At 67.7% G+C, this 56,220-nt stretch carries 54 protein-coding genes and 1 pseudogene (1 of these 55 only partly in view); 26 read left to right on the plus strand and 29 right to left on the minus strand.

Annotated features, from left to right (window positions below; all coding sequences use genetic code 11):
* From DIE23_RS40760 to DIE23_RS28700, 12 genes are all read right to left on the minus strand, one after another.
* On the minus strand, positions 1-245 hold a 245-nt coding region (locus DIE23_RS40760; RefSeq protein ID WP_311767833.1), incomplete at its 3' end, for an ESPR domain-containing protein.
* 83 nt (positions 246-328) lie between these two features.
* Entirely contained in the window at positions 329-2,014 is a 1,686-nt protein-coding gene (locus DIE23_RS28650) for a ShlB/FhaC/HecB family hemolysin secretion/activation protein (RefSeq protein ID WP_311767834.1), read from the minus strand.
* 428 nt (positions 2,015-2,442) lie between these two features.
* Entirely contained in the window at positions 2,443-3,480 is a 1,038-nt protein-coding gene (locus DIE23_RS28655; RefSeq protein WP_124615188.1) for an acyltransferase, read from the minus strand.
* Positions 3,477-4,574 carry a hypothetical protein gene (locus DIE23_RS28660; RefSeq protein WP_260436185.1) on the minus strand — a complete coding sequence of 366 codons (1,098 nt, stop codon included), beginning with the start codon at positions 4,572-4,574 and terminating at the stop codon, positions 3,477-3,479. The genes DIE23_RS28655 and DIE23_RS28660 overlap by 4 nt, the downstream gene beginning before the upstream one ends.
* Complete coding sequence (locus DIE23_RS28665) at positions 4,564-5,856, minus strand: polysaccharide biosynthesis protein (protein ID WP_124615189.1); 1,293 nt, start codon at positions 5,854-5,856, stop codon at positions 4,564-4,566. Before DIE23_RS28665 ends, DIE23_RS28660 begins: the two co-directional genes overlap by 11 nt.
* The gene (locus DIE23_RS28670; RefSeq protein ID WP_124615190.1) at positions 5,850-7,022 is read right to left on the minus strand and encodes a polysaccharide pyruvyl transferase family protein; all 1,173 of its coding nucleotides are present in this window, start codon (positions 7,020-7,022) and stop codon (positions 5,850-5,852) included. Before DIE23_RS28670 ends, DIE23_RS28665 begins: the two co-directional genes overlap by 7 nt.
* Positions 7,019-8,257, minus strand: a complete 1,239-nt coding sequence (locus DIE23_RS28675; protein ID WP_124615191.1) for a glycosyltransferase — start codon at positions 8,255-8,257, stop codon at positions 7,019-7,021. The genes DIE23_RS28670 and DIE23_RS28675 overlap by 4 nt, the downstream gene beginning before the upstream one ends.
* Positions 8,254-10,551, minus strand: coding sequence for a polysaccharide biosynthesis tyrosine autokinase (locus DIE23_RS28680; RefSeq protein ID WP_124615192.1), 2,298 nt, complete (start codon positions 10,549-10,551; stop codon positions 8,254-8,256). The genes DIE23_RS28675 and DIE23_RS28680 overlap by 4 nt, the downstream gene beginning before the upstream one ends.
* Positions 10,548-11,045: a low molecular weight protein-tyrosine-phosphatase gene (locus DIE23_RS28685; RefSeq protein WP_124615193.1), complete on the minus strand. Its 498-nt coding sequence runs from the start codon at positions 11,043-11,045 to the stop codon at positions 10,548-10,550. The genes DIE23_RS28680 and DIE23_RS28685 overlap by 4 nt, the downstream gene beginning before the upstream one ends.
* Positions 11,042-12,193, minus strand: coding sequence for a polysaccharide biosynthesis/export family protein (locus DIE23_RS28690; protein ID WP_124615194.1), 1,152 nt, complete (start codon positions 12,191-12,193; stop codon positions 11,042-11,044). Before DIE23_RS28690 ends, DIE23_RS28685 begins: the two co-directional genes overlap by 4 nt.
* A 52-nt stretch (positions 12,194-12,245) precedes the next feature.
* Complete coding sequence (locus DIE23_RS28695; RefSeq protein ID WP_124615195.1) at positions 12,246-13,658, minus strand: undecaprenyl-phosphate glucose phosphotransferase; 1,413 nt, start codon at positions 13,656-13,658, stop codon at positions 12,246-12,248.
* Positions 13,659-14,153: 495 nt separating this feature from the next.
* A complete protein-coding gene (locus DIE23_RS28700; protein ID WP_124615196.1) occupies positions 14,154-15,170 on the minus strand; it encodes a 1-aminocyclopropane-1-carboxylate deaminase in 1,017 nt (338 codons plus the stop codon).
* A gap of 191 nt (positions 15,171-15,361) precedes the next feature.
* Between DIE23_RS28700 and DIE23_RS28705 the strand changes: the two genes are divergently transcribed.
* Positions 15,362-15,862, plus strand: a complete 501-nt coding sequence (locus DIE23_RS28705) for an Lrp/AsnC family transcriptional regulator (RefSeq protein WP_059696097.1) — start codon at positions 15,362-15,364, stop codon at positions 15,860-15,862.
* A gap of 178 nt (positions 15,863-16,040) precedes the next feature.
* Here the strand turns inward: DIE23_RS28705 and DIE23_RS28710 are convergent, their stop codons facing one another.
* The 3 genes from DIE23_RS28710 to mdeB form a co-directional block, all read right to left on the minus strand.
* Positions 16,041-16,244: a hypothetical protein gene (locus DIE23_RS28710; RefSeq protein ID WP_124615197.1), complete on the minus strand. Its 204-nt coding sequence runs from the start codon at positions 16,242-16,244 to the stop codon at positions 16,041-16,043.
* Positions 16,245-16,272: 28 nt separating this feature from the next.
* Positions 16,273-16,662: a hypothetical protein gene (locus DIE23_RS28715; RefSeq protein ID WP_260436186.1), complete on the minus strand. Its 390-nt coding sequence runs from the start codon at positions 16,660-16,662 to the stop codon at positions 16,273-16,275.
* 214 nt (positions 16,663-16,876) lie between these two features.
* Positions 16,877-19,606 (minus strand): alpha-ketoglutarate dehydrogenase, encoded by a 2,730-nt coding sequence (gene mdeB / locus DIE23_RS28720; protein WP_124615198.1) that lies wholly within the window; start codon positions 19,604-19,606, stop codon positions 16,877-16,879.
* Between the two features lie 164 nt (positions 19,607-19,770).
* Here mdeB and DIE23_RS28725 point away from each other — a divergent pair, with 164 nt between their 5' ends.
* A complete protein-coding gene (locus DIE23_RS28725) occupies positions 19,771-20,298 on the plus strand; it encodes an Lrp/AsnC family transcriptional regulator (RefSeq protein WP_124615199.1) in 528 nt (175 codons plus the stop codon).
* A gap of 345 nt (positions 20,299-20,643) precedes the next feature.
* Positions 20,644-21,234, plus strand: coding sequence for a class I SAM-dependent methyltransferase (locus DIE23_RS28730; RefSeq protein WP_124615200.1), 591 nt, complete (start codon positions 20,644-20,646; stop codon positions 21,232-21,234).
* Positions 21,235-21,315: 81 nt separating this feature from the next.
* Here the strand turns inward: DIE23_RS28730 and DIE23_RS28735 are convergent, their stop codons facing one another.
* Positions 21,316-22,428, minus strand: a complete 1,113-nt coding sequence (locus tag DIE23_RS28735; protein WP_260436194.1) for an acyltransferase — start codon at positions 22,426-22,428, stop codon at positions 21,316-21,318.
* A gap of 745 nt (positions 22,429-23,173) precedes the next feature.
* On the opposite strand from DIE23_RS28735, the gene DIE23_RS28740 reads away from it, so the two are divergent.
* From DIE23_RS28740 to DIE23_RS28755, 4 genes are all read left to right on the plus strand, one after another.
* Complete coding sequence (locus tag DIE23_RS28740; RefSeq protein ID WP_124615202.1) at positions 23,174-24,424, plus strand: hypothetical protein; 1,251 nt, start codon at positions 23,174-23,176, stop codon at positions 24,422-24,424.
* Positions 24,425-24,577: 153 nt separating this feature from the next.
* Positions 24,578-25,030: a hypothetical protein gene (locus DIE23_RS28745; RefSeq protein ID WP_260436195.1), complete on the plus strand. Its 453-nt coding sequence runs from the start codon at positions 24,578-24,580 to the stop codon at positions 25,028-25,030.
* 3 nt (positions 25,031-25,033) lie between these two features.
* On the plus strand, positions 25,034-25,726 hold the full coding sequence (locus DIE23_RS28750; RefSeq protein ID WP_260436187.1) for a C39 family peptidase: 693 nt from the start codon (positions 25,034-25,036) through the stop codon (positions 25,724-25,726).
* Between the two features lie 8 nt (positions 25,727-25,734).
* Complete coding sequence (locus DIE23_RS28755; RefSeq protein WP_124615203.1) at positions 25,735-26,334, plus strand: hypothetical protein; 600 nt, start codon at positions 25,735-25,737, stop codon at positions 26,332-26,334.
* 40 nt (positions 26,335-26,374) lie between these two features.
* Here DIE23_RS28755 and DIE23_RS28760 read toward each other — a convergent pair whose 3' ends face one another.
* On the minus strand, positions 26,375-27,751 hold the full coding sequence (locus DIE23_RS28760) for an acetate kinase (protein ID WP_124615204.1): 1,377 nt from the start codon (positions 27,749-27,751) through the stop codon (positions 26,375-26,377).
* Between the two features lie 415 nt (positions 27,752-28,166).
* On the opposite strand from DIE23_RS28760, the gene DIE23_RS28765 reads away from it, so the two are divergent.
* Entirely contained in the window at positions 28,167-28,532 is a 366-nt protein-coding gene (locus tag DIE23_RS28765; RefSeq protein WP_124615251.1) for a hypothetical protein, read from the plus strand.
* Positions 28,533-28,639: 107 nt separating this feature from the next.
* Positions 28,640-29,206 carry a hypothetical protein gene (locus tag DIE23_RS28770; RefSeq protein ID WP_124615205.1) on the plus strand — a complete coding sequence of 189 codons (567 nt, stop codon included), beginning with the start codon at positions 28,640-28,642 and terminating at the stop codon, positions 29,204-29,206.
* A 30-nt stretch (positions 29,207-29,236) separates the two neighbouring features.
* Here DIE23_RS28770 and DIE23_RS28775 read toward each other — a convergent pair whose 3' ends face one another.
* Positions 29,237-30,112 carry a LysR family transcriptional regulator gene (locus DIE23_RS28775; RefSeq protein WP_124615206.1) on the minus strand — a complete coding sequence of 292 codons (876 nt, stop codon included), beginning with the start codon at positions 30,110-30,112 and terminating at the stop codon, positions 29,237-29,239.
* Between the two features lie 161 nt (positions 30,113-30,273).
* On the opposite strand from DIE23_RS28775, the gene DIE23_RS28780 reads away from it, so the two are divergent.
* The 5 genes and pseudogenes from DIE23_RS28780 (at position 30,274) to tam (ending at position 33,392) form a co-directional block, all read left to right on the plus strand.
* Positions 30,274-31,593, plus strand: coding sequence for a DUF3422 family protein (locus DIE23_RS28780; RefSeq protein ID WP_124615207.1), 1,320 nt, complete (start codon positions 30,274-30,276; stop codon positions 31,591-31,593).
* A 30-nt stretch (positions 31,594-31,623) separates the two neighbouring features.
* A complete protein-coding gene (locus DIE23_RS28785) occupies positions 31,624-31,824 on the plus strand; it encodes a hypothetical protein (RefSeq protein WP_124615208.1) in 201 nt (66 codons plus the stop codon).
* Between the two features lie 3 nt (positions 31,825-31,827).
* A pseudogene (locus tag DIE23_RS40410) lies at positions 31,828-31,942 on the plus strand (putrescine ABC transporter permease PotI); the annotation flags it as partial.
* Between the two features lie 172 nt (positions 31,943-32,114).
* The gene (locus DIE23_RS28795; protein ID WP_124615209.1) at positions 32,115-32,549 is read left to right on the plus strand and encodes a GNAT family N-acetyltransferase; all 435 of its coding nucleotides are present in this window, start codon (positions 32,115-32,117) and stop codon (positions 32,547-32,549) included.
* 57 nt (positions 32,550-32,606) lie between these two features.
* A complete protein-coding gene (gene tam, locus DIE23_RS28800; protein WP_124615210.1) occupies positions 32,607-33,392 on the plus strand; it encodes a trans-aconitate 2-methyltransferase in 786 nt (261 codons plus the stop codon).
* Between the two features lie 42 nt (positions 33,393-33,434).
* Here tam and DIE23_RS28805 read toward each other — a convergent pair whose 3' ends face one another.
* Positions 33,435-34,025, minus strand: a complete 591-nt coding sequence (locus tag DIE23_RS28805; RefSeq protein WP_124615211.1) for a GNAT family N-acetyltransferase — start codon at positions 34,023-34,025, stop codon at positions 33,435-33,437.
* Positions 34,026-34,239: 214 nt separating this feature from the next.
* Here DIE23_RS28805 and DIE23_RS40415 point away from each other — a divergent pair, with 214 nt between their 5' ends.
* On the plus strand, positions 34,240-34,620 hold the full coding sequence (locus DIE23_RS40415; RefSeq protein WP_260436189.1) for a hypothetical protein: 381 nt from the start codon (positions 34,240-34,242) through the stop codon (positions 34,618-34,620).
* Here DIE23_RS40415 and DIE23_RS28815 read toward each other — a convergent pair.
* The 4 genes from DIE23_RS28815 to DIE23_RS28830 form a co-directional block, all read right to left on the minus strand.
* Positions 34,581-37,031 carry a phosphocholine-specific phospholipase C gene (locus DIE23_RS28815; protein ID WP_124615212.1) on the minus strand — a complete coding sequence of 817 codons (2,451 nt, stop codon included), beginning with the start codon at positions 37,029-37,031 and terminating at the stop codon, positions 34,581-34,583. The genes DIE23_RS40415 and DIE23_RS28815 overlap by 40 nt on opposite strands.
* A 104-nt stretch (positions 37,032-37,135) precedes the next feature.
* Positions 37,136-37,465: a hypothetical protein gene (locus tag DIE23_RS28820; RefSeq protein WP_260436190.1), complete on the minus strand. Its 330-nt coding sequence runs from the start codon at positions 37,463-37,465 to the stop codon at positions 37,136-37,138.
* The gene (locus tag DIE23_RS28825; RefSeq protein WP_124615213.1) at positions 37,441-38,121 is read right to left on the minus strand and encodes an HAD family phosphatase; all 681 of its coding nucleotides are present in this window, start codon (positions 38,119-38,121) and stop codon (positions 37,441-37,443) included. The genes DIE23_RS28820 and DIE23_RS28825 overlap by 25 nt, the downstream gene beginning before the upstream one ends.
* A gap of 31 nt (positions 38,122-38,152) precedes the next feature.
* Entirely contained in the window at positions 38,153-39,097 is a 945-nt protein-coding gene (locus DIE23_RS28830) for a choline ABC transporter substrate-binding protein (RefSeq protein WP_124615214.1), read from the minus strand.
* Between the two features lie 261 nt (positions 39,098-39,358).
* On the opposite strand from DIE23_RS28830, the gene DIE23_RS28835 reads away from it, so the two are divergent.
* The 3 genes from DIE23_RS28835 to DIE23_RS28845 all read left to right on the plus strand — a co-directional run bounded on the left by DIE23_RS28835 (position 39,359) and on the right by DIE23_RS28845 (position 41,522).
* Positions 39,359-40,039: an MgtC/SapB family protein gene (locus DIE23_RS28835; protein WP_124615215.1), complete on the plus strand. Its 681-nt coding sequence runs from the start codon at positions 39,359-39,361 to the stop codon at positions 40,037-40,039.
* 43 nt (positions 40,040-40,082) lie between these two features.
* Positions 40,083-40,850, plus strand: coding sequence for a DeoR/GlpR family DNA-binding transcription regulator (locus DIE23_RS28840; protein ID WP_124615216.1), 768 nt, complete (start codon positions 40,083-40,085; stop codon positions 40,848-40,850).
* Positions 40,851-41,117: 267 nt separating this feature from the next.
* Complete coding sequence (locus DIE23_RS28845) at positions 41,118-41,522, plus strand: nuclear transport factor 2 family protein (RefSeq protein ID WP_124615217.1); 405 nt, start codon at positions 41,118-41,120, stop codon at positions 41,520-41,522.
* 148 nt (positions 41,523-41,670) lie between these two features.
* Here the strand turns inward: DIE23_RS28845 and DIE23_RS28850 are convergent, their stop codons facing one another.
* The 3 genes from DIE23_RS28850 to DIE23_RS28860 form a co-directional block, all read right to left on the minus strand.
* Entirely contained in the window at positions 41,671-43,152 is a 1,482-nt protein-coding gene (locus tag DIE23_RS28850) for an aldehyde dehydrogenase family protein (protein WP_124615218.1), read from the minus strand.
* A gap of 22 nt (positions 43,153-43,174) precedes the next feature.
* On the minus strand, positions 43,175-44,125 hold the full coding sequence (gene speB / locus DIE23_RS28855) for an agmatinase (protein WP_124615219.1): 951 nt from the start codon (positions 44,123-44,125) through the stop codon (positions 43,175-43,177).
* Positions 44,126-44,292: 167 nt separating this feature from the next.
* Positions 44,293-45,180 (minus strand): helix-turn-helix transcriptional regulator, encoded by an 888-nt coding sequence (locus DIE23_RS28860; RefSeq protein WP_124615220.1) that lies wholly within the window; start codon positions 45,178-45,180, stop codon positions 44,293-44,295.
* Between the two features lie 199 nt (positions 45,181-45,379).
* Here DIE23_RS28860 and DIE23_RS28865 point away from each other — a divergent pair, with 199 nt between their 5' ends.
* The 3 genes from DIE23_RS28865 to DIE23_RS28875 all read left to right on the plus strand — a co-directional run bounded on the left by DIE23_RS28865 (position 45,380) and on the right by DIE23_RS28875 (position 48,276).
* The gene (locus DIE23_RS28865; RefSeq protein WP_124615221.1) at positions 45,380-45,724 is read left to right on the plus strand and encodes a cupin domain-containing protein; all 345 of its coding nucleotides are present in this window, start codon (positions 45,380-45,382) and stop codon (positions 45,722-45,724) included.
* Positions 45,725-45,757: 33 nt separating this feature from the next.
* Complete coding sequence (locus tag DIE23_RS28870; protein ID WP_124615222.1) at positions 45,758-47,218, plus strand: FAD-binding oxidoreductase; 1,461 nt, start codon at positions 45,758-45,760, stop codon at positions 47,216-47,218.
* A 137-nt stretch (positions 47,219-47,355) separates the two neighbouring features.
* Positions 47,356-48,276, plus strand: coding sequence for a LysR family transcriptional regulator (locus DIE23_RS28875; protein WP_124615223.1), 921 nt, complete (start codon positions 47,356-47,358; stop codon positions 48,274-48,276).
* A 12-nt stretch (positions 48,277-48,288) separates the two neighbouring features.
* On the opposite strand, the gene DIE23_RS28880 is transcribed toward DIE23_RS28875, so the two are convergent.
* From DIE23_RS28880 to DIE23_RS28890, 3 genes are all read right to left on the minus strand, one after another.
* On the minus strand, positions 48,289-49,686 hold the full coding sequence (locus DIE23_RS28880; protein WP_124615224.1) for an MFS transporter: 1,398 nt from the start codon (positions 49,684-49,686) through the stop codon (positions 48,289-48,291).
* A gap of 329 nt (positions 49,687-50,015) precedes the next feature.
* A complete protein-coding gene (locus DIE23_RS28885) occupies positions 50,016-50,384 on the minus strand; it encodes a hypothetical protein (RefSeq protein ID WP_124615225.1) in 369 nt (122 codons plus the stop codon).
* Positions 50,385-50,405: 21 nt separating this feature from the next.
* On the minus strand, positions 50,406-50,762 hold the full coding sequence (locus DIE23_RS28890) for a helix-turn-helix domain-containing protein (RefSeq protein WP_124615226.1): 357 nt from the start codon (positions 50,760-50,762) through the stop codon (positions 50,406-50,408).
* A gap of 137 nt (positions 50,763-50,899) precedes the next feature.
* On the opposite strand from DIE23_RS28890, the gene gstA reads away from it, so the two are divergent.
* The 5 genes from gstA to DIE23_RS28915 all read left to right on the plus strand — a co-directional run.
* Positions 50,900-51,532, plus strand: a complete 633-nt coding sequence (gstA, locus tag DIE23_RS28895) for a glutathione transferase GstA (protein ID WP_124615227.1) — start codon at positions 50,900-50,902, stop codon at positions 51,530-51,532.
* Positions 51,533-51,615: 83 nt separating this feature from the next.
* Entirely contained in the window at positions 51,616-51,996 is a 381-nt protein-coding gene (locus tag DIE23_RS28900; protein WP_124615228.1) for a hypothetical protein, read from the plus strand.
* Between the two features lie 91 nt (positions 51,997-52,087).
* Positions 52,088-53,380: a TolC family protein gene (locus tag DIE23_RS28905; RefSeq protein WP_124615229.1), complete on the plus strand. Its 1,293-nt coding sequence runs from the start codon at positions 52,088-52,090 to the stop codon at positions 53,378-53,380.
* An 11-nt stretch (positions 53,381-53,391) separates the two neighbouring features.
* The gene (locus DIE23_RS28910) at positions 53,392-54,912 is read left to right on the plus strand and encodes an efflux RND transporter periplasmic adaptor subunit (protein WP_124615230.1); all 1,521 of its coding nucleotides are present in this window, start codon (positions 53,392-53,394) and stop codon (positions 54,910-54,912) included.
* Positions 54,909-56,220, plus strand: partial view of an efflux RND transporter permease subunit gene (locus DIE23_RS28915; protein WP_124615231.1) — the 5' portion only. The gene runs 1,892 nt beyond the window's last position; only the first 1,312 of its 3,204 coding nucleotides appear in the window; its start codon is at positions 54,909-54,911; its stop codon lies beyond the right edge, outside the window. The genes DIE23_RS28910 and DIE23_RS28915 overlap by 4 nt, the downstream gene beginning before the upstream one ends.

Consider the following 56,220-nt stretch of genomic DNA (forward strand, 5'->3'; position numbering starts at 1 on the left):
AGCGCGAAGGCGGGCAGGGCGGTGAAGCCGAGCAGCGAGAGAGCGGCGGCGACGCGCTTGGCGCTGCCGGGCTTGGCGCGCCGGCGCGCGGTTTCCCCGACGGCGCTCCAGCATCCCTGGGTCTGGTTCCAGACCAGTGCGTAGGTCTTGTTCATGAAATGACGTTCCTCTGGAAAAGTACAGGGTGACCACTTCGTATTGATACGTATACCTAACGAAGTGGAAAAATCGGAAAGACGCGACATGCACGCTTCCGACGGTGAGGGCGGCTACGCCGCCCGTGCTACTTGCGGCCCCACCCGGTGGCGGGCCGCGCATCCAGCGCCGCTCAGAAATACTGGGCGGCTTGCAACCAGACACTCGGCGACCGCGTGGCCGACGCGACCGGATCGGCGTAACCGACCGGCAGTGCGGCGGTGACGCTGACCTGATGGCGCGTGCCGAACCAGTTCACGCCGAGGCCGAGCGACGACAACTGCACGGTGTTGCGCTCGCGTGACCATCGCTGCTTGCTGAGTTGAATGCGTCCCGTGTCGGCGAACGCGCTCAGTTGCCAGCCGGGCGCGGCGAGATAGCGCAGTTCGGCCGTGGCCTGCCAGCCCTGGTCGCCGCTGCCGGCGCCGAGTGCGAATGCGCGCACGCCGTACGGGCCGCCGAGGCTGAATTTTTCCGACGAGTCGAGATTGCGCGACGACAGTTGTGCGCTGAATTGGGTGTAGAGCTGGAATCGCGAGCCGAGCGCCTGCAGCCGCAGCGCACTGACATTCAGCTTCGCGAACTGGCCGTGGGTATGGACGTAGTAGTCCATGTCGAGCGGATCGTTGCCGCTCAGGTGACCGATGCCGAGCGTGGCGGAGAAGCCGGTCCGGCCGCCGCCGCCGAGCGTGTCCTGATGGTTGCCGCTCACGCCGAACGACCACAGATCGACGGTCTTGTCGTTGACCACGTCGAACGTGCCGTACACGTCGCGCAGATGCTTGTTTTCGTAGACGACCTGCGCGTCGAGGCTCGTGCGCCTGCTGCGCAGCAGCGGCTGCGTGACGAACGCGGAGCGAACGTCGGCGCCGCCGTGATAGCGGAGATCCTTGAGGCTGCCGCCGATCCGGTAGTCCATGTCGGAATACGCGACGCCGACGCGCGTCGACGCGGGGCCGACGGGCAGTTGATACGACGTGCGGTAATAGCGCTGATTCGTGTTGCTCGTCAGTCCGCGCAGCGAGAAGCGATCGCCGACGCGCAGCGGCGCATTGACGTCGACACTGCCGGTCGCGCGGTAGCGGCCGGTCAGCGGATCGCCGAAGTTGTCGAGTTCGATCGAGCCGGTGGCGAAGCGACCGGGTTCGGCATCGATCACGAGATCGGTCGTGCCGGGTTCGGCACCGGGGCGCAGCGTGCCCTTCGCATCGACGCCGGGCATCTCGTTCAGCAACATGAGGCTGCGCTCGAGACGGTTGCCGTGCGCGATCTCGCCGGGCTGCAGCGACGCAAGCGGTTGACGCAGCGCGCGGTCCAGCACGCGCGTGCGGTTGTGCCATTCGATCTGTCCGTAGCGGCCTTCGACGACGGCGATGCGCACGATGCCGTGTTCGATGTCCTGGCGGGGAAGATACGCGCGGGCGAGGACGTAGCCGTGTGCGCGGTAGTACGCCGTGATCCGGTTGGCGGCCTGTTGCAGATCGCCGAAGCTCAGCTCGCGGCCGACGAGATCGCCGAGCAGCGGGGCGAGCCGTGCGGCGGGAATGGCCGCATTGCCTTCGATGGAGAATGCGCTGACCGTGACGCGCGGGCCCGTTTCATCGTTTGCGGCAGGCTCGGGTTCGGTGGGCGCGATGTTGATCTTCGGGCCGGCGGCGGCAGGCAGCGACGGCCGCTCGGTCTCGATGTCGCGCATCGATTGTCCGGCGCTCGGTATGGGCTGAGCATGGACGAGGCCGGGAACGAGCAGCGCCGCGGCGAAGCGCCAGTGACGCCACGCGCGGGCGCCGGCGTGGCGGTCGCGACGCGTGCGCGACATGGCGAGGTTTGCCGGCTGAGGTGTTGCCGGCAAACCGGAGATGGCGGTCGATAGGCAGACGGCCGCCGGCGCTCGAGTGCGACGGATGAATTGAATATCCCACCCCGGATCGGAAAATGTGGACCGATCTCAAGCATCTGTGCCGGTCCGTTGATATAGGCGGGGATATTACGAAACGGTTGCGGGCGTGGATATTGAACGAGTACGAGCGCGCATCCCGGAAACCTCTGTCTTGCCTGATTCTTGTCCCGATGTGCGTTCGGCGCATGCGTTGGCGTATCGGACGGCGATGCGAAGGCAACGATTGTTGTCATGACCTGAAATTCCGGCCGCGATTGTGCGCGGTTTCGGACGCCGGCCGATGTGCGAAGCAGCGTGGCCGGCGCGATCCGCCCGACGGGACTGGTCGCACGGCGGCGACGGCGCGTTCAGGTTGCCGTCGGCGCGCGTCGCGGTCGCTTGCGGCGCCCGTCGAACATCGCCAGCATCGGTTTTTCGATCATGACGTGACAGGCATATCCGGCCACGCATACGACGGTCAGGATGGCGGACGTCGTCACGATACCGAGCGGCGTCCCCAGATCGGCACGCACGCCCGCGATGCGCGTCGCGATGCCGATCACGTACGGATGCAGCAGATAGATCGAATAGCTGGCCGCACCGAGCGCCGCGGCGAGCGTGTTCGTGATGGAGCGGCCGTTCAGGTCGAGCGCGACCAGCGCGACGATCAGCACGCACGCCGGCACGCCCCATCCCGCGACGCGGGCGAAACCGGCCGGCGTGCCGCCGACGAACGGAAGCAGCGCGATCGCCGCCACGCTCGCGGCAACGAGCCCGATCCATGTACGCGGCGCGACGCGGCTGGCGATTCCGGACGCGAGCACGCGATGTGCGAGCACGCCGAGACCGAATTCGAGCACGAACGGCTGCCCGAGATGATCGGCCAGCGCACTGCGCGTGCCGTGGACGGCGACATACGTACAGAACAGCGCGAGCAGCAGCGCCGCGAACGCGGTCGCGTGGCGGCCGCGCACCAGCAAGAGCGCGAGCGTGACCACGACGTAGAACAGCATTTCGTACTCGAGCGTCCAGCCGTTCAGGTTCAACGGTCCCCAATGACCGTTCTCCTTCACGTAAGGAATGAACAGCAGCGACTTGACGAGATAGTCGAAGCGCGCGGTCGTCGAGTTCAGCCACAGCGGCTGCCATGCCGCGATCGCGTACACACCGAGCGTCGTCAGCCAGTACAGCGGCACGATCCGGACCAGCCGCTTGCGGAGGAACGCGCGGCCTTCGCGTGGCGCGACCTGCGACATGATGAAGCCGCTGATCACGAAGAACACGTCGACGCCGGCCTGCCCGGACGGCAGGACGTTCATGTGATAGGCGACAACCGCGAGCGCCGCGCAGGCGCGCGCGCACTGGATATTCGGAAAGAAGGCACCGGGGCGGTCGAGCGTGTTCATGGGCGAAAACGGGAAAGTCGTGACGATGGGCGCGGCGCGCCGGGACCGGGGTTCGGCGCGCCGCCGGGGCGCGAGCGGCGCGGCCCGCGCGCGTCGAACTGCAACGCGCAGAACAGCGCGACGCTCGACAGGTGACGCGTATAGCTGCCGAGATCGGGCTCGAACAGCATCGATACGGCGACGTGGCCGATGACGAGGCACGCGAGCAGATCGGCGGGGGCCAGTGCGTTGCCGCGCCCGTGCCGCCATGCGGCGGCCAGCGCGATCCAGACGAACGCCTGCATCGCGAATTCCTTCGGCCCGGGCATGAAAAGTACCGGCAGGTTCAGGCGCAGCACGCCGTACGCGTAGTTCGCGCAGAACGCCAGGAACGAATCCGGCGGCAGCGGGTTGCGGAAACTCGTGCGCGCGCCGAACGGCGAGCCGTATGCGAGATAGTCGGCGGCCATGTCGCGCGGATGTTGCAGCAGGTAGTACGCATCGTTCGGCAGCAGGAACAGCACGACCGGCACGGCCAGCGCCAGCGATACCCTGCCGCGCCACGATGCGCGCCGAAACAGCAGCACGGCGAGCGCGAGCGCGAGGATCAGTGCGAAATAGCCGCGGACGAGCAGCGCGTAGCCGCCGTACAGCGCGACGGCCGCGACGAGCGCCGCGGCCGTCGAGCGGCGTTGCGCGACGCCGCTCAGCACGATCGCCATCAGCACGACGATCGTGTCCTTGCTCGCGACGAACAGGTTGAAGAACACGCAGGGCGCGAGCAGGACGATGCATGCCGCGAGCGAGCCCGCGCGCCTGCCGTGGCCGAGCGTGCGCCAGATGCACAGCGCACCGACGGCGGCCACGAACAGGTGCGTGCCCGTCGTGCCGAGCGCGGCGTAGAACTTGGCCACCGCGTCGAACGACGTGCCTTCGTAGGTGTTCGCGCCGCCGATCTGGCTCTGGATCTTCTCCGCGTCCCGGAATACGAATTCCGGCAGGAGCGCGCCGGCCTTGGCATAGATGATCCAGTACGCGAGCACGGCCAGCGCGGCGATCGCGCGCGTGATCCCGGTACTGAGCCGCGGGCCGGCGCGCAGCAGTTTATCCAGCATGTGCCGGCCCCTCCGTCGCCCGTTCGGCGCGTCGCGCGCCGGCGCGGCGCACGACGATCAGCGCGAGCGCGGCAGCGATGGCGATGCTTGCCACGAGGTGCGCGAACGCCGCGCCTTCGGCGCCCGACACGCCGATCAGATGTCCGGCGACCGGCACGTAAAGCAGCGCGAGCCCGGCCATCGCGGCGAGCACGATGCCGCCGGCACGCAGCGCGATCGCGGCAGTCCACAGAACGTCCGTGGCCGCACGCAGCACGAACGAGACGAGCAGCACCACGAGCAGCGCGACCTGGCCCGACCCGCCCGGCTCGTGCGCGAGGGCGAACAGTTCGCGATGGACGGCGACGATGCCGGTCGACACGAGCAGCGTGACGACGGCACTGGCCGCGACCGCGTGCAAGGTGCGGCGCAGGAACGCGTCGGGCGCGTCGGCGAGCGTGCGCACGAGGCGCGGGCCGGCCGTGACGACCACCGTCGCGAACGCGACCGTCTGCACGGCATTCGCGATCGACCACGCGAATACGTACTGGCCGAGCGCGTCGGCGCCGATGCGGCTGCCGGCGATGAAGCGCTCCGCGTATTGAAGCGACGACAGGATCACGGCAGCCACATAGAACGGCAGGCCGTGCCGCCAGACGCCCCACATGCGCCGCGGACGTTGCACGGGGGCCGGCAACCCGATGCCGCGCGTGCGTTGCGCGAACGCACCGATCTTTCGCCATGCGATCGCGACGACGATCGCGTTGGTCGCGATCCACAGCGCGAACACGGACTCGATCGACTGCAGTGCGCCGGCGAGCAGGCCGGCGCATGCGAGGCCCGACCACGCGCCGGTGCGCACGAACAGCAGGATCGCGCCGATGCGCGGCCGGTGCAGCGAGAACAGCCAGCCGTTGACTTCGAACGCGGCGTGCTCGGACAGTGCGACGAGGAGCACGCACCACGCGAGCGGCGTCGACAGCGCGAACCGGTCGAGCAGCGCGACGACCGCGGCGTTCGTCGTCGCGACGGCGAACGCCGTGGCGATCATCAGGTACAGCGCGCCGTAGCCGATGCCGAGTGTGCGCGCGTGGCCGATCGCGTCCAGCGGGTCGGCCTCGCTCAGCCTGCGGTTGAGTTCCGGGCCGAAGCCGAGCCCGAGCGCTTTCGACGCGATGACCGACGCGGCGACCGCGAGCCCGTAGGCCGCGACCGCGTCGAAGCCGATGGTGCGCACGATGACGATCGTGAGCGCGAACTTCAGGCCGAGCGCCGAGAATCGGAGCACGAGGCGCGTCAGCATCGGGCCGCCCGGTCGGTGTGAAGGGCGGCGCGCAGCGCGTCGATCACGCGGGTGCGCGCCGTGCGGATCGGTGCGAGGCCGGCGCTCGCGGCGGACCAGAATGCCGTCGTCGCGCCGGGCGCGAACAGTGTCGCGGTCACGCGCGACGGATCGAAATCCGCTCCGTTGACGACCCAGTCGTCGAGCCGCAGGTCCGCATACGCGCCGAACCCCTTGCGTTCGTAGCTGACATGGAAGGCCGGCACGCCATGCAGGATCGATTCGAGCGCGCCGTGCAGCCGGACCGATACCGTCGCATCGGGCCGGTCGTGCTCGAGCAGTGTCTTGAGCGGAACGAGGGCGTCCCGGATGCCGAGGCTCTGGTAGTAGGCGAGATCGTCGTTGCCGCGCCCCGTGCTCTGGACCGCGAAGCTGACCCGGCACGACTCGCGAACCTGCTCGACGAGCCGGGCGATCGCCGCGTCGTAGCGGTTGCGCCGCGCCGTGCTCCACGCGGGCGCACGGCGCAACACGAACGCGACATGCCGTATCGGGCCGTCGGCGTGCGCGGCGCGCTGCACGATCGCATCGTGGCGATGCGCGAAATCGAGCACCGCCAGGTCGGGCGCACGCCGCACGTTCGGATGCGCGGCAAGGCAGGCCGCGGAACGATCGTCGCGAACGAACACCGTGTCGAAGGACGCGAGCAGCGCCTGCAGGTGCGCGTCGACAGGGCGTGCCGACATCACCGGGCCGATGCTCTGCGGCAGGTAGACGGCCGGCTTGCCGGACGCACGGGCGGCGCGCATCTGCAGTAGATGACCCGCTTCCAGCTTGAGCGCTTCGATGGTGTTGCGTGCGCGCAGGTAGCCGCCGCCGACGCCGACGATCATGTCGACTTCGTCGAGGAGTTCGCCCAGCGGGCGCAGCCGGCCGTTGGCGCGCACGTGCAGCACGGCGCCGGCTGCGGCGGTCAGCCTGCGCCAGCCGCGATCCGCGAGCACGGGCGCCGCGCGCACGTCGTCGTAGGCGGGAAACGATGCGGGGTCGGCCGCGACGATCGACACGCGGGTCGCGTCGCCGAAGGCCTCGCGCAGCAGTCCGACGGACAGGTCGACGAGCAGGCCGTCGCCCGAGTTGCGCGTGCTGTACGCATGCAGCAATGCGATACGAGGGGATGAGGTCATGCGGTTTTTCCTTGTACGACGAGTGCGCGATAGAGATCGAGCGTGCGCCGGACCATCGTCGCGGCCGAGAACGGGGCGAGCGCCGCCGCGCAGTTGGCGCGCATGCGATCGCGCTGCGCCGCGTCGTCGGCGAGCGCCACGACGGTGCGCGCGAACGACGTCGTGTCGTCCTCATTCGGCACGACGATGCCGATGCCGTACGCATCGATCAGCTCGGCCGCACCGGCAACGCGCGACGCGACGATCGGCACACGCGCGGCCATCGCTTCGAGGCATACGTACGGAAAGCCTTCGTAGCGGCTCGGCAGCGCGAACAGGTTGAATGCGGAGAAGTAGCGGCTCGCGCGCTCGACGGCGCCCGCGACGTGAAGGTTCGGCGGCAGATACTCGGCCTCGGGGCCGGCCGCCGCATTGAAATCGCCGGAACCGATCGCGACGAACTGCACGCCGCGCCCGCATTTTCGATAGACGCCGCGCGCGATTCGCACGAGCCGGTCGATGCCCTTCTGGTGGTCGAAGCGGCCGACGAAGCCGACGACGATCGCGTCGTCCGGCAGGCCGAGCGCCTGCCGCGCGTCGCGTCGCGGCATCGTGTCCGGCGGCTTGACACCGTTGACGATCGTCGTCACGCGGTGAGCGGGGATGCCGAGCGCGTCGTGCAGGTGCCGTGCCTCGTCATGCGATACCGCGATGATCCGGTGCGTGCACAGCCGGCCGAGCAACCGCTCGATCGTGCCGTAGAAGCGGCGCTGCGCATCGGTCAGCGACGGATTGAGCGTGTAGACGGCGTGCGGCGTATAGACCTGCCGCCATGGCCCGACGCACAGGCGCGCGATCGCACCGGCTTTCGAGCTGTGGCTGTGCACGACATCCGGCCGGATCTGGAGCAGGCAGCGATACACGCGCGCGACGGCCAGCGCGTCGCGCCAGCCAACGGCCCGCTGCATCGGGATGCGATGCACGCTCGCGCAGCGGGACAGCACGCGTTCGTCGAGGATGCGCGCGTCGAAGCGCGCGCCGTCGGGCACGATCAGGTGCAGTTCGACGCCGTCGGTCGCACCCAGCCCGTCGATCAGGTCGGCGAGATGGACGGCCACGCCGCCGCCGGCGGCTTCCGCGACGAGCGCGATGCGCAGGCGCGGCGCGCCTTGGGCGCGCGTGTCGGCGGTGTGCGGAACCGGTGCATGACGGGTTTCGTCGGCGGCAGTGCGTTCGAGGTGGCGGATTTCGCTCATCGTGTGCCTCCGCGATGCAACCGGGAGAGGCAGGCCCGCAGCGCGCGGCGGACCGGCGAGCCGGCACCGTCGCTCGGCGGCCCATAGCGGTATTCCGCATAGCGGTACGCACCGTAGCGCGAACCGTAGCGGCCCGTGCGTGGATCGACACCGTTGAGCACCACGCCGCTCGCGGCTATGCCGTTGTGCGCGAGGCGGCGGGTGGCTTCGCCGAGTTCGGCGAGACGTGTCGATGCCGCTCGGGCGGTCAGCAACACGGTGCCCGCATGGCGTCCGAGCGCGACTGCGTCGGTGACGGCGAGAATCGGCGCCGCGTCGATCACGACGCGGTCGTAATGCGCCGACAGCGCATCGAGCAGCGCCGCGACGCGATCGTCGGCGAGCCATTGCGCCGGATGCTCGGGCATCGTGCCGGTCGCGATGAAATCGAGATTCGGGAGAACGTTGCGGTGAATCGCGTTCTCCGGGGTCGTGTCGCCGGACAGCAGTTCGGACAGACCCGATTCGCGCGGGAGGCCCAGCGCTTCGTGCAGATAGCCCTTGCGAAGATCGCCGTCGACGAGCAGCACGCGTTCGCCGCCGGCGGCCAGCAGCGCCGCGAAATTCGCCGCGACGAACGACTTGCCCGCGCCGGGCACGGGGCCCGTCAGCAGCAGCACGTTGTTGCGCGCGCCCTGCATCGCGAAGCGCAGCGCGGTGTGCAGGCTGCGCAGGCTTTCGACCGCGGGGTCGTGCGGATCCAGCGCGCTCAGCAGGTGCGGCGCGGGCAGGCGTTGCGCGAGGTGTCGTGCGACGCGCCGCTGGCCGGCGGATTCGGGGACGGTCGCATAGACGTCGATACCGAGATGCCGCTCGATTTCGTCGGCATCGCGCACGCCGCCGAACAGGTAGTCGCGGACAAATGCCAGCGCGACGCCGAGCAGGAGCCCGACCAGCGCCGCCGCGGCGATCACGACGGGCCGGTTCGGACGGACGGCGTCCTCCGGCACGATCGGCATGTCGACGATCCGCACGCTGCCGGTCTTGCCGGCCCGGACCAGTTCGAGCTGCTGCGCGTTGGCGAGCAACGCCGTATAGAGGTCGGTATCGACCTTCACGTCGAGCATCAGCCGCACGGCGTCCTGCTGCAGGTCGGGCAGGCTGCGCACACGGTGTTCGAATCCCTGCTGCTCGCGCGCGAGCGTGGCGATCTGCGCGTCGAGCGCGACCATGTCGGGATGGCCTGCCGCGAAGCGCGACGCCATCTCGTCGCGCTTTTGCTGCAATTCGAGCCGGCGTGTCGCCGTGTCGGCCGATTGCTGCAGGAGCAATTTGGCTTCGGCGTCGAGATCGATCGTGCCGTTCGCGTTGCGCAGGTTCGTATAGCGTTGCTCGGCATCCTGAAGCTGCTTCTTGAGCACCGGCAACTGCGCGTTGAGGAACGCGAGCGATTGCGCGGCATCGGCGGACCTGCGCTCGATATGCTGGCGGATGTAGTGGCTCGCGACGGCCTGCAGCTGTGCCTGCACGCGCTGCGGATCGTTCCCGCGCAGCGTCGCGACGATCACGCCGGACTGCTTGATCTTTTCCTGGACGTCGAGCCCGCGACGCAGCGTGTCGATCGTTTCGGCGCGCGATTCGCGCACGAGCGTGAAGCGGGTGCCCGGAAGCGCGTCGATGCGCGCGACATCGATCGCGACCGGGCCGTCGGCCGTGTCGAAAGCCTGCGGGCGGCCGATCGTGCCGGTCACCGGTGCGGGCAGCGCGGCACCCGTGAGGCGGTACCGGCCGGCGTCCAGCAGCGACAGTTCGAAGCGTTCGCCTTCGAGCGACTTCGGCACGTCGAAGCGCGTGAATTCGGCCGACTCGTGACCCCATGCGTAGCCGCCCAGACCGAACACGCCGGGGCGTGTCATCCCCGGATTGAAGCGCGATACGAATTCGCCGACGACGGGGAAGCGCTTCGGCCGGACGACGATGTAGCTGCGCAATTCATCGACCGCGCGCGTGACGACGAGCCGCGACGCAAGGATTTGCGCTTCGGCCGCGGCGCTCGACTTGACGTCGAACAGCGACGATACGTCGCCGAGCACGCTCTTGGCGGCGGATGTGTCGCCGCTGTCCTCGACCTGCACCATGATGTCGGCCTGGTACTGCCGGTGCGCGAGGAATGCATACAGCGAACCGGCGCCGATGCAGGCCGCGGTGACGACGGCGATCAGCCGGCGCCGGGAAACGAGCACGTCGATCACGCCGGCGAGATCGAGCTCGGCGTCGCGATCGTGCGGACGCTCGTGAGAGGGAGGGGATGTCATCGGTTCGATCCGGAAGGCGGAGAAGTGGGAGGAGGCAGCGACGCGATGCGTGCGGACCACGCGTCGACGCCGCGCTCGATGAGCCGCAGGCTGTGCTCGAACGACGCGCGCGGGCCGAGATACGGATCCGGTACGTCGAAGCCGGACGGGAGGCCGGCCGAAGGATCGGGCAGGCCGAGTCGGAACACGCGGCCGCGCAGCGCCGGCAGACACTGCTCGAGCCAGCGCTTCTGCGCGAGGTCCATGACCAGGATCAGATCGGCACGCGCCGCGAGCGCCGGCGGCAGGCGACGCGCGCGATGCGCGTCAATGTCGAAGCCGCGCGTGCGCATCAGGTGAACGGCGTGCGGATCGGCCGGCTGACCGTCGCACGCGCCGATGCCGGCCGACTGCACGTCGACGCCAGGCAGCCGGGCACGAAAGAGCGCCTCGGCCATCGGGCTGCGGCAGAGGTTGCCGATGCACACGACGAGCAGGGTGGCGACGGACCTCATTTGATGGCGAGCGCGGCCGCCGTGCTGGCATTGACGCCCGGCAGCAGCAGACTGAGCACGCGGCTGAAGCGCACGAGGCCGTTGCCGTCGACATAGACGACGTCCTTCGGCTGCAGCTCGAACTCGTTGGCGAGCACCATCGACACCGGCGAGCGCGCGTCGAGATGGAACACCTGCGGGTTGTCCGTGCCGGAGCCGCGGATCACGAACATCTGGGCCGCGTCGGCCGTGCCGGCGTTCACGCTGCCGGCCTGCGACAGCGCGTCGGAGAGCGTGAGGTGGCCGTCGCGCAGCGGTACCGCGAGCGCCGGCTTGTTGACTTCGCCCATCACGTACACGCCGTAGTCGCTGCGGGCGGGCACGTGCAGCAGGTCGCCGGCGGCGAGCACGACATCGGCCGGATTGCGGCCGTGACGCAACATCCGGCTCAGGTCGAGCGGATAGGTTTCGCCGCCGCGCACGAGCGTCATGCGGCTTTGATCGGCGGTCTGGCTCAGGCCGCCCGCGCGGCCGAGCGCTTCGTAGAGCGTCATCGGCACGTCGTTGACGGGCTGCGCGCCCGGCGTGCGAACCTCGCCGTCGATATAGACCTGCTGCGACCGAAACGATGCGACGCGCAGCGTCACCTGCGGATTGCGATAGACGCGTGCGAGCGCGCCGGCAATCCGGGCCTGGGCCGCGTCGGCGGTCAGGCCGGCGACCGGCACGTCGCCCGCGAACGGAAACGACAGGTTGCCCTGCGGATCGACGACGAAACCGGCGACGGGGTCGGCCGCGCGCGGCGTGCCCTGCGGTGCGGCGCCTTGCGCGGCGGCCAGTTCCGGGTGGTCCCAGACGGTGACCTGCAACACGTCGCCGGCACCGATCCGATACGGGCCGGCAGGCGCGGCGAGCCGGTCCGACTGGATGCCCTGATGGCGGGCAGCCTGTGCATCGAGCTGGCGGATCAGGCCGGCGTCGATCCGCGTCATCCGGAACGGCGGCGCGCCGTCGGCGGCTGTGCCGCCGGTCGAGTCGGGCGCCGTGCTCATGCGCATGCCGGGTGCGAATGCGCAGGCCGACAGCGCAATGCATAGCGTCGCGGCCAGCAGCCCGCGCGCGACGGCCGGATGCGCGGAGCCGCTCCGCGCGTTCAGTGCGGTTTTCATTTGCAATCCTTATCGTAAGTCGGCGACCGCTCGAGCAGGCGCCGCATGCGTGTCAGTACGCGTTGCTGTGGGTCCAGCCGCGCAGGACGGTGGCCATGACGATGCGCATGTCGAGGGCGAAGGACCAGTTGCGCAAGTAGTAGAGATCGGCTTCGACGCGGCGCTGCATCTTCTCGACGCGATCGGTTTCGCCGCGCAGGCCGTTGATCTGCGCCCAGCCCGTGATGCCCGGCTTGACGCGATAGCGGTGGATGTAGCCGTCGACGATCTTCCGGTAGAGGTCGTCGTGTTCGAGCGCATGGGGGCGCGGCCCGACGACGGACATCTCGCCGCGCAGCACGTTGACGAACTGCGGCATCTCGTCGAGGCTGGTGCGGCGCAGGAATGCGCCGATTCGGGTGACGCGCGGATCGTCCCGCGTCGCCTGCCGCACTGCGCGATGATCGTCGTGCAGCCGCATCGTGCGGAACTTGATGATCGTGAACGACTTGCCGTTGGCGCCCTTGCGCTGTTGCCGGAACAGGACGGGCCCCTTCGACGACAACCGGATCGCCAGCGCGATCACGAGCAGCAGCGGCGCGGTGAAGGTCAGCACGGCGGCCGCGAACAGCCGGTCGAAGACGGCCTTCTGCAACAGCGCGCGGGACGACAGCGGCGACGCGACGAGGTTGATCGCGGGCGCGCCGACCAGATCGATCATTTCGCCGTCGAACATCGCGAGCTTGCTGACGTCCGGCACGAGCCGGATGTTGACGAGGTCGTCGTTGAACGCATCGAGCACGGCCATCACGGTGCGGGCCTCGTCGATCGGCAACGCGAGCCAGACTTCGGGAATCGCGTGCGTGCGGACGTGTCGTGCGAATGCGTCGAGCGAGCGAAAGGACGCGACATCGACGCGGTCGCCGTGTGTCACGACGCCGAAGTCGAGCGTTGCCGCCGCGCGAAAGCCGGCCGACGGCAGCCGGCCGATGCGGTCGAGCAGGGCGTCGCGATGCGTGCCCGCGCCGACGACGGCGACGCGGCGGTCACCGTCCTGGGCACGCGCGATCCGGTCGAGCGTCGTGCGGGCGACGAGCCGCGACGCGACGAGTGCGATGCCGCTCAGGGCCGTCCACAGCAGATGCCAGTAGGGCGAAACGTTCAGTGCGGGAGGGAGGGCATGCATCACGAACGCGGCGCTGGCCTGGGCAAGCAGCCATGCGAAGGCGGTGACGGCGGCGGCGCGGTATTTCGATCGGCCGGCCGGCACGTGATAAAGGCGGAATGCAGGAAACAGCATCAGCGCGAACGTTGCCGCGCAGGCGACGTTCGCGAGTTCCGCGGCCCCGCCGTGTTCGGGGACGGGCGAAACCAGCGTTGCGGCAAGCGCGCCGGCCGAAATCAGCACGACGTCGGAAACCCTGGCGATTGCCCCTCCGGCGTTCTGCGACGCGTGCCCGCGTCGTGCTTCGAAAGACGTATCCATATACCCTGTTGCTACCGTTCTGGTTGACCCTGCGCCGGTTGCCATCCCGATTCCGCGGGCAAGAAGGCACATCCGGCGGATGCCGGAGGTGGCTGCTTCATTGCGCGGAATTGGCAATCGATGGACGGGGGCGCTGCTTGACTTGCTGTCGGTCGGGCGCATTGCGCCGGTGCTTTCGGATTCGCGTTCGCATTGCGCGAATGTTTGCGAAACGTTGCGATCGAATCGACCGGGTCAATTTTCGGTAAGTGGGGTACTGATTTAAATAGAACGCCTACTAAATGACATCGTCAGGGGTTAGTACATGTACGAATGATTTGATGCCAATCCGTATTGGCTCGTCTTCTTGACGGGACGAAGCGCGGAAATGGCGGGAAGCGGGGGCGGGTTGCGCTCAATCCCAAACGATCGCGGCCCGATGCGGACAATTTCCGCACGGGCCGCCGCGACCTCGTGACGCATGCAATCGCGCGCCGGATCGACGCCGGATGCGCGTCACCCGTTGCGGAAGATCTCCGCGTAGGCGCTCAACGCCGGCACGCCGCCGAGATGCGCATACAGCACCTTCGACCCCGGCTCGAATTCCCCGCGCCGCACCTTGTCGATCATCCCGTGCATCGATTTCCCTTCATAGACGGGATCGGTCAGCATTCCTTCCAGCCGCGCACACAGACGAATCGCCTCCAGCGTGCCGTCGTTCGGCAGTCCGTATTCCGGCCCGGCATAGCGCGTGTCGAGCACCACGTCCTTCTCGTCGATATCGCGCCCCAGCCCGACCAGCTCGGCCGTGTGCCGCGCGATGCGCGTGATCTGCTCGTGCGTGCGCTCGGGCGTCGCCGACGCGTCGATGCCGATCACGCGATCCGCGCGTCCGTCGGCCGCGAAGCCGACGACCATCCCCGCCTGCGTGCTGCCCGTGACCGAGCAGACCACGACGTAATCGAACTTGAAGCCGAGCTGCGCTTCCTGCTCGCGCACTTCTTCCGCGAAGCCGACGAACCCGAGCCCGCCGAGCGGATGCTCGGAACACCCGGCCGGAATCGGATACGGCTTGCCGCCCGCCTGCCGCACGCTTTCCATCGCTTCTTCCCAGCTGCGGCGAATGCCGATGTCGAAGCCGTCGGCGACGAGCCGCACGTCGGCGCCCATCATCCGCGACAGCTGGATGTTGCCGACGCGGTCGTACACGGGGTCTTCATAGTTGACCCAGTGCTCCTGCACGAGCACGCACTTCATTCCGAGATGCGCGGCGACGGCCGCGACCTGGCGAGTCTGGTTCGATTGCACGCCGCCGATCGACACGAGCGTGTCGGCGCCCTGCGAAAGCGCATCGGGGACGAGGTATTCGAGCTTGCGCGTCTTGTTGCCGCCGAACGCGAGGCCGCTGTTGCAGTCCTCGCGCTTCGCATACAGCTCGACCTTGCCGCCGAGGTGCGCGCTCAGGCGCTCGAGCGGCTGGATCGGCGTCGGGCCGAACGTGAGTGGATAACGGGGGAAACGTTGCAGGTTCATCGACAAGCTCCGAAAGGCAGTGGGCGGGAATTCGAATCGGTCGGGTGCGGCCGGCACGCCGTGTCCCGATGGAAAAATGATAGGCAGAACCGCACGAAATGAGCTTGCGAAATAATTCTTGAAGACCTACGTTATCGATGAGATAAAGATGGAGTGGATAATTTTGGTTCGCGAAATGGAGTTGTAACGCAATGAAATTAGATCGTGGCAGCGCATCGCCGGCCGACGCCGCGCCGGCGCTCGATCGCATCGACCGCGCGATCCTGCGGCAGTTGCAGCAGGACGCGTCGATCTCGAACGTGAGCCTCGCCGCGAAGGTGAAGCTGAGCGCGCCGGCGTGTCTGCGGCGCGTCGAGCGGCTGAAGGAGATGGGGTTGATCCGCGGCATCGTCGCGCTGCTCGACCCGAAGCCGCTCGGTGCCGGGATGCTGGTGGTGATCGGCTTCGTGCTCGATCGTTCGACGCCGGAGGCGTTCGCCGAATTCGAGAAGGCCGCGCAGAAAGTGTCGGGGTGCGTCGAATGTCACGTGGTGACCGGCGAATTCGACTACTTCATGCTGGTCCGCACGCGCGACAACGAGAGCTTCAATCGCCTGCACGCCGAACAGCTGCTATACCTGCCCGGTGTGCGGCAGGTGCGCTCGTTCATGGTGCTCAAGGAGATTCTGTCGACGCATGCGCTGCCGGTGTAGCGCATTGCGATGCGGCTGGCCGCGCATGCTGTGTTGGTGGCATGCGGGAAAAACGAAGTGAGCACGATCGGCACACGGAGACTCACCTGCGACGCCGCATGACCAAGAGCCAATCTCCACGCGCTCGAACACGGCGGTACAGGCATGGCCTTGCTCGTCGCCGTGACCAATCGACTCGCTACCGCTTGCGCCGTCTCGGGTCGATGCCGTTTTGTTCCAGCAGCTTTCGCAGTCGTGCGTTATCGCCCCATAGCGTAGCGAACGCGATCAACATCATCAGGGTGGGAAACCATTCGCCGGTCGCGGCGATGATGGTCCATCCTACCGCGGCGCAAATCAACGCCGTGACGATGAGAAGCAAGCGATCCACGATCCACTTCATCGCGCACCCCGGATTGCAGTGTTTGCCTTCAACCCGAGATAGCTATGCGGGCCGGGCGCGAGAACTCGGGATGCCGCAGGATTTGCGCCATGATCAACGGATGTATCGCAAGGCGGTAGCGTGCGCCCCATTGCGCGACCGCCAGGGACAGATTGCTTCCGTGTTTGCCGATGCCGCATGCCGACGCAGCATCTGTCGCGACCATCAGGCTACCGATGACCGCGCCCAGATAGGCGCTGCCGAGGATCGCCCCAACGACGGTTGCCACTTCGAGTTTTGTGGTCGCGCCAAGCAATTCCGCGACCGTCGCATCCGGACCTAGCTTGTTCAGCGCGCCCATCATCGTGCTGACACTCGCCACCGCTGTTTCCAGGGTCGCGAATAGCGTTGTGGGAACGGGCATATGCAGTGCGGTCATGTTGGCTTGAAACGCTTCCGATAAGCTCGAACATCTCGGTGTTGACACGGGCAATTCTCCTGATGAATCGACTTATTCTAGCTATTCGTCTTCGCCCACCATCTCAAATTGTGTGCTCGTGTTCCGCGACTATCTCGCGGGAAAAGTGTCGAGTGGAGACTCGACGAAAATTCTTGATACGGTTGAAAAAGCGCTCGACACATTGCGTGTGCGCTCAGCGTTGCCACGGCGCTCCGCCGGGCCGCCGCACCGTCTTGCCGAGCCGTTCGCGCGCCGTGTGCAGCATCGCCGCATCGAGTTCACCGTCATCGGCAAGCGCCTTCAGCGCGGCGAGCACGATGCTCGCGCGATCGACCTCGAAGAACGCGCGCAGTGCGTCGCGCGTGTCGCTGCGCCCGAACCCGTCGGTGCCGAGCGTCACGTAGCGGCGCGGCACGTAGGCGCGGATCAGTTCGGGCACCGCGCGCACATAGTCGGTCGCGGCGACCGCCGGGCCGTGCATTCCTTCGAGCATCCGCGTGACATACGGTGATGCCGATCCGTCGCCGAGCCGCGACAGCCGCTCGGCTTCCATCCCGTCGCGCTGCAGTTCGCTGAAGCTCGTGACGCTCCACACGGCCGCATCGATACCCCAGTCGTCCTTCAGCATCCGCTGCGCGGCCAGCACTTCGCCGAGGATCGCCCCTGCGCCGAGCAACTGCACGCGCGCGGCCGCGTTCGACGCGGACGGCAGCCGGTGCATGCCCTTCAGGATACCTTCGCGCCGTGCGGCACGATCGTCGTCGGGCATCGACGGTTGCGCGTAGTTCTCGTTCATGACGGTCACGTAATAGAACACGTCGCGCTGCTGCTCGACCATCTCGCGCATGCCCGCATCGACGATCGTCGCGACTTCGTACGCGAACGCCGGATCGTACGCGCGGCAGTTCGGAATCGCCGACGCGGCGAGATGGCTGCTGCCGTCCTGGTGCTGCAGGCCCTCGCCGCCGAGCGTCGTGCGGCCCGACGTCGCGCCGACGAGGAAGCCGCGCGAGCGCTGGTCGGCGGCGGCCCAGATCAGGTCGCCGATCCGCTGGAAGCCGAACATCGAGTAGTAGATGTAGAACGGCAGCATCGGCAGGTCGTGCACGCTGTATGCGGTTGCCGCGGCTATCCACGACGACACCGCGCCGGCTTCCGAAATCCCTTCCTCGAGAATCTGGCCGCGCGTGTCCTCGCGGTAGTAGAGCATCGAGCCGAGATCCTCGGGTTCGTAGCGCTGTCCGAGCGGCGAGTAGATGCCGACCTGCCGGAACAGGCTCGCCATCCCGAACGTGCGCGCCTCGTCGGCGACGATAGGCACCACGCGCGGGCCGAGTTCGGGATCCTTCAGCAGCGCGGCGAGCATCCGCACGAGCGCCATCGTCGTCGACATCTCGCGGCCCGCCGCATCCAGCGCGAACGCACCCCAGGCCGGCGTCGGCGGGACGGTCAATCCCCGCGACGCCGCCATCCGCCTTCTGGGCAGATAGCCGCCCAGGGCAGCCCGGCGAGCATGCAGGTAGCGCATCTCGGGGCTGTCTTCGGCCGGTTTGTAGAACTTGAGCTGCTCGACGTCGTGGTCCGACAACGGCAGCCGGAAACGGTCGCGGAACGCCTTCAGGTCGTCGACGTCGAGTTTCTTCTGCTGGTGGGTCGTCATCCGCCCCTGGCCGGCCGTGCCCATCCCGTAACCCTTCATCGTCTTCGCGAGGATCACGGTCGGCTGGCCGCGATGGGCGAGCGCGCGTGCATAGGCGGCGTGCAGCTTGCGCGCATCATGGCCGCCGCGGCGCAGGCGGTCGATTTCGGCGTCGGTGAGCTGCGCGGCGAGCGCCTCGAGCGCCGGGTCGCGGCTGAAGAAGCGCGCGCGGTTGTACGCGCCGTCGTTCGCGGAGAAGGTCTGGAACTGGCCGTCGACGGTGTCGGCAAACGCGCGCGCGAGGGCGCCCGCGTGATCGCGTGCGAACAGCGGATCCCAGTCGGAACCCCACAGCACCTTGATCGTGTTCCAGCCGGCGCCGGCGAACAGCGCCTCGAGTTCGTCGATCACGCGGCCGTTGCCGCGCACGGGGCCGTCGAGCCGCTGCAGGTTGCAGTTGATCACGAACACGAGGTTGTCGAGCCCTTCGCGCGCGGCGAGCGACAGCGCGCCGAGCGATTCGGGTTCGTCCATCTCGCCGTCGCCGAAGAAGCCCCACACGGTGCGGCCGGCGGTGTGCGCGAGCCCGCGATGCTGCAGGTAGCGCATGAAGCGCGCCTGGTAGATCGCGTTGATCGGGCCGATGCCCATCGAGCCGGTCGGGAACTGCCAGAAGTCCGGCATCAGCCACGGATGCGGATACGAACACAGCCCGGGCCCGGCGATTTCACGGCGATAGTGCGTGAGATGGTCTTCGCCGAGAAAGCCTTCGAGATACGCGCGTGCATAGACGCCCGGCGACGAATGCGGCTGGAAGTACACGAGATCGCCGTCCGGGCCGCTTTCGTTGCCCGCGTCGGCCGGCGCCGCGCGGAAGAAGTGGTTGAAGCCGACCTCGAACAGGTCGGACGCCGACGCGTAGCTCGCGATGTGGCCGCCGAGTTCGCCGTATGCACGGTTCGCGCGCACGACCATCGCGAGCGCGTTCCAGCGCAGCGCGGCGGACAGCCGTTCCTCGAGATCGGCGTCGCCGGGGTAGGGCGGCTGTTCGTGCGCGGCGATCGTGTTCAGGTACGGCGTGACGGGGCCGCGCGGCGCCGCGAGCCCGCGGGTGTGCGCATGCGTGGCGAGCCGGCCGAGCAGGTACTGCGCGCGTTCCTTGCCGACGTGCGCGACGACGGCGTCGAGCGCCTCCAGCCATTCGGCGGTTTCTTCCGGGTCGGCGTCGGCATGCGCCGCGCCCGCGCGCCGCGTGGCGTCGATTCCGTTCGACAGGTCCGTCATCGCAGGTCTCCCGCACGCCGGTTCGGAGCGGCGTGCAATCAGTGGCAATCGGTGGGATCATGCTACCCGCCGATCCGCAAAATATGCGTCTGATTTCCTTTGGATTTCGCACGCCGATAGTGTAAATATTCCGGTTGTGGCCACTCTTCCGGAATATTTAGACCATGAGCGCAAACCCGCGGCGGCTCGACCGCATCGACATCGGCATCCTGAACCAGCTGCAGCAGAACGCACGCATCACGAACGCGGAACTCGCGCGTGCCGTGAACCTGTCGGCCACGCCGTGCTTCAACCGCGTGCGCGCGCTGGAGAAACTCGGGCTGTTCCGGCAGCAGGTCACGCTGCTCGATCCCGAACCGCTCGGGCTGCGGATCAACGTGTTCATCCAGGTCAGCCTCGAGAAGCAGGTCGAGGACGCGCTGCAGCGTTTCGAGGAAGCGATCTCGCAGCGGCCCGAGGTGATGGAGTGCTACCTGATGTCGGGCGACGCCGACTATCTGCTGCGCGTCGTGATGCCCGACATGCGCACGCTCGAGCGCTTCATCATCGAGCGGCTGACCACGATTCCCGGTGTGTCGAACATCCGGTCGAGCTTCGCGCTGAAGCAGGTGCGCTACAAGACCGCGCTGCCGCTGCCGGCGGCCGGGTTGACGCTCGTCGATCCGGACGAGTCAACTTCCGACTGGAGCTGAACGCGCCTGTCGTCAATCTGTCTGTCGGCTGATGCGACGGTGACGATGCGATGACAGCACACCGCGGCGCGTGGCGATCGTACAGGGTCGCCCTGTCCGCGATGCGTGCGCGTCGACCGCTGATCGGGCAGCCGGCGGCGGCACGGCTCGCATCGCGACGCAATCAGGGACAATCTTCACGTCGCCTTAAGTTAGCATTTCATAGAATCGATTGACCGCCGCGCCAGCGCGGCAGACAGATTTGCTCAGGAGAATGCACGTGAAAGAACCCCGTGTCGTCGTAGCCCTGTTCCCTGCAATCATCGGCACGTCGAAGCTGAACGCGCAGCCGCGCAAGGTCGGCCGATGATCTGGCCGAACGCGTTGCGTGTCTCGGCACTGTTCGTGCGCGAGTGGGTCGGCCGCCCGGCCGCGGTGGGCGCGTTGTGCCCGAGTTCGCGGCATCTGGCGCGCGAGATGGCCGATGCGGTGCCGGACGGCAACGGGCTCGTCGTCGAGCTCGGCGGCGGCACCGGTGCGATCACGGCCGCGTTGCTCGAACGCGGCGTCGCGCCAGGGCGCCTCGTCGTGGTCGAGCGGTCGCCGGCGTTCGTGCGGCACCTGCGACGCCGCTTTCCCGGCATTTCGATCGTGTCGGGCGACGCGCGGCAGCTCGAGCGGCTGCTGCCGCCGGATGCGCCGGTCGATGCGATCGTGTCCTGCCTGCCGCTGCGCACGTTGCCGCGCCAGGATGTGGAGGCGATCGTCGATCAGTGCCAGCGCGTGCTGTCGGCCGACGGCGTGATGATTCAGTTCACCTACGACTTGCGCCCGCCCGGCCGTCATCCGTTGGGCGATTCGGCATTTGTTGCCTGCGGCAGCCGTATCGTCTGGGCAAATATTCCGCCTGCGCGCATCGTGACGGTGCGTAGCGCCGCCGTCGAATACGCGGGTTGACGCCGTCGCGCGCAGGGCGCCCGGGCACGGGGTGCCTTGCCGCATGCTTTCATAACTCATACCGGGATTGCCGATGACGCGCTAGAAGCGCGCACCCTCCGGCACATGCGCCGCAGGCCGCGATGCCACCCGCTTGACGAAGCGGTCGAGCGGCGTCGCATAGCCGCGCGCGATGGCCGCGCTCAAGCCGGCCGACAGCACCAGATACGCGATCAGCAGCCCCAGCTTCCCGTCCCCGTGCATGGCCGACGGCGGCCAGAACGTGCGCAGCGCGCCGAGCGCGATCAGGTGGAACAGGTACAGCTCGTAGCTGAGCCGGCCGCTCCAGCGCAGCGGTGCGAGCGCATGGCCCCGTGCTCGCTGGCCGCGGGCATGCGCGCCGATCAGCAGCACGGCCGTGCCGAGCGCCATCGCGGATACGCCGATCACATGGCTTTCCGCGATCGGCCACGCGAGATAGAGCACCGTCATCGCCGCCGCCGTGAGCCATTGCACGGGCGCTGCCGCGAGCACCTGCCAGCGCGCGCGTTCGGCGAGCAACGCGGTGCAGCAGCCGATCGCGATCCCGTCGAAGCATGCGAAGTAAGCGTAGAGGAAGCCGCCTTCGTCGCCCGGATGCGTGAAGCGGTACGCAGGACCGATCGCGGCGATCAGCAGCCAGAACGCGAACAGCCGCGAGTCGCGGCGCAGCGCGATGCACAGCAGCGGAAACGACAGGTAGAACACCTCTTCGACCGACAGCGACCACAGCACGCCGAGCGCGTAGTTGACCCACCCGTATGCGCCGATCAGCACGTTCATCCAGAACGTGAGCGACGCGAGATTCACGAGCCAGAACGACACGGCGATGCCTTGCGGCGCATGGTTCGTGAAGATCGGCACGCCGGCCGCCGCGAGGCCGTTGACGAGCGCGAGCAGCAGAAGCAGGCACGGGACGATGCGCGCGACGCGCGACACGTAGAACGCGCGCACGTCGACCGCACCGAGGCTGCCCCAGCGGCGGCGCGCATTCGACGTGATCAGGTAGCCCGAGATCGCGAAGAACATCGTCACGCCGTAGTTGCCGTTGCGCACGATCGCATGGACCGTATCCCAGCCGAGCGTGCGTGCGAGTGCGGTGTCGCGCAGCGGATACGCGATGTTGAAGTGATGCAGCAGGACGAGCAGGATCGACACGCCGCGCAGCAGGTCGATCCGCGCGTTGCGCGGGCCGGCGCCGGCGGAGGTGGCCGGGTTGGCGGCGAATGCGGACTGCGTGCCGTGCCGATGCTTCAAGTGACGCTCCTTCGGAGGGGGGGCGGCACACAGTGTATCGACGGATCGCCGTCTGTCGACCTGTCACGGTTGACGGGGCGCGCGTGGTTTCGATCGAGGCGGACCGGGCGTCACGACGGCGGCTGGAATCCTCCTTTCATATGAAGCGACCCGCGCTCGCGAACGCCGACACGAACGGAAATCCGGCAAGCGCACGTCGCGTGATCACGGTTGATGCGTTTATGAACGGCCCGTATACGCAGCCTTTGCCTCCTTCAGGGAAATAATTCGACCGGATGTCCTTGTGCGACGGGCATCAGCGATCGCGATCGAATATCCGGCCGGGCCGGCTGGCCTGCGTGCCGGGATGTGCGGGGATTATCGGTCTCAAAAGTGAAACATCTTGCCTTCGCCAGACCGGCCTTCGAAAGGTCGGGCAGGTGCTTGAATGCAAAAGGGATTTCACCCGCCACTCGAGAAAACCCCAGCGTCGTGTCGAGCGGAACGTTTCAAGGCTGAAACATGAATCGCGTGCGCCGGACCCTGCCGGGCCGGATCGTATTGCCCGGAAATTCAATCCCCCCTTCTGCAGTCGGTCGCTTGCAGGCCTGGCATTGCCAATGCGTCAGGTGGCGCGGATTGGCGCAATCAGCCAAACCGCCCCTCGTTGACTCAGGAGGATTTCATGCGCAAAACTTTATTGGCGTCCGCTGCACTCCTCGCCCTAGGATGCAGTGGTTACGCAATGGCCAACCCATGCAGTAGCGATTCGGGTGCAACTTGTAGCCAGCGGTCTGACGACGGATCGAACACTCTCACCAACACGGTCAACTCGTCGCAGACCAGCGGTACCGGGTCCAACGCGAATGAAGTCTCGCCCGGTGCAAGCGTCTATCAGGATTCCTACAACACCACCAAGGTCGTCGCGCTCAGCAAGCTCGACGGCTACGTGACCAACGTTCAGGTCTATGGCATCGGCAACCAGGCGACCAACAACGGCAACGCCAGCGGAGGGAGCGGCGGCAGGGGCGGCAATGGCTACGGCTTTGGCGGCCACGGCGGCAATGGCGGCAATGCCGGCAACGGCGGTGCCGGGGGGGCCGGCGGCAGCGGCGGCAGCTCGGTCAACGGCAGCGCGACGGCCGGTAACGCCACCAATGGCGGCGCGGCGGCCGGCAACGGCAATGGTGGTGGTGGCGGCGGCGGCGGCTCGACGACAGCCAGCGGCGGGAGCGGCGGCCACGGCACGGCGAGCGGTGGTTCCGGGACCGGTTCGGGCGGCGGCGCGCTTGCCGCGTCGGTCGGTGTAGGCGGCCGCGGCAGCGGCTCGGGCCAAGGCTCCGGCACGGGCTCGGGATCGGCAGGTTGGGCTAGCGCCTCGACGCACCACGGCGGCACCTCGAGCGCATCGAGCGGTAGCGGCACCGGCACCGGCATCGGGACCGGCTCGGGCAGCGGTTCAGGCGGCGCCGGCACGGCGGGCGCGTCGACGGCATCCGGCGGTTCGGGGTCGGGATCAGGCGGCGCGGCGGGCGCGGCGGGCGGCAGCGGCGGTGCAGCGACAGCCAGCGCCGGCAACGGCGGTGCGGGTGGCGCGGGCACGGGCGGCAGCGCGGCGAATGGCAGTTCGTCGTCGATGGCTAGCAACGGCAGCTCCACCGCAGGCAACGGCGCGGTCGGTGCCGCAGGCGCCATGGGCGGTGCAGGCGGCGCAGGCGGTACCGGCAACGGCGGCGCCGGCGTCGGCGCGGTCGGCGGCACGGGCGGTGCGGGCGGAGCCAACGTCGTCGACGCGGGGACGTTCAACATGTCCAACACGATGACGAGCGTCGGGCAGACCGCGGCGGGCATCATGGTCGCCAACCAGAACAGCGGCATGGCGTCGTTCGTGCAGCAGGCCGTGACCGTACAGGCGAACCTGACTGTCGGACGTTGAAACGGCAGGTCGGTCCAGGTGAGTCGTGCGAATCGCCGCGGGGCGAAGCGTGTCCCGCGGCGATCACACCGATGACGCTCACCGCGCGTGTGGTCCGGTCGGACCCGCGCGGGGCCCAAGGAGACAGCCATGCGAATCCGCAATGCAGTTTCGATGGTGATATTGCCTGTGCTGCTGTCGGGCCTGATCGCCCGGGCGGCGACCGACGCGCCGCGAGACGCGGCCGTCGATGCAGCCGGTGCGGCTGCGTCAGGTTCCCTGCCTGCGGCGCTGGCCGGCCCGACCGCGGTTGTGTCCGCGATCGGGGCCGGGGCCGGCGATGCACGGCCTGCCGGCGACACGGCGGCCGCGCGTGATGCCGGCTTCGGAGTCGCGATGAGCGCCGACCAGCTCGACGCACACCGGGGCGGCGATGCGCTAATCGGCCAGAACACCCTGAACGGCACCGTTTCCGACAACGTCGCGAACCGGGTTTCGACAGGCTCGAATTCGATCGCCGACGGGTCGTTCGCGAATTCGAGCGGCTTGCCGACGGTCATCCAGAATACCGGCGCGAACGTGCTGATCCAGAACGCCACGGTTCTCAACGTGCATTTCGGGAACTGAGCGATGAAACACTCCGCGACGGCGTGGATGGCGGCGCTCGCGTGCGTGTCGTCCGTCACGGCGGCGCGGGCGGACGAGATGACCGTGGTCGACCCGACGGGGGCCGGCTACGCGATGCACGTCACGAGTCTCAAGGAAGCGCGTTTCAAGCGAACCGTGAAGCAGCAATACGACTTCAGTTGCGGGTCTGCCGCCGTCGCGACGCTGCTGACCTATCAATACGACTATCCGATGACCGAACAGACGGCCTTCGCGCAGATGTGGGAGAACGGCAATCAGGACAAGATCCGCCACCAGGGTTTCTCGCTGCTCGACATCCGGCGCTTTCTCGAAGCGCACGGCTTCATCGCGGACGGCTATGAACTGCCGCTTCAGACGCTCGCGAAGACGCACACACCGGCGATCGTGCTGATTGCCGAGCAGGGCTATCACCATTTCGTCGTCGTGAAAGGGCTGCGCGACGGGCGGGTGCTGGTCGGCGATCCGGCGACCGGCACACGGCCGATGTCGCAGGCGAGTTTCGAGCGGAAATGGGAGGACCACGTGATCTTCGTGATCCACAACAAGCCGGAGCGCGCGGCGTTCAACGACCCGCGCGACTGGCGCGTCGCGCCGAGTGCGCCGCTCTACACCGGGATCAACCGCGACGGCCTTTTCTACGTCGTGGTGCCCAAGCACGGCCCGAGCGACTTCTGAGGAATGCCATGAGATCAGCAAACGTAAGGTTGGCCGGCATAGCCGCGATGGCGTGCGGCGCGCTGGCTTCCACGGGCGCGGTGGCGATGCAGGACGGACCGCCGGCCGCGACCGGCGAGTGTGCGGCGCAGGCGAATGGCGATGCGCCGGCGCTGACGTCCGATGACGCGCAGGACGAGCGCGACTGGCCGGCAGGCGGTGCGCTCGCGCTCAGCGACGCGCGTCTCGACGCGATGCGCGGCGGCTTCGACATGCCGGATGGCCTGAAGGTGTCGTTCGGCGTGTCGCGTGTTGCGTTCGTGAACGGCAACCTGGTCGCGTCGACCAGCTTCAACATCCCGGACGTCAGCCGGATCACCGCGCAACAGGCCCAGGCGCTGGCTGCCGCGAACGCGGGTGCGCTGCTTCAGGTCGGCCCCGGCAACGCCGCACAGCCCGGCGCGCTGCCGGCGCTGACCGGCGCCGTGATCCAGAACACGCTGAACAATCAGCACCTCCAGACGCTGACGACGATCAACACGACCGTCAACACGCTGTCGTCGTTCAAGAACCTGAACGTCATGTCGACGATCGGCAACGCGCTGACCGGTGCGCTGCCGGGACGGTGAGCACGCGTGGCCCCAGCGCAACGCCCGGCGAGCGGCATGCTCAGAATGCGATCGGCATGCGCAGCGTCATCGCCACGTCCGGCGTGTCGCGCGTGAGACCTGCGCCGATCGACAGGTTCAGCGTGGTTTTCGGCGACAGCCGGTACGAGTAGCCGATGAGCAGCGTGCCGAGGATCACGCGCACGGAACTCGGCACCGTCTGGCCGTTCTGTTTCGTCGGCAGCACGATGCTCTGGTCGTAGCCGAGACTCACCGACGCCTTCTCGTTCAGCGCGAGGCCCATGCCGATGTTGAAACCCCAGATGTCGCCGGGCTGCACGCTGCCGAGGAAATCCTTCTGTCCGTTGCGGATCGTCAGGCTCAGGTTGTCGCGGCCGAAACTGTGCAGGTAGCTGACGTTGCCGAAGAACACGACCGGGTCGGACGGAAAGAGCCACGTGAGGCCCGGCTGGATCGCGTAGAAACCGGAGCCGGTAGGCTGTTCGAGCGGCAGGCCGGTGCCGGTGGCATTGCCGACGCAGCGCGTGACGCAGTCGGTGACGACGTCGAAGGGGCTCTTGCCGGTGGCGGTCTTGAAGCGGAGCCAGCCGATGTAATAGAACTTGTCGGGGCCGCCGGTGTTGAACTGGTAGCGCAGCGTCATTTCGACGTCGCCGATGTTGTGGCCGTGGCTGTTGAACGCGTTGTCCTGGGCGGAACCGGTGAAGATCTCGCGGCTGACGGTGTCGGTCGTCGAGTACACGTACGGAACGCGGATTTCGAATTCCACCCGGTTGGTGATCCCGTAGCGCGCCGCGACCGCGGCGGTCAGCACGGTCGTCTTGACTTCCCGCACGTCGATCAGCCCGATCAGCAAGGCCGGGATGATCGTGTAGCCGACAAGGGCGACGCGGTCGGACGACGAATAGCTGAACTGGAACGACGGCTCGATCACGAGCTTGTGCTTCGGCGTCAGCACGCCGGGTTGATCGAAGATCGGCGCAACCGGTGGTGGCGTGGTTTCCGGCACGGGGGCCTGGCCGACCGGTTGCGACGGAGGCGGGGCGGCAGCGGTGGCCGAGGTGGCCGATTGCGCATTGCCGACCGTGCCGCCTGCCGCGCCGGTGGCGTCGGCTGCGCCGCCGGTATCGGCCTGCTGCGCCGTGCCGCCCGTGTCGCCGGTGCCGGCGCCGCGCTTGTTCGCGAGCTCGCGGGTGTCCAGCGCGCGGCTCAGGCGGGTGAGATTCGTTTCTTCTTCGGCGAGCCTGCGCTTGAGCGCATCGAGCTCTTTCAGGTGGTGGTCGACTTCCTGGCGCAGCGCGGAGATGTTTTCCTGCGTCGACTGGGCGTCCAGCGACTGCGCCAGTACCTCGGCTTGAAACAGCAGCAGGCTGGCATAGGTGATGGCGCGGACGTAGCGGAATGGCATGCGCTTCACGGTGCGTCTCCGAGTGCGAAATCGCCCATCATCCAGGAGGAATTCCCGCGGGGCGCATGGCAAGAAATGGGGTGCGCCGTTTGAACGGGCCACGCAGGCGACGAACGCCGCCGCCGGATGGTCGCTCTCGTGGCGATGCATGCACGTTCCATATGTCGAGACCCTAGTTCAGGCTGGCCTTCAGAACCAACCGGACAAACCCTTGGCCGCGTAGGGCGCGCGATGCGGACCGCGCTGATTCGCGGGGGCTTTCCGGAAAACCGAATGCATGTTTCGCGCCTGTGGCGAGCGGCGGAAGGGGTGCGCTTCCGCATGCCGTTTTTTGCATCGCAGCGGCGTTTTTTTGCACGACGTTTATTCGATCTCGTCCAAGCTGGCGATGTGTCGAACAGCCGAGACGGCTTCCGTCCGCTCCATGACCTTGATCCATCCCGTTCCCGTCTTCGATGTCGCCGGCCGCCCGTTGCGCGCCGGCGCACGCAACAACGTCATTCCGCTCCCGCCGCCGCGCCCGCGCCTGCGGTTGCCCGTCACGCTGTCGGCCGACTCGGGTGCGCTCGCGCTCGCCCGGCTCGCGGCGCTGCTGCATTCCCCGCTCGGCGTGTATGTGGTCAGCGCGCGCACCGTACGCGACGTGATCCACGTGCAATTCGACATCGCGCCGGAGGATCTCGACTTCACGCTGCACATGCTGATCGCGCAGCAGGCCGATGCCGTGATCGGTCCCGTTGCGCGCCGGTTGTACGTCCGCGCACCGGGTCGCCCGGTCGGGGAGCGCTGATTGCCCGTCCGTCGTATCGCGTATCAGATTCGCCGTCGTTGCTCCGGCCGCGGCAGACGTTCGTGCGCCGCGCCGTACGCGGCGCCGGCCCTCGACAGGGAGAATCCATGTACCTCACGGAAGTAGTGCCCACCGTACGTCCGGCGAACGGCCGCGTGCATGTGGCGACGTTGCCGTCGGGCACTCAGCTTGCCCGGCAGTTGCGGGTGACGGTGCGCACGGCAGACGTGCTGCTGCGCCAGGCGATCCGGTTGCCGGATCGCCATCAGTGGTCGGTCGACCTCGACCGCGTCGACGCGGCCGGCGGCCCGCTGGCCGTCTGGGATTCGCACGTGACGCTGCGGATCGCGAAGGCGTTCGCGCCGTCGGTCGATGCGAACGCGCGCGCCGGCGATCCCGATCAGGTTGCGGTCGACATCCGGCTGTTGCTTCCGGAGCAGGCGTATCTGGGCGAGCAGCGCGTCGGCATCTTCGGCCGGCTGCACGGCAACCGGTTCGGCGCGACGCTGTCGGTGACGGCCGGATCGCAGTGGGGCGGCCGGCGCAAGGAATGCATTCCGCCGACCGGTCGGCACGTGCACGGCGGCACGCTGGAAGCGCTCGTCGACACGGTGGCGGGTATCGTCAACGCGGCCTTGCTCGCGGCCGGCCATCCGCGCCCGCGCGGTTCGTGATGAAGGAGGCGGCGCGCGCCCGAGCGTGGTTCAGGCGTCGCCGGTCTGGCCGGTTTGCCGCTGCAGGTCTTCCATCAACTGCTCCGCCATGAAGTCGCACGGCGGGCGTTTCGATTTCGTGCTGCGCGCGAGGATCAGCTCGAGCGGCGGCAAATCGGGCAGCCCGTGCGAGCGGCCGAGCATCGACAGTTGCGCGGGAATCGCGCAGCGCGCGAGCGGCGCGACCGCGAGGCCGGCCTCGACCATGCTGAGCAGCCCGAGCAGGCTCGGGCTTTCGTAGGAAGTGCGGAACGGCAGCTTCGCGCGTTCGAGGCTGCGGATCGCGTTCTCGCGCGCGACGCTGCCCGGCATGAACACGGCGATCGGCAGCGGCCGTTCTTCCCACACGCGCGGCCCGTTCGTCATCGCGGCCCACGCCATCGGTTCGTGGCGGATGAAGTCGCCGGACAGTCCCTTGATGCGCGTGCCGCACACGAGATCGACGGTGCCGTCCTTCAAGAGCGGCGCGAGCGCGCTGCTCGGCAGCCCCATCACCTGGATCTCGACCTTCGGGTAGGTCGCCGAAAACTTCTTCAGCACCGACGGCAGCAGCGACGATGCATAGTCGTCCGGCACGCCGATGACCACCTTGCCGGTCACTTCCGGCCGCACCACGGCCGCCCACGCCTCGTCGCGCAGCGCCAGCATTCGTCTGGCGAATCCCAGCAAGACCTCGCCTTCACGCGTCAGCACGATGCTGCGCGGCTTGCGCACGAACAGCGGCCGCCCGATCGCGTCCTCGAGGCTCTTGATCTGCATGCTCACGGCCGATTGGGAGCGGTTCACCGCTTCGGCGGCGCGGGTCATGTTGCCGGTTTCCGCGACGGCGACGACGGTGGCCAGCACGTCGTGATCGAGCATCTTCATCGGTATCAGGAAAACTGAACGTAACGATCAGCATTATGCGTTTTTATTGTCGCTGTGTGTCTGCCATAGTGGCATCGAGCCTGCCGTATCGTTCGATGCGGTGCGGCCATCACGCCGGCGTGCCCGGCACGCAGCGTTGAACAGGGAAGAGTGGTGTACCGATGATGGATCATCCGTTGCGCGCCGCACTGGCCGCGGAATTGCACGCCCGGCCGTTCCTGCGGCTCGCCGAAGCCGTGTCGCTCACGCACTACGCGATTTACGCGGACGGCCAGCCCGACATCCACGAAACGCTGCTGCACGCGCTGTGCCGCGACACCGGCATTGCCGTGCCGCAGGACGGCGCGACCCACTACGCGGTGCAGTCGCCGTGCGGCTGGCACCTGAAGTGGGAACGCCACACCGAATTCTCGACCTTCACGTTCGTCGCGCCGCGTCGCGACACCGGCTATTTCGACGATCTCGCGATCGAAGGGATCCCGGCCGCGTGGTTCGCGCGGCTCGCGGGCATCCGCTTCGTCGCGGTGCGCATGGAGTTGCTGTCGGGGGACGCCGCGCGGCTCGTGTGCGGCGACCTGCGCCGCTGGATCGACGGGCCCGCGCTCGTCGGCAGCAGCGTGCTCGGCGGCGGCAAGGTGTTCTGCGACTGGCACGTGCGCGACGACGGCTTCATGCGCTTTCTCGTCGTCGACGAGGATTTCCGCGAGGAGCAGGGCGGCCGCCTGCTGCAGCGCCTCTATGAAATCGAGACGTACCGGATGATGGCGCTGCTCGCGTTGCCGGTCGCGCGGCGGATGAGCCGCGAACTCGACGAGATCCACGCGGCGCTGCATGCGCTGATGCAGCGGATGGACGCGAGCGGCGCCGACGGCGACGACGCGGCCCTGCTCGTGAAGCTCACGCATCTCGCGGTGCGGGTCGAGGCGCTGTCGGGGTCCGGCGGCCGCTTCAGCGCGTCGCGTGCATACGAAAAGCTCGTGCTGGCGCGCATCCAGGAACTGCGCGAGGAGCGCATCGAAGGGATGCCGACGATCGCGGAATTCATGGAGCGGCGCTTCGCGCCGGCAATGGAAACCTGCCGCAGCGTGTGGGCGCGCCACGAGCAGATCGCCGCGCGGATCGCGCGAGCGGTCGACCTGCTGCGCACGCGCGTGAATCTCGCGCAGGAAAAGGACGTCACGCGCCTGCTGGCGGGCATGGAGCGCACCGCGCGCAATCAACTGCATCTGCAGCACGCGGTCGAAGGGCTGTCGGTGGCGGCCATTTCGTACTACGTGCTGTCGCTGGCGACCGCGGCGTTCAAGGCGCTGCACGTGATGAACCTGCCGGTCGATCCCGAACTGGCGGAAGGCCTGCTGATCGCGCCGGTCGTGTTCGCGGTGATTCACATCACGCGGCGCACGCGCGCGCAGCTCGCGCGGTCGGAGGCCGCGCATGACGGTGCGCCCGTGCAGGCGGCGGCGTTGAAACAGGCAAATTAGAAGATCGACAACATATCAAAAGGAGTGGAGATGACTTTTACGCAAACGCAACCTGAGTTTTTCACTGGCCTCGACGCATTCGACGAACCGGTGTGGAATCAAGCCGGCGCGCCGGAAGAGGCGCACGTGACGTCGTATCAGGCCGTGCTGCAGGAGCCGATGACATCGCTCGTTGGCAACACGATCGATCGGCCGGATGTCGCTGCGGTGGCGATTCTCGGGTACAACTGACCGGCCCCGCTGTTCATCACGGCGGTGACGATCGGCGCGATCGTCATGAACCCTGATGATGATCGCGCGCGTGCAGCGTCGAGTCGCCGACATGAAGGCGGCGTTCGCGGCGGCCTGAGCGGGTCCATGCATGACGAAACGGCGGGGGCGTGATGCGCCCGCCGATTGTATTGGTTCATGATCGGCGTGGCTCGGCATGGCGACGTGCAGCCGGCGGACGCGCTATAGTCGTGCGAAGCCCGCCGAGGACGTTGCACATCCGGCGGCTCCTTCACGCACGCCGCCATTCCATGACCGCGCATCCCGCCGTTTCCCTTCAGCTGACCGACACCGAGCAGCCTGCCGCCCGCGACTTCATCGGCCGCAAGCTCGGCGAATTCAACCACGCGATGACGGGCCGCAGCGACACGGCGGCGCTCGACGTCTACGTGACCGATCCCGCGACCGGTGAGGTATTGGGCGGTCTCACCGGCCGGACGTCGCTGGGTCTCTTCTTCATCGACCTCTTTTACCTGCCGGAATCGCTGCGCGGCGGCGGCTTTGGCAGCAGGCTGCTGCGCGAGGCCGAAGCGGAAGCGAAGCGGCGCGGCTGTGCCCGCGCGGTGCTCTACACGATTACGTTCCAGGCGCCGGATTTCTACCGGAAGCACGGCTACGAGGCGTTCGGCGAAGTGCCGTGCGAGCCTGAAGGGACGGCCCGCGTGTTCATGGTCAAGACGCTTTGAGCGCGCCTGCGTGACATCGCCGCACCGACGCCGTCCACGCCAACGAGGAGGCATACCGTGACGACCCCACTCGATCAATACGCCAGACAGTACGTGCGATTCGAAGACGAACGCACGCGTCCCGTCCGCGACTTGCTGGCCGCGGTGCCCGATACGCCGATCCATACCGCGATCGACATCGGCTGCGGGCCCGGCAACTCGACCGAGGCGCTGATCGCGCGCGCACCGGACGCGACGGTGCGCGGGATCGACGCATCGCCGGACATGATCGCGGCCGCGCGCAAGCGCCTGCCCGCGCTGCGTTTCGATCTCGCGGATGTCACCACGTGGGACGATCCGGGCGGCTATGACCTGATCCTGTCGAACGCGGTACTGCAATGGGTGCCCGCGCACGACACGCTGTTTCCGTCACTCGTCGGCCGGCTCGCGCCGGGCGGCCATCTCGCGGTGCAGATGCCCGACAACCTCGACGAACCGGCTCACCGATTGATGCGCGAAGTCGCCGCGGCCGGGCCGTGGGCGGACACGCTGAAGAATGCGGCGCGCACCGAGCGGTTCGACGCGCGGTATTACTACGCGCTGCTGTCGCCGTCGTGTTCGCGGGTCGATGTATGGCGCACGACCTACTACCATCCGTTGAGCGGCGGCGCCGATGCGGTCGTCGAATGGTTCAAGGGCAGCGCGCTGCGGCCGTTCCTCGCGGCGCTGAACGACAGTGAGCGCGACGCGTTCGTCGCGCGCTATCGCGAAGCGCTCGCCGGTCCGAACGGTTATCCGGTGTTCGAGGACGGCACCGTGCTGCTGCCGTTCCCGCGCCTGTTCATCGTCGCGACGCGGAAATAAAGCGGCAGCACGACCGGCGTCGAGGCGGCAGGCTGTCGCACGTCAGGGCAGCGGCCGCATCGATTCGGGATCGACCGTGCGGCTCTTCGCGGTCTGCCCGTCGCGCAGATCCTTGTACCAGAAGAGGGCGACTTCCCCGTCGTTCGCGCCGTCGGCGTACAGGAAGCGGTCGTGGCCGCCCACGACGAAGCCCGCCCGCGCGTACGTGCAGCAGGCCGCGACGTTGTTCGCCTGCGTTTCCAGCCGCATGAAGCCGAACCCGCGGCTGCGCGCCCATGCTTCCGCGGCGGCCAGCAGGAACTGGCCGATCCCTTGCCGCCGGCAAGCGCGGTCGACCGCGAGTTCCGCGATCTCGGCCATCCCGTTCCAGCTTTCGGTGATCGCGACGAATCCAGCGAGGCGCCCGCCCGCGCTCGCGCGGAACAGCGCGGTGCCGCCGGATGCCTCGCGCGCCCAGCCGGCCGGGTCGAAGCCGTAGTCCTTGCGTCGCACGGGCAGCGCGCGCAAGTCGAGCAGATCCTGGTACGGCGCATTCAGCTCCCACGCGATCTCGAACGAAAAGTCGCATCCGTTCAGTTCGTCGGCGGGCAGATCGACCGCCTGTTCGATGCTGATGTGCTCGGCTCGGTCCATGTGTCGGTGTCCTGTCTTCAGCGGGATTGCCTGGTCTTCCCCCGGGCGAGCGCCGCCGCCTTGCGGCGAGCCGGATCGCGCCCGTTCCTGTTCTTGAATTGCTGCGCTCGCGCAATGCCTTCCCCCGCGGCGCCGTTCAACGCACGATTATGCGGGATATCGGCGCGGACGCTGCCGCGCTTGGGCTGGCGGTGCGAGATCGCCGATCCCGGCCGTGTTCGCCGCCGGCATCCGGCCGGGCGTGCGGGAATCGGAGGCTTCCGCGCTGGAGTCGAGCGTGCTCAAGGCGCTCGGGATGGACCGCATCCGGCATCCGGTCATCGTTCGCTTCGGTGAGAACATGCCGCGCACGTTCAAGGAGCGCTCGGTCGCCGACCGGGAACGCGCCGACGACGACATCTTCTTCGTCGATCTCGGCGTCGTATGGGGCAGGCACGAGGGCGACGCGGCCGTTCGGCGCGGCGTTTTACGAAGACGTGCTCGTCCGAGGTTGAGACCTGGCGCGAGCAGGGCGCCGGGCGACGCGCGCCGTGGACGCGCGCCGCCAGACCCTCGTCAGATGCTGATCGCGACCGGGCCTGCCAGCGGCGTGTAGCCGTCGTCGAACAGGAACCACGCATCGTACTGGCCCGACGCCAGCGCGCTGTTCGCCGTCGACGAGAACAGCAGCGAGCCCGTGCTCTTCGGCAGGTACGCCCACGACTTGTAGCCGCCCTTGGTCGGCTGCGCGCCGCGTGCGTAGATACCAACCCAGTTCTTCGGGCTGTGGCGCCACGGCGGCACGACGTAGTCGAACCGCAGCGTGCCGTACGACGACCCCTGCGACGACAGCGCGGGCACGAACTTCCCGTTCGTATTGCCGATCGCCGAATCGGTCAGCAGCGTGCCCGCCAGCGCCTGCACGCAGCCGGCCACGCGGCGCAGGAAGTCCGGATCGTTCGCGTCGCGAATGCTCGCGTCGTACCAGCCGGCGTCGCCGTACCACGTGACGGCCTGCGTCGCACCGGCCGGCACGGTGACCGATTGCGGCGTGTTCATCCCGTACGCGTTGTCGACGAGCTGGAACGTCGTCGCGCTCGACCCGGCGGTGTTGTCGAGCGTGATCTGCACGTTGCCGTTCTGCACGTCGTAACAGAGGCTCACTTCGGCCGGCGATCCCGTGTTCCCCGACGCGCCGATGGTGCCGCGAAACGTCTGCAGGAATCCGTTCGGCCCGTAGACCGAATAGTCGTAGCCGCCGGCCGAATTCAACGCGAGTGAATCGGAGAGGGTCGTGCATGCATTTGCGCCGGCGCCGATCGTGTATTGCCGCGGGATCGTGCCGGTGCCGTCGACCCATGCCTGCAGATGCACGCCGGCCGTGCCGGTGTTGGTCATCGTCAGCGCGAGCGTCTTGCCGGATCGGCTGACCTTGCCCTGCACGAAGAACTCGTACGGCAGCCGGCATGCGGCGTTGCGGCCGGTCGCCTGCGCGGGCACCGCGGTGGTGGTGGCCGGCGGGATGATGACCGTCCAGCCGTTCGGGTCCATGTTGCTGGCCGGGCTCGGGATCGCCGGTACCGTCTGGTCGGGATGCGTGAAGTCGAACGCCGACGTGAGATCGCCGCACACGGTGCGCCGCCACGGCGTGATGTTCGTTTCCTGCAACCCGAACCGCGCTTCCAGGAAGCGGATCACCGACGTGTGATCGAACACCTGAGAATTGACCTTGCCGCCCTTCGACCAGGGCGAGATCACGAACATCGGCACGCGCGGGCCGAGGCCGATCGGCACGTCGCCGCTGGCCGAGCCGTCGGATGCCGCGCCGCTGCCGCCGACGAATTCGGCCGCGGTCGAGACCGTCGACTGGCCGGTGCCCGCATACGTGCTGGACGGCACGGCCGGCGGCACGTGGTCGAACAGGCCGTCGTTCTCGTCGTACATCACGAGCAGCACCGTGCTGGCCCAGACCTTCGGGTTCGACGTCAGCACGTTGAGGACGTTGCTCACATACCATTCGCCACCGCTCGCGGCCCACGACGGGTGTTCGCAGTACGCATACGGCGCGGCGATCCACGCTACCTGCGGCAGCGTGTCGTTCGTGACGTCGGCCTGCAGCTGGCTGAACAGGCGCGTGTCGTATTCGGTGCCGCCGCCCGTCGGGTCGATCTGCGTGCCGTTGAGCGCTGGCGCGAGCGGATCATTCGCGCCGAGGTTCTGATATTGCTTGAAGTTGAGGATGACGTTGTCGCCGTAGTTGCCGTTCCACCAGAGATCCTTGCTGGAGCCGTTGTACTCGCCGTAGCCGTGGCCGGCGTCGAGCCCGTTGCCCTTGTCCTGATAGAACTTCCACGTGACGCCGGCCGCGTTCAGCCGTTCCGGCATCGTGGTCCAGCCGGTGCCGGTCATCGTGTTCGTCGTGTACGGCGCGTAGCCGGGCACGTTGCCGCAGCAGCCGGTCCAAAGATACAGGCGGTTCGGGTCGGTCGGCCCGAGCATCGAACAGTGGTAGCTGTCGCACACGGTGAAGGCGCTCGCCAGCGCGTAATAGAACGGGATGTCGTTCTGCGTGAAGTAGACCATCGTGCCGCTGGTCTTCGCGCCGGCCCAGTTGTCGTAGCGGCCGTTGTTCCATGCGCTGTGCGTGCCGCTCCAGCTGTGATCGAGGTCGCCGTAATAGGTGTCGCCGTTCGCGACGCCGGCCGGCGGCGTCGGGTTGAACGGAAACACGTACGACAGCAGCCACGGCTGGCGCCAGACCGGATAGCCGCTCGAGATCACGACCGGGCGCGGATCGCCGAAGCCGCGCGCGCTGCGCAGCGTGCCGAGGTAGTGGTCGAACGACCGGTTTTCCTGCATCAGGATCACGACGTGCTTCACATCCTGAAGCGTGCCGGTGACGGTCGCGGCGGGAATCGACTGCGCGCGCAGGATGCTTTCGGGCAGCATGCCGGTGACGGCCGTGGCACCCGCGAGCTTCAGCGCATCGGCCAGGAACTGACGTCGTGTCGTGGATTTTTTTTGCATGATCGCTCTCTGTCATGAGTGGCCGGCCGGACTGGCCGGACGCCGCCGCGCTTTACGCGCCGCGCGTTGCAGCGGCAGTCACGCCGGACATGGGCAGGTGCCCGTCAGTGGCAAGCAGTGGCGCAGTGCAGGACCGGCGTGGAAGCCGGGCCCGATGCCGATGCGCGGTTCGCGGCGAGATTGCCGGCGGTGCCGGAATCGCCATCGCCGCAACCGGCCAGCGCGCAGAGGAGTGCGATCATGAAAGCGCCGCGCCAGTGCGGAAAGCGGCTTTCCGTACCGGCGGGCGGAGCGAGATTGTCCTGACCCGGATCGAGTCGGAATCCTGAGTGATTGCGATGCGTCGTGCCTGTTCCTGATTTCATTGCCCCTCCTGACATGAAATGAACGGCGGAGAATATCGCCCGAATCAGAACAACTTCATGACAGGCCATCCACGCGTACCGGCGACGTGCGACAGCCGGGCATCGGGATTGGTCGCGACCGGATGCGTGACGTAGTCCAGCAACGGCACGTCGTTGATCGAATCGCTGTAGAAGTAGGTCCGTTCGAAATCCGATGGCATATAGCCGAGCGAATCGAGCCATGCGTTGGTGCGCACGACTTTCCCTTCGCGAAAACTCGGCACGCCGACGCTGCGGCCGGTGAACTTGCCGCCCGGCGTGCCGTCGTCGGTATCGAGCTCGATGCCGAGCAGATGCTCGACACCAAACTCGGCGGCGATCGGCCCCGTCACGAACACGTTGGTCGCGGTGACGATGCAGCAAAGATCGCCGTTCTCGCGATGACGATCGACCAGCGCGCGCGCTTGCTGCGTGATGGCCGGCCGGATCACCTCGTCCATGAACTGCGCGTGCCAGCGTTCGAGTTGTGCCCGCGGGTAGCGGGTGAGCGGCGCCAGCGTCACCGCGAGATACGCGTCCATGTCGAGCGTGCCGGCCGCGTAGTGGCCGTAGTGCTCGTCGATCAGCGCCGCGTGCGTGTCGTCTTCCAGCGAGCCGACCCGGGTGATGAAGCGGCCCCAGGCCTGGTCGCTGTCGAGCGGCAGCAGCGTGTGATCGAGATCGAACAGCGCGAGATTCTTGTGCATGTCAAAGTCCTGGTATTGCTAGCGTGCGCGCTTACGCGCCGATGAGTTTCTCGATCGCGTCCTTCGCGTTCTTCCCGTCGATCGTCGTGACGCCGTCGAGCCACTTCGAGAGCGCGCCCGGGTTTTTCCGAGCCCATTCCTTCGCGACCGCGACCGGATCCGCGTGATTCATGATCGGCACCATCAGCTGGTTCTCTTCGTCGGTCGTGAATTTCAGGTTGGTCAGCAGCCGGCCGACGTTCGGGCAGCGTTCGAGGTAGCCGGGCGTGACGAGCGTGTAGACCTTTGCCGACCCGTAGTTCGGACCGAACACGCCGTCGCCGCCTTCCAGATAGGAAATCTTGTAGTTGATGTTCATCGGATGCGGCTCCCACGCCAGGAACACGATCATCCGGTGTTCCTGTACGGCACGCGTCACCTGGACCAGCATCCCGGCCTCGCTCGATTCGACGAGCTTGAAGCCGCCGAGCCCGAACTCGTTCTTGTCGATCATCCGCTGGATCAGCGCGTTGCCGTTGTTGCCGGCGCCGATCCCGTAGATCTTGCCGTCGAGCTGGTCACGGAATCTGGCGATGTCGGCGAAGCTCTTCAGGCCCTTGTCCGATGCGTATTGCGGGACGGCCAGCGTGTAGCGCGCGCCGACCAGGTTCGGCTGCGGCAACAGGTGCACGGCGCCGGCGTCGACGAACGGTTTCACCGTCGGCGTCATGCTCGGATCCCAGTAGCCGAGGAATGCGTCGATCTGTGCCTTCTTCACGCCGGCCAGCACGATCGGCGGCGACGCGATCGTCTTGCTGGCTTCGTAGCCGAGCCCGTCGAGCAGCATCATCGCGACGCCGGTCGTGGCCGCGATGTCGCTCCAGCCGACATCGCCGAGCGTCACCTTCTTGCAGACGTCGCTTTCGGATGCGTGGACGGGCGCCGTCGCGATCGACGCGAGCAGCATTGCGGTCAGCATCCATGCCTTCTTCATCATGTGGGTCTCCTAAGCAAGTGTTCCGGATCGGGTTGCGTGAATGGTCCGACGGTCGATCGTATTGATCGGATGAAACGAACGAACTTGGGTCTAGCTGTGTGGTTTTTCGTAACGTATATTAGAACGCACAAATTCGCAAGTTCGCACAAAAATACAACCCGTGGCGAGTGCGGACCGTCAGCCGGACGAAAGCAAGACGAGTTGGGCGGCGGTCCGGGCGTGCCGCGTTTCATCAAGTCGGTCAAAGGAAGGAGACCTCGCATGATCAGTCAGATGGAAATCATTTCCCGCCTGTTGCTGGCCGCGCTGCTCGGCAGCATCATCGGCATCGAGCGCGAACGGCTGTCGTGGGCGGCCGGGTTGCGCACGCACATGCTGGTGGCCGTGGGTGCGGCGCTCGTGATGGTCGTGTCCGCGTTCGGCTTCGCGGACATCCAGGACGCGAAGAACGTGTCGCTCGACCCGTCGCGGGTCGCCGCGCAGGTCGTGTCGGGCATCGGCTTTCTCGGCGCCGGGTCGATCATGCTGCGCGGCGAGATCATCCGCGGGCTGACGACGGCGGCGAGCCTGTGGGTCGTCGCGGCGGTCGGGCTGGCGGTGGGCGGCGGCATGTACGTCGCCGCGATCGCCGCGACGGCGATCGTGCTGACGATCCTCGCGGGCCTGAAGCCGATCGAGAAACGCTTCTTCGCCGCGCGGCAGCGCTGGGGCGTGCGCATCCTCGCGAGCCGCGGCGCGGTGAAGCTGACGTCGCTGCAGGCGATGCCGGGCATCGACCAGGCGCGCATCGTCCAGTTCGTCATCGAGCAGGACGACGCGACGCCGGACGACGACCGCATCCACGTGGTGTTCTCGAAGATGACGAGCCGCGAATTCCAGGCGGTGCGTCAATCCCTGCAGACCCTCGTCGGCATCAAAGAGATGGAGGAAAGCGCCGCGTAGCCACGGTTCGAATACCATTGACGGACATTTCCGAGGACATCTCATGTGGCAAGAAGAGCGATATCAGAGGATCCGGCTTCTGTTATCGAAGATGCAGCGCGTCTCCACCGACCGGATCATGGCCGACCTGAACGTGTCGCGGGAAACCGTGCGCCGCGATCTCGTCGATCTCGAGGCGATGGGGGAGTTGAAGCGCGTGCACGGCGGCGCGGTGCAGGTGGGCGACGAAGCGCCGATCGCCGAACGCGCGCAGACGCACGTGAAGGCGAAGCAGGCGATCGCGCGCGCCGCGGCGCGGCTCGTCACGGGCTCGCAGACGCTGTTCATCGACGCGGGCACGACCACCACGCTGCTGGCCGAGGAACTGGCGAAGCTGTCCGGCCTCACGATCATCACGAACTCGATCGACGTCGCGTTGAAGCTGCGCTCGAGCGACCCCGGGCAGGCGAGGAACGAAACGATCCTGCTCGGCGGGATGATCGGCAGCCGCGCGGCCGCGACGGTCGGCGACGGGACGATCGCCGAGATCTTCCGCTATCGCGCCGATCTCGCGTTGCTGTCGCCGGTCGGCGTCGACCACGTGCGCGGCGCGACGAACTACGACCGGATGGAGACGGAAGTTGCCCGCGCGATGGTGACCAACGCGGCGGACGTCGCGATCCTGGCCGACTTCAGCAAGCTCGGTACGAACAGCCGGATCGGCTTTTGCGAACCCGCGCGGATCGGCACGCTCGTGACGGACCAGAAGGCGGAATCGGTCGACAGCTACAAGAGCATCAGGAAGGTCATCAGAAACATCGTGCTGTCCTGATGCGAGCCGCTGCGCGGAGACCGATCCGGCGCCGTGATCCCGCGCATCTGGAGCGAGCGTGCAAGAGCTTCTTCGCCAAGCGTGCGGCGCGGCGGGTCTCTGCTGACGAATACGTTAACGGGCCGTTGACGCCGACGTCGACATCGCGACGCCGCCCGATTGCTCGCGAACCCTAGGTGTGCCGCTCCGCGGTTCGACTATGCTGAATTGACTGCGGCCGGAACTCCGCGCCGCAACTCGGCGAACCGGTGATGGCGGGAGGGCGCGATGAGCGAGCAAAGCAACGTGCAACTGGTGCAGCAGGCATACGCGGCGTACGGCAGGGCGGATATCGACGGCGTGCTGCAGACGCTGTCCGACAGTGTCGACTGGTTCATCCCGGGGCCGGCCGACGTCGTCCCGTTCGTCGGCAGACGACATGGGCCGCAGGAGGTCGCGGCATTCTTCGCGGCGCTTGCATCGGCGCAGACCGCGGAACGGTTCGAGCCGCTCGAGTTCATCGCCAACGGCAACCGGGTCGTCGTGCTCGGCACGCAGCGCTGGCATGTCCACTCGACCGGGCGCACTTACGAGGACGACTGGGTGCACCTGATGACGATCGAAGGCGGGAAGATCGCGGCGTTTGTCGAGTATCACGATACCGAGGCCGAAGCGGCTGCACATCGACGGTGACGATGCCGCAGACGTGCCGGTCTGCCGTGCCCTGCGGTTTCGGCATCCGGTGCGGTTGGCTCGGCCCGCTGTGCCGCGGCGCCCCGTAAAAAAGGCGGCGCCGCCCCACTGGGCACGGCGCCACCAACGGCCCGACCGGCCGCCCTGGTCAATCGATCGCGCGCATCGCGTGGCGCAGTTCCTGGTAGCTGCGCAGGCCCGTCACGCCGAGTTCGCGGCCGATTCCGCTGAGCCCGAAGCCGCCCCAGCACACATGCGGGTAGATGAGCTGCGGCGCGTTGATCCACACGAGCCCGGCACGCACGCGCGCCTGGAACTGCTTCGCGACGTCCGCGTCGCGCGTCACGACGGTCGCCACGAGCCCGTAGCGCGTGTCGTTCGCGAGCGCGATCGCCTCGTCGTCGGTGCGGAACGACTTCACGCACGCGACCGGGCCGAATACCTCGTCGGTCCACAGCAGGTTGTCGGCGGCTGGCTCCGCGACCACGACGGGCGCCATGAAGAAGCCGTTGCCGCCGGCCTCGGCGACGCGCCCGCTGAACGCGACGCGCGCGCCGGCCGCGATGCCTTGCGCGAGCATTGCTTCCACGCGCGTGCGCTGCGCGGCCGAGATCATCGGCCCCATCGCGACCTGTTCGGTGGCGGGCGGCGCGACGACGAGCGCGCGCACGGCCGTCTCGAACGCGGCCATGAAGCTGCGATAGAGGCTGTCGTGCACGAGGATGCGCGCGGTGGCCGAGCACATCTGGCCCGCGTTCGTGAACGCGCCGGCCACGGCCAGCGACACCGCGACGTCGAGATCGGCGTCGTCGCGCACGATCAGCGACGACTTGCCGCCGAGTTCGAGCGTCACGCGCTTCATGTCCTCGGCCGCGGCCTGCATGACCTTGCGCCCGGCCGCCGTGCTGCCGGTAAACGAGATCTTGTCGATCAGCGGATGCGCGGTCAGCGCCGCGCCGACTTCGGCGCCACCGTTCACGACGTTGACGACCCCGTCCGGCACGCCGGCTTCGGCGATCAGGTCGAGCAGCGCGTGTTCGGTCGGCGACGTCAGTTCGGACGGTTTCATCACGACCGTGCAGCCGGCCGCGAGCGCGGGCGCGAGCTTCCACGCGGTCGTGACCATCGGGAAGTTCCACGGCATGATCAGCGCGGCGACGCCGACCGCGTCGTGGAAGCGTTCGGCCGCGACGGCGTCGCTCGGCAGCGCGACCGGCTCGGCCGCGAACAGCGCCGGGTTCTCGCACAGCGTCGCGTAATACGCGAACGTCGCGGCGACGTCGCCGACGTCGGCGTCGGCCTCGAATGGCGGCTTGCCGCTCACCTGCATCTGCAGCGCCGTGAGGCGCTCGCGGGTGGCTTCGACGCGCTCGGCGATCTTCGCGAGCAGGCGGCCGCGCTCCGCGGGCGGCATATCGCGCCAGCCGGCGAACGCGTCGCGTGCGGCGCGAGCCGCGGCGTCGACGTGCGCGGTCGTCGCGAATTCCTGCCAGCCGATCGTCTCGCCGGTCGATGCATTGAAGATCGGCGCGCCGGCTTGATCGGAATGCGTGCGCACGGGCTGGCCGGCGATGCGCGCGGCGGGCAGCACGATGGTCGCGGCGGAAGGGGAAAGCTCTGCGGTGGACATGGACGTTTTCCTGTCGATCGAATTAGCGATAGGCGACGCCCGGCATCACGCAGAGCATCTCGAACGCGAGGTTCGCGCCGACGAGCGCGGTGGTGCCGTTCGGATCGTACGGCGGCGACACTTCGACGAGATCCGCGCCGACGATGTTCAGCCCCTTCATCCCGCGAATGATCTCGAGACCCTGCTGCACCGACAGGCCGCCGATTTCCGGCGTGCCGGTGCCGGGCGCGAACGACGGGTCGAGACCGTCGATGTCGAAGCTGAGATAGACCGGCGCGTCGCCGACGCGTTCGCGCACCTGTGCCATCAGCGGCGCGAGCGACGTGTGCCAGCAGTCTTCCGCCTGCACGACCGTGAAGCCCTGCTGGCGGCACCAGTCGAAATCCTCCGCGTGATAGCCGGTGCCGCGCAGGCCGATCTGCGTGACCTTGTCGCATTGCAGCAGGCCGTCTTCCACCGCGCGGCGGAACGGCGTGCCGTGCGCGATCTTCTCGCCGAACATCGTGTCGTTCACGTCCGCGTGCGCGTCGACGTGCACCACGGCGACCTTGCCGTACTTCTTGTGCAGCGCGCGCAGGATCGGCCAGGCGATCGTATGGTCGCCGCCGAGCGTGATCGGCCGGCAGCCGTTCGCGACGATCTCGTCATACGCTTGCTCGATGCGGCGCACCGAATCCTTCAGGTCGTAAGGGTTGGTCGCGACGTCGCCGATGTCGGCGACCTGCAGCGAATCGAACGGCGCGGCGCGGGTGGCCATGTTGTACGGGCGCAGCAGCACGGACTCGGTCCGGATCTGGCGCGGGCCGAAGCGCGAACCCGAGCGGTTCGACGTGCCGAGGTCGAGCGGCACGCCGACGAAGCACACGTCGAGACCGTCGGTCGTGGCGGCCTGCGGCAGGCGCATCATCGTGGCGATGCCGCCAAAGCGCGGCATCTCGTTGCCGCCCATCGGCTGGTTCAGTTCGCGGTGCATGGGGCCGTCTCCTCTTTCGGGTGAAAAACGATCGGCCGATGGTAGAGGAGAACGCGGGCGCGAAGATCTTGAAGTCGCAACGTTTACATCGACGGGTCTCGATGCGAGTGGCGCCGCCGCATCGACGCGGCGCAACCATCAGCGAAGGCGGTCAGCGACCGATCGGGTCAGCCCGAGATCACGGACGGCGCATCGTCGTCTTCATGTGCCGCGGCAGAAGGAAACGCCGGCGCAGCCGAGCCCCATGCGGCGAGCTCGCGCTTCGTGCGCACGCCGAGCTTCGCGAATGCGCGCTTCACGTACGACTCGGCCGACGCGACGCGCACGCCGAGGATGTCGGCGGTCTCCGGCACGGTCTTGCCGGAGATCAGGTGCTTGCAGGTTTCGTATTCGCGCTTCGACAGCTTCACGCCGTCGGCCGCGATCCGCGCATCGAACTGCGCGAGCGGATGCACGTCGGGCATCGGGTGCGCGACGCGCCGCGCGGCGGTGGTGGACGCGTGCAGCTCGAGCAGCGGGAACAGCACGTCGCTGATGCTGCGAAAGCGGTTCATCTCGGCGAGCGTGAACGGCGGGCGGTCGCGGCCGCGTTCCAGCGCGATCGAATGCTGCGCATAGCGGGTGCCGCGCGCGAGCACGCATTCGTGGCCGATATGCACGTCGTCGAACAACCGCTGGCGGAATTCGCCGGGCGGGATCGCCGCGATGTCGCGCACGACCAGCATCGTGCCCGTCTTGCCGCGCAGCCCCGCGAACAGCGGGTCGCTGTCGAGAAAGCGCTCGTAGTAGAGCGTCATCACGTCGGAGATTTCGGCGGTCTCGGTGCCGATGCCGCTGCTGCCGATCCATTCGCAGCGGTAGCCGGTGGGCATCGTGCCGTCGACGCGCGAGCGTTCGACGTGCGCGACGTCGAGCGGCACCACGTCGTTGAGCAGTTGCGTGAGGCGCGGCACGAAGTGCGGCGTGCCGACCGTCTCGATCAGCTCGCCCAGCGCCTTGAACGACACGTTGAAGCGGTCGGTGTCGCGGTGGAAGGGGTTCACGTTGAGCAGCATGCGGTTCCCCCGGGTGAGAGCGGGCGCGATTTTAGCGGTTGCGGCCTGAAACGTCATTAAGGGCAAGTACCGGCGGGCGTCCTGCCGACCTGTTCGCCCCGGAAAACGCGGCTTGTCCCCCCCGAAGGGGGGCATACCGGGGCAGTGTAAATGAGTAACTTTGTCTCTGCTTTTTTCAATCACGAGACGAAAGATTCAGATGACCAAACTGATCAAGGACATCCTGCCGCTCGGCGCAGGCATTGGCGAATTCACGAAGCTCGATTTCGGCATGGACGAAAGCGACTGGCGCGCGGCCGAGGGCAAGAGCGGCAATTACCTCATCGGCTGGTGGGAAGGCAAGGTCGGCTCGGTGGAGTTCCCGGAAACGGCGGCTGACGAAGCGGTATGGCTCGTCGAGGGCCGGATCGCGCTGACCGACGTCGAAGGCAACCGCAAGGAATTCACGCCGGGCCAGGGTTACCTGCTGCCGGCCGGGTTCGCGGGCCGCTGGGAGACACTCGAGGACGCGAAGAAGTTCTACGTGCTCCTCGAAAAGTCGTGATGCAAGCCGGGATCACGCGGGATGGCTGGGATCATGGAAATGGAACTCAACGAAGCAACACAAGCCACACCGGCTAACGCGCACGCCGTGCGTCGCACGCCGGTCGCGCTGAGCGCCGCCGAGGCGCTCGCGAACACGAAGCTGTTCCCGTACTGGCTCGACAACCCGGCCGCACCGGCCACCGAGCCGGAACTCGTCGGCGACGTGACGGCCGACCTGCTGATCGTCGGCGGCGGTTTCACCGGGCTGTGGGCGGCCGTGCAGGCGAAGGAACAGATGCCGCACCTGAACGTGGTGCTGATCGAGGCCGGCAAGGTCGCGCACGGCGCATCGGGCCGCGCGGGCGGGATCATCTCGACGTCGGTGATGCACGGGCTGCCGAACGCGGTGCGCGTATTTCCGAACGACATCGCGCAGCTCGAGGCATTCGGCCACCACAACCTCGACGGCTTCGAGGCAACGCTGACGCGCTACGACATCGACGCCGACATCGAGTGGAACGGCGAGATGACGGTCGCGGTCGACCCCGGGCACATCGCACACCTAAAGGGCGACTACGACCTGCATCGCGAACACGGGCACGACGTCGTGCTGCTGAACCGCGAGGAAACGCTCGAGCAACTGAACTCGCCGCTGTTCGCGGGTGCGCTGTGGTCGCGCAACCGCAGCGGCATCGTGCATCCGGCGAAGCTCGCGTGGGGGCTCAAGCGCGCGGCGCTGTCGCTCGGCGTGAAGCTGTACGAGCACACGCCGCTCACGACCGTGACCGACGAAGGCGGCACGGTGTTCGTGACGACGCCGAAGGGCAGCGTGCGTGCGCCGCGCGTCGTGTTCGGCAGCGGCACCGCGAAGGTCGGCATTCCCGACATCAACCGCCGCGTGATGCAGGTGCGCGACCACGTGCTCGCGACCGAGCCGCTCACCGACGAACAGCTCGCGCGGATCGGCTGGAAGAATCGCCAGGGCGTGTACGACACGCGTACGCAGCTCAACTATTTCCGGCTGACGAAGAACAACACCATCATCTTCGGCGGGCTGGTCAGCTATCACTTCGACGGCGACCCGGAACCGCACCAGGACGGCCAGCGCGAAACCTACTACCGGCTCGCGGAGGCGTTCTACCGCACGTTCCCGCAGCTGAGCGACGTGCGCTTCTCGCACGCGTGGGGCGGACCGATCGACTACTGCTCGCGCGGCTCGGTGTTCGCGAAGCGCTATCTCGGCGACAAGGCCGTGTTCGTCGCCGGCTACACGGGCTTCGGCGTCGCGGCGAGCCGGTTCGGCGCGTTCATGGGGCTGAACATCCTGTTCGATCGCGACAGCCCGGAGCGCAAGCTCGACATCGCGAACCAGAGCCCGAGCTACATCCCGCCCGAGCCGATGCGCTGGGTCGCCGCGAAGATCACGTTCCATGCGTTCGACGGCGCGGATGCCGAAGGCGGCTGGAAGCGTGCGTGGATCAACGGGATCAAGGCGATGGGCTTCCCGATGTAGGCGCCGCGCGGTGTTGACGAGCGACGAGTAGGGCGTGCGCCGTTGCCGATGACGGCGCGCGCCCGGCAAGGTTCATCGGCGCAGACGGCTGGTGTCGCGCCGGCCCGACAACGCGCTCACGCGCAGCGGCTTGAAGCATGTTTTCGAATACCACCGATCTCGATCTTCGGCTCATCCGGGTCTTTCTGGCCGTCGTCGACGCGCGCGGCATCACGGCTGCCGAGGCCTCGCTCGGCGTGCGGCAGTCGACCATCAGCACGCAGCTCTCCGCGCTGGAAGCGCGCGTCGGCTTCAAGCTGTGCGATCGCGGCCGCGGCGGCTTTCGGCTGACGTCGAAGGGCGAACGCTTCGCGGCCACCGCGCGCACGCTCGTCGCGGCGACGTCCGAGTTCGTCGCGCGCGTGCGCGACATCGACCGCAAGCTGGTCGGCACGCTGTCGATCGGCCTGATCGGGCAGGCGCCGCTCGTCGAGAACGCGCGCCTTGCCGACGCGATCGGCGCATTTCGCAAGCGCGACCAGGCCGTCACGTTCTCGATGAAGGTCGCATCGCCGCAGGAACTCGAGGAAAGCCTCGTCAACAACCAGCTCGATCTCGCGATCGGCTATTTCTGGCATCGTGTGCCGGGGCTGGACTACACGCCGCTGTTTACCGAGGAACAGGTGATCTACTGCGGGCGCGGGCATCCGCTGTTTCATGCGTCGCGACCCGTGTCGGCCGACGACCTGGAGGCGCACGACTGGGTGTGGCGTACCTATCCGGTGCCGGAGGAGCAGTATCCGCTGCCGGAGCGCCGCGTGACCGCGAGCGCGGACAGCATCGAGGCCGCGACGATCCTGATCCTGTCGGGCGGCCATCTCGGCTACCTGCCCGCGCATTACGCGGAGCCGTTCGAGCAGCGCGGGCTCGTGAAGGCCGTCGGCCGCGCGACGTTCAGCTTCGACGTGCCGCTGCATCTCGCGATGAAGCGTAGCGCGAGCGAGAAGCCGATCGTCGCCGCGTTCCGTGAGGATCTGCTGCGTGCGTTCAACATCGACGCGATCGCGTTGGCCGCGTAGCAGGGCATCTGCTCACGCGTCGATGCGTTCGACCTTGCCGACCAGCAGCCCGTACGACAGGCTGCCCGCGAGCGCCATCGCGGCGATATAGGTGATCGCGCGCGAGAAGTCCGCGCCGTCGACGAGCAACCCGATCACGATCGGCGTCGCGATCGCGGATAGGTTGCCGATCAGATTGAACACGCCGCCCGTGAGGCCGAGCAGCCGCGCGGGCGCGAGGCCCGACACGAGCGACCACGTGATCGACGCGAAGCCGTTGCCGAAGAACGCGATCGTCATGAACGCGATCACCCAGCCCGTCGACGTGACGTAGTTCGCGCCGATGATGCAGGTCGAGATCAGCAGCCCCGAGATGATCGGCAGCTTGCGCGCGAAGCCCTGCGACGCGCCACGCCGCATCAGCCAGTCCGACAGCACGCCCGAGCACAGCACGCCGACGAACGCGGCGAGAAACGGCAGCGACGCGAGAAAGCCCGACTTGATGAAATCCATCCCGCGGTACTTGACGAGGTAGGTCGGGAACCACGTGAGGAAGAACCACAGCGTCGAGTTCAGCGCGAACTGGCCGAGATAGATGCCCCACAGCTTGCGCCGGCCGAGCACGACGCCGAGATCGCGCCACGTCGACGGCGTGCGCTCGGTGCGCGCGGCGATGCGGTCCTCGAGATCGACGAGGCCGCCGCCGTCGCGGATCAACGCGATCTCGGCCGCGTTGACGCCGCGAAACGCGCGCGGCTCGCGATACACCGCGTACCAGATTGCAGCCCACACGATGCCGGCGAGCCCGGTCGCGACGAACACCATGTGCCAGCCGAGATGCACCTGCAGCCACGCGAGCACGGGCGTGAGGAACGCGAGGCCGACGAACTGCCCCGACGTGTAGCCGCCGATCGCGCTGGCGCGCTCGCGGGTCGGGAACCACGTCGTGACCACGCGGTTGTTGATCGGGTAGGCCGGCGCTTCGAGCGCGCCCACCGCGAGCCGCAGCACGATCAGCCCGACGAATGAGCCGGCGAAGCCGAGCAGCAGCGTCGCGGCCGACCACAGCGCGAGTGCGCCCGCATACAGCACGCGCGGCGACACCTTGTCGACGAGCCAGCCGCCGGGGATCTGCATCAGCGCGTAAGTCCAGCCGAATGCGGAGAACACGAGGCCCGCGCGGACCGGGTCGATGTTCAGCTCCTTGAACAGCGCGGGCGCGGCGATCGACAGGTTGCTGCGGTCGAGATAGTTGATCACGACCGTGACGAACAGCAGTGCGAGGATGATCAGGCGTTTGCGGCTCGGCGGCGCGGTGCAGGCGGCAACCGCGGACGCGGACATGCGCGCGGCGGAATCGGGTGCGGCGTCGGCGCGCGCGTGCGGCTGCGCCGGCGGCTTGGCATGCGTGCGTGATGCGAAATGGGCCACGGTCGTCTCCTGTGTTCTGTGCCGGCAAGCACCCGCGTGGCGGGGCGGCCGCATCCAATGGCATTGGGCGAACGTTAGGGCCGTGGCGCAAAGCGCGTCAACATTTGAACAGGCATCCCTATTAATGGGACGTTGTGCGCTCAGTATGTGGGAAGGCACGGCGAAAGCGTGGTGAGCGCGGTCGCCGCGTCGCGGTTCAGCCGCGGTCGCTTCCTTCGCACTGCCCCAACCCTGTGCGCAACCGCCGCGCGGATTGCAATACACCACGTTCAGTCGCTGGAGCGGGGCAGGAAACGCATGTCGGTTGAAGGACAGTGGATGCGGCCGGCCTACGCGCTGGCGCTGTCGTCGCGATACCCGCTCTTGCCGTCGAAGATTTCCTTCAGTGCGGCGCGCAGCACGACGGGATCGTGTTCGCCGGGCGCGAGATGGATCACGTAGTGCGTATTGCCGTCGAGCCTCGCGGCGGTGCGTTCATCGAGTTCGACTTCGAGCGTGTCGCCCGTGAGGCGCACCGACAGATCCTTCACGTGCGCGGTGAGCTGGTCGAGCACCATCACCTCGATCGACGTTTCCTCCGGAAAGCGCAGCAGCGAGAAGCAATAGTTCTGCTCCGCGTCGTGGCAATAGATGTTCGCGCAGCTTTCGTCGTCGTCGATGTCGGACGTTGCCGCGCCGACGGTGGCGTGTAGTTCCATGATGTTTCTCTCGATGTGGGGTTATCGGGCCAGCGCGATTTCCGCTTCGGCCTCGCAGTGCGCATCGCGCGCCTTCAGCCACAGCCCGAATTCGCGCATGACCTCGACGACGGGCCGCAGCCGGTCGCCGTCCGCGGTCAGATCGTACTCGACGCGCACCGGCACTTCCGGATACACGGTGCGCCGCACGAAGCCGGCGTCCTCGAGCGCGCGCAGATCGAGCGTCAGCATCCGCTGCGAGATGCCCGGCATGTCGCGGCGCAGGTCGCTGAAGCGCTTCGGCCCGTCGAGCAGATACGACACGAGCAGCAGCCGCCAGCGGCCGCCGAGCATGCGCATCGCTTCTTCCACGGAACATCCTGTCGCACTCGTTTTCATGACTGCTGACCCTGGTCGGTAACTTTTTTGTGGCTACGGCACAAACGACTGCCGTCTTCTCATCGCTGCGCCGATGCGAGATATTAGCGCCCGCGTCGCGGCGAATCGAGAGTCGAACCCACCAACCAAGGAAACGCATGAAGCTCTATCACGCTCCCGGCAGCTGTTCGCAGGCAATCCGCATCGTGCTGCGCGAAGCGGACATCGATGCGCAGATCGTCAAGGTCGACGCGCGCAAGCATCGAATCGACGACGGCCGCGACTACTACGACGTCAACGAACTCGGCTACGTGCCGCTGCTCGAACTCGACGACGGCACGACGCTGCGCGAAGGACCGGTGATCGCGCAGTATCTCGCGGACCGGTGCCCGGAAGCGGGGCTCGCGCCCGCATACGGCACGCTCGCCCGCTACCGGCTGATGGAGTGGCTGAACTTCCTCGGCACCGAGATCCACAAGGGCTTCATACCGCTGCTGTACGCGGTGCAGGCGGGGAACTACGTGGACCCGGTGCGGCAGAAGCTCGACAGTCGGTTCGCGTGGATCGACCGGCAGCTCGGCGGCCCCCCGTACGTGACGGGCGACACGTTCACGATCGCCGATGCGTACCTGTTCGCGCTCACGGGCTGGGGCAAGGCCGACTGGATGCGCTCGGTGTACCACGCGGACATCGACCTGAGCCGGCATGCGAACCTGCGTGCGTGGTACGAGCGGGTGCGGGCGCGGCCGGCCGTGCAGCAGGTGCTGGCTGCGGACGGCCTGATCCGTTAGCGCGTGCGGACGGCTCCGGAGACGCTACGAAACCGTACATTTCGCCCCGCCACGCCGCAAACCGTCGCGCTATAATCGCCGCCATGAAACTGTTTCGGACCTTCATCCTGCTGCTGCTGTGCGCGGTGCTGCCCATCAGCGGGCTGGCAGCCAGCGGCCTGACCGGTGAATGTCCGATGCAGCACACGATGGCGATGGAGACGGACACGGGCATGACCCTGTCCGCCGACATGAGCGGCTGCGATTCGATGAAAGCATCGCCCACCGATCACGCGAAGGCCAAAGCGAAAGGCATGGCCTGCAAGGTGACGGCCCAATGTCAGTTCGGCAGTCTCTATCACCCGGCCGCGCGCACCGGCGTTAGCCGTCCCGCTGCATTCGCCAGCACGATCGTCTTCCACTACACGCAGTCCGTCCCGATCCGCGACCCGAACGGGTTGTGGCGCCCGCCCCGCATCAGCTGATCCCGATCTGACCGGTTCACCGCCGAGGCGGTGAGGTTCGTCCTGGATTCAGGACGTGGAATCCATTTGGGTTCCGACTTGGGGTTACACCATGTCATTCGATTTCTGCACGCCGCGCAGGCGGCGTGCGTGTCGGCGCGCGCCCATGCTCGGGGCGGCGCTACTGGTTGCGGGCGCCGCTCACGCGCAGCTGGCGCCCGTCACGCTGGACGCCGCGCTGCAGTCCGCCACCGATCATTCCGCATCGATGCAGGCCGCGCAGGCGTCGGTGCGTGCCAGTTCGGAGGCGGCCGTCAAGGCGGGCCAGTTGCCGGACCCGATGCTGAAGGCCGGCATCGACAACCTGCCGGTCAACGGCGGGCAGCGCTTCACCGTCGGCCAGGACTTCATGACGATGCGCCGCATCGGCATCGAGCAGGAATGGGTATCGGGCGACAAGCGGCGCTTGCGCTCGGCGCTCGCCAACGAACAGGTCGGGCGCGAGCGCGCCGGCTATCTCGCGCAGCTCGCCGGCGTGCGTCAGCAGACCGCCGCGGCGTGGCTGAACGCCATCTACGCGAAGCAGGCGCTTGCGCTCCAGCAGGCGCTGCTCGATCACATGAACCATGAGCTCGAGGCGACGAAGGCGTCGTATCGCGGCGCGAAGGCAAGCGCGGGCGACGTCGTCCAGGCCCGGGCCATGCTCGCGCAGACGCAGGACCAGCTGCTGAAGGCACAGCAGGTCTACCAGACCGCGCTCATCGCGTTGTCGCGCTGGACGGCCGTGCCCGTCGAGGACGTCACGGGAACGCCGCCGGCGGCGGAATCGTTCGTGTCGTCGTTGCCGCCGGACGAATTGCGGCTGGCGCAACCGGCGCTCATCACCGCGGCGGACGACATCGCGGTCGCCGAAGCCGATACCGCGGTGGCGAACAGCGAGCGCAGCCCGAACTGGACGTGGGAAGTCGCGTACCAGCAGCGGGGTGGCGCGTATTCGAACATGGTGTCCGTCGGCGTCACGATCCCGTTGCCGCTCAACCGCAAGAACCGGCAGAACCGCGACGTCGCCGAGAAGGCCGCGCTCGCGACGAAAGCGCGCCTGATGTACGAGGACACGCTGCGCCAGGTGCAGGCCGATATCCGCATGCAGTCCGCGACGCTCGCGAGCGGCCGCGCACGCATCGCGAACCTGGGCGACGCGCTGCTGCCTGCCGCGGAGCAGCGCGTGCAGCTGGCCAACGCCGCGTACCGGGCCGGCACGGGTTCGCTCGCCGACACCTTCGCCGCACGCCGCGCGCAACTTGATGCACAACTGCAGGTGCTCGATCTCCGGCGCGACGTCTCGCTGACCTGGGCCCAGCTCGAATACCAGGTCGTGCCGTCGACGCTGGCCGCCGCGCAATGAAGGAGAACGACATGACGAAGCAAACAATGACCCGTGCCGCGCTGCTGGCGTTCGCCGCCGCGGCGCTGCTCGGCGCGGGCTATGTCGCGGGCGCACGCCATGCGGCACACGCCGTGCCGGAAGCCGCCGCGGCGTCGCCCGGCAAGCCCGACCCGACGACCGGACGCAAGGTGCTGTACTGGCACGATCCGATGGTGCCGAACCAGCACTTCGACAAGCCGGGCAAGTCGCCCTTCATGGACATGCAGTTGCAACCGGTCTATGCGGACGAAGGCGGCGGCCCGTCAGGCATCCGGATCGATCCCGGCCTGCAGCAGAACCTCGGCATCCGCTACGCGACCGTCCGGCGCCAGGAAACGGCCGGCGGATTCGATGCGGTCGGCACCACGCAATTCGATGAAGCGCGCACGGATGTCGTGCAGTCGCGCGTGACGGGCTACATCGATCGCCTGTACGCGCGGGCGCCGATGCAGCGCATCGACAAGGGCGCGCCGATCGCGTCGCTGTACGTGCCCGACTGGCTCGCGCCGCAGGAGGAATATCTCGCGCTGAAGCGCGGCGGGATGGACGGCAGTCTGCTGGAGGCGTCGCGTGCGCGCATGCGTGCGCTGTCGATTCCGGACGGCATGATCGCGAGCCTCGATCGCACCGGCCGAGTGCAGACGCACGTCGTGCTGTCCGCGCCGGAAACCGGTGTCGTCAGCGAGCTGAACGTGCGTGACGGCGCGATGGTCGCGCCGGGGCAGACGCTGGCCAGGATCTCGGGGCTGTCGACGCTGTGGCTGATCGTCGAGATCCCCGAGGCGCTGGCGTTGACCGTGCAGCCGGGGGTGCCGGTCGACGCGACGTTCGCGGGCGATCCGTCGCGGCACTTCACGGGGCGCATCCGCGAGATCCTGCCGGGCATCAGCACGAGCAGCCGTACGCTGCAGGCGCGGCTGGAGATCGACAACGCGTCGCTGAAGCTGACGCCCGGCATGCTGATGCGCGTGCGTGTCGCCGGGCCGAAGGCAGTGCCGCGCCTGCTCGTGCCGTCGGAGGCGGTGATCGCGACCGGCAAGCGCACGATCGTCATCCTGAAGCGTGGCGACGGCGGCCTTCAGCCGGCGACGGTGACGGTGGGCAACGACGTCGGCGGCGATACGGAAGTGCTCGACGGGTTGAGCGAAGGCGATACGGTCGTCGCATCGGGGCAGTTCCTGATCGATTCCGAAGCGAGCCTCAAGTCCGTGCTGCCGCGACTGGCAAGCAGCGCCGGCGCGAGCGGGGCGGTGCCCGTGTCGGCACCGAAGGCGGCGGCGCCGACCTACGAGACCACCGGCAAGGTCGAGAACGTCACGGCCGACGACATCACGTTCTCGCATCAACCCGTGCCCGCGCTCGGCTGGGGCGCGATGACGATGGCTTTCGGCAAGCCGTCCGCTACCGCGTTCCCGGACGTGAAGCCGGGCCAGACGGTGCGCTTCGCGTTCGTGCAGGGCGACGACGGCTACCGGTTGACGAAGGTCGAGCCGCTGGGAGGCAAACCATGATCGCGCACGTGATTCGCTGGTCCGTCCGCAACCGTTTCCTGGTGCTGCTCGCCACCGTGCTGATCGCGGCGTGGGGTGTCCATTCGCTGCGGCAGACGCCGCTCGACGCGCTGCCCGACCTGTCGGACACGCAGGTGATCGTCAAGGCGTCGTACCCGGGCAAGGCGCCGCAGGTGGTCGAGGACCAGGTGACCTATCCGCTGACGACGACGCTGCTCGGCGTGCCGGGCGCGAAAACCGTGCGCGCGTACTCGTCGTTCGGCGACGCGTTCGTCTACGTGCTGTTCGACGACCATACCGACCCGTACTGGGCGCGTTCGCGCGTGCTCGAATACCTGAGCCAGGTGCAGAGCCGGCTGCCGGCTGGCGCGACCGTATCGCTCGGGCCGGATGCGACCGGGGTCGGCTGGGTGTACGAGTACGCACTCGTCGACCGCACCGGCCGTCACGACCTCGGGCAACTGCGCGCGCTCAACGACTGGTTCCTGAAGTTCGAGCTGAAGGCCGTGCCGGACGTATCGGAAGTGGCGAGCATCGGCGGGATGGTGCGCCAGTACCAGGTCGTGCTCGATCCGGACAAGCTGCGCGCGTACGGCATCACGCAGGCGGCGGTCGCGGACGCGCTCGGCAATGCGAACCAGGCATCGGGCGGTTCGGTCGTCGAGCTGGCCGAGTCGGAGTACATGGTGCGTTCGACCGGCTACCTGCGCACGCTCGACGACTTCCGGCACGTGGTGCTGCGCACCGACGACGCGGGCACGCCGGTGTTGCTCGGCGACGTCGCGCGCATCCAGGTCGGCCCGGCGATGCGGCGCGGGATCGCGGAGCTGAACGGGCAGGGCGAGGTGGCGGGCGGTGTCGTCGTGATGCGTTCGGGCAAGAACGCGCTGACGACGATCGACGCGGTGAAGGCGAAGCTCGCCGACCTGAAGCGATCGCTGCCGCCGGGCGTCGATATCGTCACGACCTACGACCGCTCGCAGCTGATCGAGCGCGCGGTGGACAACCTCAGGGACAAGCTGATCGAGGAGTTCGTGATCGTCGGGATCGTCTGCGCGGTGTTCCTGTTCCACCTGCGCAGCGCGTTCGTCGCGATCCTGTCGCTGCCGCTCGGCGTGCTGGCCGCGTTCATCGTGATGCGCTACCAGGGCGTGAACGCGAACCTGATGTCGCTGGGCGGCATCGCGATCGCGATCGGCGCGATGATCGATGCGGCGATCGTGATGATCGAGAACGCGCACAAGCATCTGGAAGCCTACGGCCACGCGCATCCCGGCGAGCCGATCACGGCCGCGCGCCGCTGGGAAC

It is taken from the genome of Burkholderia sp. Bp9143, assembly GCF_003853645.1.
Classification (GTDB): Bacteria; Pseudomonadota; Gammaproteobacteria; order Burkholderiales; family Burkholderiaceae; genus Burkholderia.

Excerpts from the sequence above, each read along its gene's own strand:
- DIE23_RS28650 (WP_311767834.1), bottom strand. The coding sequence starts at position 2,014 with ATGTCGCGCACGCGTCGCGACCGCCACGCCGGCGCCCGCGCGTGGCGT.
- DIE23_RS28655 (WP_124615188.1), bottom strand. The coding sequence starts at position 3,480 with ATGAACACGCTCGACCGCCCCGGTGCCTTCTTTCCGAATATCCAGTGC.
- DIE23_RS28660 (WP_260436185.1), bottom strand. The coding sequence starts at position 4,574 with ATGCTGGATAAACTGCTGCGCGCCGGCCCGCGGCTCAGTACCGGGATC.
- DIE23_RS28665 (WP_124615189.1), bottom strand. The coding sequence starts at position 5,856 with ATGCTGACGCGCCTCGTGCTCCGATTCTCGGCGCTCGGCCTGAAGTTC.
- DIE23_RS28670 (WP_124615190.1), bottom strand. The coding sequence starts at position 7,022 with ATGACCTCATCCCCTCGTATCGCATTGCTGCATGCGTACAGCACGCGC.
- DIE23_RS28675 (WP_124615191.1), bottom strand. The coding sequence starts at position 8,257 with ATGAGCGAAATCCGCCACCTCGAACGCACTGCCGCCGACGAAACCCGT.
- DIE23_RS28680 (WP_124615192.1), bottom strand. The coding sequence starts at position 10,551 with ATGACATCCCCTCCCTCTCACGAGCGTCCGCACGATCGCGACGCCGAG.
- DIE23_RS28685 (WP_124615193.1), bottom strand. The coding sequence starts at position 11,045 with ATGAGGTCCGTCGCCACCCTGCTCGTCGTGTGCATCGGCAACCTCTGC.
- DIE23_RS28690 (WP_124615194.1), bottom strand. The coding sequence starts at position 12,193 with ATGAAAACCGCACTGAACGCGCGGAGCGGCTCCGCGCATCCGGCCGTC.
- DIE23_RS28695 (WP_124615195.1), bottom strand. The coding sequence starts at position 13,658 with ATGGATACGTCTTTCGAAGCACGACGCGGGCACGCGTCGCAGAACGCC.
- DIE23_RS28700 (WP_124615196.1), bottom strand. The coding sequence starts at position 15,170 with ATGAACCTGCAACGTTTCCCCCGTTATCCACTCACGTTCGGCCCGACG.
- DIE23_RS28705 (WP_059696097.1), top strand. The coding sequence starts at position 15,362 with ATGAAATTAGATCGTGGCAGCGCATCGCCGGCCGACGCCGCGCCGGCG.
- DIE23_RS28710 (WP_124615197.1), bottom strand. The coding sequence starts at position 16,244 with ATGAAGTGGATCGTGGATCGCTTGCTTCTCATCGTCACGGCGTTGATT.
- DIE23_RS28715 (WP_260436186.1), bottom strand. The coding sequence starts at position 16,662 with ATGACCGCACTGCATATGCCCGTTCCCACAACGCTATTCGCGACCCTG.
- mdeB (WP_124615198.1), bottom strand. The coding sequence starts at position 19,606 with ATGACGGACCTGTCGAACGGAATCGACGCCACGCGGCGCGCGGGCGCG.
- DIE23_RS28725 (WP_124615199.1), top strand. The coding sequence starts at position 19,771 with ATGAGCGCAAACCCGCGGCGGCTCGACCGCATCGACATCGGCATCCTG.
- DIE23_RS28730 (WP_124615200.1), top strand. The coding sequence starts at position 20,644 with ATGATCTGGCCGAACGCGTTGCGTGTCTCGGCACTGTTCGTGCGCGAG.
- DIE23_RS28740 (WP_124615202.1), top strand. The coding sequence starts at position 23,174 with ATGCGCAAAACTTTATTGGCGTCCGCTGCACTCCTCGCCCTAGGATGC.
- DIE23_RS28745 (WP_260436195.1), top strand. The coding sequence starts at position 24,578 with ATGGTGATATTGCCTGTGCTGCTGTCGGGCCTGATCGCCCGGGCGGCG.
- DIE23_RS28750 (WP_260436187.1), top strand. The coding sequence starts at position 25,034 with ATGAAACACTCCGCGACGGCGTGGATGGCGGCGCTCGCGTGCGTGTCG.
- DIE23_RS28755 (WP_124615203.1), top strand. The coding sequence starts at position 25,735 with ATGAGATCAGCAAACGTAAGGTTGGCCGGCATAGCCGCGATGGCGTGC.
- DIE23_RS28765 (WP_124615251.1), top strand. The coding sequence starts at position 28,167 with ATGACCTTGATCCATCCCGTTCCCGTCTTCGATGTCGCCGGCCGCCCG.
- DIE23_RS28770 (WP_124615205.1), top strand. The coding sequence starts at position 28,640 with ATGTACCTCACGGAAGTAGTGCCCACCGTACGTCCGGCGAACGGCCGC.
- DIE23_RS28775 (WP_124615206.1), bottom strand. The coding sequence starts at position 30,112 with ATGAAGATGCTCGATCACGACGTGCTGGCCACCGTCGTCGCCGTCGCG.
- DIE23_RS28780 (WP_124615207.1), top strand. The coding sequence starts at position 30,274 with ATGATGGATCATCCGTTGCGCGCCGCACTGGCCGCGGAATTGCACGCC.
- DIE23_RS28785 (WP_124615208.1), top strand. The coding sequence starts at position 31,624 with ATGACTTTTACGCAAACGCAACCTGAGTTTTTCACTGGCCTCGACGCA.
- DIE23_RS28795 (WP_124615209.1), top strand. The coding sequence starts at position 32,115 with ATGACCGCGCATCCCGCCGTTTCCCTTCAGCTGACCGACACCGAGCAG.
- DIE23_RS28805 (WP_124615211.1), bottom strand. The coding sequence starts at position 34,025 with ATGGACCGAGCCGAGCACATCAGCATCGAACAGGCGGTCGATCTGCCC.
- DIE23_RS28815 (WP_124615212.1), bottom strand. The coding sequence starts at position 37,031 with ATGCAAAAAAAATCCACGACACGACGTCAGTTCCTGGCCGATGCGCTG.
- DIE23_RS28820 (WP_260436190.1), bottom strand. The coding sequence starts at position 37,465 with ATGGCCTGTCATGAAGTTGTTCTGATTCGGGCGATATTCTCCGCCGTT.
- DIE23_RS28825 (WP_124615213.1), bottom strand. The coding sequence starts at position 38,121 with ATGCACAAGAATCTCGCGCTGTTCGATCTCGATCACACGCTGCTGCCG.
- DIE23_RS28830 (WP_124615214.1), bottom strand. The coding sequence starts at position 39,097 with ATGATGAAGAAGGCATGGATGCTGACCGCAATGCTGCTCGCGTCGATC.
- DIE23_RS28835 (WP_124615215.1), top strand. The coding sequence starts at position 39,359 with ATGATCAGTCAGATGGAAATCATTTCCCGCCTGTTGCTGGCCGCGCTG.
- DIE23_RS28840 (WP_124615216.1), top strand. The coding sequence starts at position 40,083 with ATGTGGCAAGAAGAGCGATATCAGAGGATCCGGCTTCTGTTATCGAAG.
- DIE23_RS28845 (WP_124615217.1), top strand. The coding sequence starts at position 41,118 with ATGAGCGAGCAAAGCAACGTGCAACTGGTGCAGCAGGCATACGCGGCG.
- DIE23_RS28850 (WP_124615218.1), bottom strand. The coding sequence starts at position 43,152 with ATGTCCACCGCAGAGCTTTCCCCTTCCGCCGCGACCATCGTGCTGCCC.
- speB (WP_124615219.1), bottom strand. The coding sequence starts at position 44,125 with ATGCACCGCGAACTGAACCAGCCGATGGGCGGCAACGAGATGCCGCGC.
- DIE23_RS28860 (WP_124615220.1), bottom strand. The coding sequence starts at position 45,180 with ATGCTGCTCAACGTGAACCCCTTCCACCGCGACACCGACCGCTTCAAC.
- DIE23_RS28865 (WP_124615221.1), top strand. The coding sequence starts at position 45,380 with ATGACCAAACTGATCAAGGACATCCTGCCGCTCGGCGCAGGCATTGGC.
- DIE23_RS28870 (WP_124615222.1), top strand. The coding sequence starts at position 45,758 with ATGGAAATGGAACTCAACGAAGCAACACAAGCCACACCGGCTAACGCG.
- DIE23_RS28875 (WP_124615223.1), top strand. The coding sequence starts at position 47,356 with ATGTTTTCGAATACCACCGATCTCGATCTTCGGCTCATCCGGGTCTTT.
- DIE23_RS28885 (WP_124615225.1), bottom strand. The coding sequence starts at position 50,384 with ATGGAACTACACGCCACCGTCGGCGCGGCAACGTCCGACATCGACGAC.
- DIE23_RS28890 (WP_124615226.1), bottom strand. The coding sequence starts at position 50,762 with ATGAAAACGAGTGCGACAGGATGTTCCGTGGAAGAAGCGATGCGCATG.
- gstA (WP_124615227.1), top strand. The coding sequence starts at position 50,900 with ATGAAGCTCTATCACGCTCCCGGCAGCTGTTCGCAGGCAATCCGCATC.
- DIE23_RS28900 (WP_124615228.1), top strand. The coding sequence starts at position 51,616 with ATGAAACTGTTTCGGACCTTCATCCTGCTGCTGCTGTGCGCGGTGCTG.
- DIE23_RS28905 (WP_124615229.1), top strand. The coding sequence starts at position 52,088 with ATGTCATTCGATTTCTGCACGCCGCGCAGGCGGCGTGCGTGTCGGCGC.
- DIE23_RS28910 (WP_124615230.1), top strand. The coding sequence starts at position 53,392 with ATGACGAAGCAAACAATGACCCGTGCCGCGCTGCTGGCGTTCGCCGCC.